The 57671-nt window shown below is 34.0% G+C and carries 63 protein-coding genes, 4 tRNA genes and 3 pseudogenes (2 of these 70 cut by a window edge); 41 read left to right on the forward strand and 29 right to left on the reverse strand.

Annotated elements, in window-relative coordinates; genetic code table 11:
* Nucleotides 1-64: pseudogene (locus SSOP1_RS16010) on the reverse strand (IS701 family transposase) (its annotated part extends 407 nt beyond the left edge of the window); the annotation flags it as partial.
* A gap of 217 nt (nt 65-281) precedes the next feature.
* Here SSOP1_RS16010 and SSOP1_RS00660 point away from each other — a divergent pair.
* A tRNA-Val gene (locus SSOP1_RS00660) sits at nt 282-356 on the forward strand.
* Nucleotides 357-386: 30 nt separating this feature from the next.
* Here SSOP1_RS00660 and SSOP1_RS16015 read toward each other — a convergent pair.
* Nucleotides 387-545, reverse strand: a pseudogene (locus tag SSOP1_RS16015) (putative integrase); the annotation flags it as partial.
* 553 nt (nt 546-1098) lie between these two features.
* The gene (locus tag SSOP1_RS00665) at nt 1099-2697 is read right to left on the reverse strand and encodes a DNA primase family protein (protein WP_010922898.1); all 1599 of its coding nucleotides are present in this window, start codon (nt 2695-2697) and stop codon (nt 1099-1101) included.
* 227 nt (nt 2698-2924) lie between these two features.
* Between SSOP1_RS00665 and SSOP1_RS00670 the strand changes: the two genes are divergently transcribed.
* Nucleotides 2925-3890: a transposase gene (locus SSOP1_RS00670; protein ID WP_010922899.1), complete on the forward strand. Its 966-nt coding sequence runs from the start codon at nt 2925-2927 to the stop codon at nt 3888-3890.
* A gap of 153 nt (nt 3891-4043) precedes the next feature.
* On the opposite strand, the gene SSOP1_RS00675 is transcribed toward SSOP1_RS00670, so the two are convergent.
* A complete protein-coding gene (locus tag SSOP1_RS00675; protein ID WP_010922900.1) occupies nt 4044-5261 on the reverse strand; it encodes a bifunctional DNA primase/polymerase in 1218 nt (405 codons plus the stop codon).
* A gap of 248 nt (nt 5262-5509) precedes the next feature.
* Entirely contained in the window at nt 5510-5662 is a 153-nt protein-coding gene (locus SSOP1_RS00680; RefSeq protein WP_009990367.1) for a ribbon-helix-helix domain-containing protein, read from the reverse strand.
* A gap of 259 nt (nt 5663-5921) precedes the next feature.
* Here SSOP1_RS00680 and SSOP1_RS17330 point away from each other — a divergent pair, with 259 nt between their 5' ends.
* A complete protein-coding gene (locus SSOP1_RS17330) occupies nt 5922-6080 on the forward strand; it encodes a hypothetical protein (RefSeq protein ID WP_009990368.1) in 159 nt (52 codons plus the stop codon).
* A gap of 215 nt (nt 6081-6295) precedes the next feature.
* On the opposite strand, the gene SSOP1_RS00685 is transcribed toward SSOP1_RS17330, so the two are convergent.
* The 4 genes from SSOP1_RS00685 to SSOP1_RS00700 all read right to left on the reverse strand — a co-directional run bounded on the left by SSOP1_RS00685 (nt 6296) and on the right by SSOP1_RS00700 (nt 8278).
* Nucleotides 6296-6544 (reverse strand): hypothetical protein, encoded by a 249-nt coding sequence (locus SSOP1_RS00685; RefSeq protein ID WP_009990369.1) that lies wholly within the window; start codon nt 6542-6544, stop codon nt 6296-6298.
* A 196-nt stretch (nt 6545-6740) separates the two neighbouring features.
* Nucleotides 6741-6947: a hypothetical protein gene (locus SSOP1_RS00690; protein WP_009990370.1), complete on the reverse strand. Its 207-nt coding sequence runs from the start codon at nt 6945-6947 to the stop codon at nt 6741-6743.
* Entirely contained in the window at nt 6940-7755 is an 816-nt protein-coding gene (locus SSOP1_RS00695; protein WP_009990371.1) for an integrase, read from the reverse strand. The genes SSOP1_RS00690 and SSOP1_RS00695 overlap by 8 nt, the downstream gene beginning before the upstream one ends.
* Nucleotides 7756-8181: 426 nt before the next feature.
* Nucleotides 8182-8278 (reverse strand) — tRNA-Lys (locus SSOP1_RS00700).
* Between the two features lie 130 nt (nt 8279-8408).
* Between SSOP1_RS00700 and SSOP1_RS17335 the strand changes: the two are divergent.
* Nucleotides 8409-9645 (forward strand): annotated as a pseudogene (locus tag SSOP1_RS17335) (anion transporter).
* Here the strand turns inward: SSOP1_RS17335 and SSOP1_RS00715 are convergent.
* Nucleotides 9634-9891: a hypothetical protein gene (locus SSOP1_RS00715; RefSeq protein WP_029552539.1), complete on the reverse strand. Its 258-nt coding sequence runs from the start codon at nt 9889-9891 to the stop codon at nt 9634-9636. The pseudogene SSOP1_RS17335 and the gene SSOP1_RS00715 overlap by 12 nt on opposite strands.
* A gap of 55 nt (nt 9892-9946) precedes the next feature.
* Between SSOP1_RS00715 and SSOP1_RS00720 the strand changes: the two genes are divergently transcribed.
* On the forward strand, nt 9947-10264 hold the full coding sequence (locus SSOP1_RS00720) for a hypothetical protein (protein ID WP_009990373.1): 318 nt from the start codon (nt 9947-9949) through the stop codon (nt 10262-10264).
* Between the two features lie 22 nt (nt 10265-10286).
* Nucleotides 10287-11180 carry an NAD(P)-binding protein gene (locus SSOP1_RS00725; protein ID WP_009990374.1) on the forward strand — a complete coding sequence of 298 codons (894 nt, stop codon included), beginning with the start codon at nt 10287-10289 and terminating at the stop codon, nt 11178-11180.
* On the opposite strand, the gene SSOP1_RS00730 is transcribed toward SSOP1_RS00725, so the two are convergent.
* Entirely contained in the window at nt 11155-11940 is a 786-nt protein-coding gene (locus tag SSOP1_RS00730) for a carbohydrate kinase family protein (RefSeq protein ID WP_418344679.1), read from the reverse strand. The genes SSOP1_RS00725 and SSOP1_RS00730 overlap by 26 nt on opposite strands.
* Nucleotides 11915-12208, reverse strand: a complete 294-nt coding sequence (locus SSOP1_RS00735; protein ID WP_014511497.1) for a hypothetical protein — start codon at nt 12206-12208, stop codon at nt 11915-11917. Before SSOP1_RS00735 ends, SSOP1_RS00730 begins: the two co-directional genes overlap by 26 nt.
* 549 nt (nt 12209-12757) lie before the next feature.
* On the opposite strand from SSOP1_RS00735, the gene hxlB reads away from it, so the two are divergent.
* Both hxlB and cedB read left to right on the forward strand, forming a co-directional pair.
* Entirely contained in the window at nt 12758-13387 is a 630-nt protein-coding gene (hxlB, locus tag SSOP1_RS00740; RefSeq protein WP_009990377.1) for a 6-phospho-3-hexuloisomerase, read from the forward strand.
* 42 nt (nt 13388-13429) lie between these two features.
* Nucleotides 13430-15232, forward strand: a complete 1803-nt coding sequence (gene cedB, locus SSOP1_RS00745) for a DNA import protein CedB (protein ID WP_009990378.1) — start codon at nt 13430-13432, stop codon at nt 15230-15232.
* Here cedB and SSOP1_RS00750 read toward each other — a convergent pair.
* Complete coding sequence (locus SSOP1_RS00750; RefSeq protein WP_009990379.1) at nt 15212-15637, reverse strand: hypothetical protein; 426 nt, start codon at nt 15635-15637, stop codon at nt 15212-15214. The genes cedB and SSOP1_RS00750 overlap by 21 nt on opposite strands.
* 56 nt (nt 15638-15693) lie before the next feature.
* Between SSOP1_RS00750 and argC the strand changes: the two genes are divergently transcribed.
* From argC to SSOP1_RS00805, 11 genes are all read left to right on the forward strand, one after another.
* Nucleotides 15694-16752: an N-acetyl-gamma-glutamyl-phosphate reductase gene (gene argC, locus SSOP1_RS00755; protein WP_009990380.1), complete on the forward strand. Its 1059-nt coding sequence runs from the start codon at nt 15694-15696 to the stop codon at nt 16750-16752.
* A 1-nt stretch (nt 16753) separates the two neighbouring features.
* On the forward strand, nt 16754-17548 hold the full coding sequence (locus tag SSOP1_RS00760; protein WP_009990381.1) for a [LysW]-aminoadipate/[LysW]-glutamate kinase: 795 nt from the start codon (nt 16754-16756) through the stop codon (nt 17546-17548).
* The gene (lysM, locus tag SSOP1_RS00765) at nt 17541-17969 is read left to right on the forward strand and encodes an HTH-type transcriptional regulator LysM (RefSeq protein ID WP_009990382.1); all 429 of its coding nucleotides are present in this window, start codon (nt 17541-17543) and stop codon (nt 17967-17969) included. Before SSOP1_RS00760 ends, lysM begins: the two co-directional genes overlap by 8 nt.
* 66 nt (nt 17970-18035) lie before the next feature.
* A complete protein-coding gene (gene lysW/argW, locus SSOP1_RS00770) occupies nt 18036-18206 on the forward strand; it encodes an alpha-aminoadipate/glutamate carrier protein LysW (protein WP_009990383.1) in 171 nt (56 codons plus the stop codon).
* A complete protein-coding gene (gene lysX, locus SSOP1_RS00775) occupies nt 18203-19054 on the forward strand; it encodes a lysine biosynthesis protein LysX (RefSeq protein ID WP_009990384.1) in 852 nt (283 codons plus the stop codon). The genes lysW/argW and lysX overlap by 4 nt, the downstream gene beginning before the upstream one ends.
* Nucleotides 19051-20217 carry a [LysW]-aminoadipate semialdehyde/glutamate semialdehyde transaminase gene (gene lysJ / locus SSOP1_RS00780; protein ID WP_009990385.1) on the forward strand — a complete coding sequence of 389 codons (1167 nt, stop codon included), beginning with the start codon at nt 19051-19053 and terminating at the stop codon, nt 20215-20217. The genes lysX and lysJ overlap by 4 nt, the downstream gene beginning before the upstream one ends.
* On the forward strand, nt 20165-21205 hold the full coding sequence (locus SSOP1_RS00785) for an N-acetyl-lysine deacetylase (RefSeq protein ID WP_009990386.1): 1041 nt from the start codon (nt 20165-20167) through the stop codon (nt 21203-21205). Before lysJ ends, SSOP1_RS00785 begins: the two co-directional genes overlap by 53 nt.
* Nucleotides 21190-21978, forward strand: a complete 789-nt coding sequence (uppS, locus tag SSOP1_RS00790; RefSeq protein ID WP_009990387.1) for a polyprenyl diphosphate synthase — start codon at nt 21190-21192, stop codon at nt 21976-21978. Before SSOP1_RS00785 ends, uppS begins: the two co-directional genes overlap by 16 nt.
* Nucleotides 21979-22021: 43 nt before the next feature.
* Nucleotides 22022-22423, forward strand: coding sequence for a 30S ribosomal protein S8e (locus SSOP1_RS00795; protein WP_009990388.1), 402 nt, complete (start codon nt 22022-22024; stop codon nt 22421-22423).
* A complete protein-coding gene (locus SSOP1_RS00800) occupies nt 22404-22712 on the forward strand; it encodes a signal recognition particle subunit SRP19/SEC65 family protein (protein WP_009990389.1) in 309 nt (102 codons plus the stop codon). Before SSOP1_RS00795 ends, SSOP1_RS00800 begins: the two co-directional genes overlap by 20 nt.
* A gap of 39 nt (nt 22713-22751) precedes the next feature.
* Nucleotides 22752-23687, forward strand: a complete 936-nt coding sequence (locus SSOP1_RS00805) for an NAD-dependent epimerase/dehydratase family protein (RefSeq protein WP_009990390.1) — start codon at nt 22752-22754, stop codon at nt 23685-23687.
* A gap of 287 nt (nt 23688-23974) precedes the next feature.
* Here SSOP1_RS00805 and SSOP1_RS00810 read toward each other — a convergent pair.
* From SSOP1_RS00810 to SSOP1_RS16770, 6 genes are all read right to left on the reverse strand, one after another.
* Nucleotides 23975-24070 (reverse strand) — tRNA-Lys (locus tag SSOP1_RS00810).
* A gap of 51 nt (nt 24071-24121) precedes the next feature.
* Nucleotides 24122-25243, reverse strand: coding sequence for an ATP-binding cassette domain-containing protein (locus SSOP1_RS00815; protein ID WP_009990391.1), 1122 nt, complete (start codon nt 25241-25243; stop codon nt 24122-24124).
* Complete coding sequence (locus SSOP1_RS00820; RefSeq protein ID WP_009990392.1) at nt 25216-25797, reverse strand: hypothetical protein; 582 nt, start codon at nt 25795-25797, stop codon at nt 25216-25218. The genes SSOP1_RS00815 and SSOP1_RS00820 overlap by 28 nt, the downstream gene beginning before the upstream one ends.
* Nucleotides 25794-26348: a hypothetical protein gene (locus tag SSOP1_RS00825; RefSeq protein WP_009990393.1), complete on the reverse strand. Its 555-nt coding sequence runs from the start codon at nt 26346-26348 to the stop codon at nt 25794-25796. The genes SSOP1_RS00820 and SSOP1_RS00825 overlap by 4 nt, the downstream gene beginning before the upstream one ends.
* Nucleotides 26349-26407: 59 nt before the next feature.
* Nucleotides 26408-28039: a thiamine pyrophosphate-binding protein gene (locus SSOP1_RS00830; protein WP_009990394.1), complete on the reverse strand. Its 1632-nt coding sequence runs from the start codon at nt 28037-28039 to the stop codon at nt 26408-26410.
* Between the two features lie 42 nt (nt 28040-28081).
* Nucleotides 28082-28195: transfer RNA gene (locus SSOP1_RS16770), tRNA-Cys, on the reverse strand.
* Nucleotides 28196-28245: 50 nt separating this feature from the next.
* Between SSOP1_RS16770 and SSOP1_RS00835 the strand changes: the two genes are divergently transcribed.
* A complete protein-coding gene (locus tag SSOP1_RS00835; protein WP_009990395.1) occupies nt 28246-28806 on the forward strand; it encodes a nucleotidyltransferase in 561 nt (186 codons plus the stop codon).
* Between the two features lie 13 nt (nt 28807-28819).
* On the opposite strand, the gene SSOP1_RS16025 is transcribed toward SSOP1_RS00835, so the two are convergent.
* Complete coding sequence (locus tag SSOP1_RS16025; protein ID WP_009990396.1) at nt 28820-28990, reverse strand: 50S ribosomal protein L40e; 171 nt, start codon at nt 28988-28990, stop codon at nt 28820-28822.
* Nucleotides 28991-29052: 62 nt separating this feature from the next.
* On the opposite strand from SSOP1_RS16025, the gene SSOP1_RS00840 reads away from it, so the two are divergent.
* Nucleotides 29053-29565, forward strand: coding sequence for a transcription elongation factor NusA (locus SSOP1_RS00840; protein ID WP_009990397.1), 513 nt, complete (start codon nt 29053-29055; stop codon nt 29563-29565).
* A gap of 1 nt (nt 29566) precedes the next feature.
* The gene (aspS, locus tag SSOP1_RS00845; RefSeq protein ID WP_009990398.1) at nt 29567-30856 is read left to right on the forward strand and encodes an aspartate--tRNA(Asn) ligase; all 1290 of its coding nucleotides are present in this window, start codon (nt 29567-29569) and stop codon (nt 30854-30856) included.
* A 3-nt stretch (nt 30857-30859) separates the two neighbouring features.
* Here the strand turns inward: aspS and truD are convergent, their stop codons facing one another.
* Nucleotides 30860-31993 carry a tRNA pseudouridine(13) synthase TruD gene (truD, locus tag SSOP1_RS00850; RefSeq protein ID WP_009990399.1) on the reverse strand — a complete coding sequence of 378 codons (1134 nt, stop codon included), beginning with the start codon at nt 31991-31993 and terminating at the stop codon, nt 30860-30862.
* The gene (gene pth2, locus SSOP1_RS00855; RefSeq protein WP_009990400.1) at nt 31990-32352 is read right to left on the reverse strand and encodes a peptidyl-tRNA hydrolase Pth2; all 363 of its coding nucleotides are present in this window, start codon (nt 32350-32352) and stop codon (nt 31990-31992) included. Before pth2 ends, truD begins: the two co-directional genes overlap by 4 nt.
* A 64-nt stretch (nt 32353-32416) precedes the next feature.
* Between pth2 and SSOP1_RS00860 the strand changes: the two genes are divergently transcribed.
* From SSOP1_RS00860 to SSOP1_RS00930, 15 genes are all read left to right on the forward strand, one after another.
* Nucleotides 32417-32614 (forward strand): zinc finger domain-containing protein, encoded by a 198-nt coding sequence (locus SSOP1_RS00860; protein WP_009990401.1) that lies wholly within the window; start codon nt 32417-32419, stop codon nt 32612-32614.
* A gap of 13 nt (nt 32615-32627) precedes the next feature.
* The gene (locus SSOP1_RS00865) at nt 32628-32903 is read left to right on the forward strand and encodes an elongation factor 1-beta (protein WP_009990404.1); all 276 of its coding nucleotides are present in this window, start codon (nt 32628-32630) and stop codon (nt 32901-32903) included.
* A 64-nt stretch (nt 32904-32967) separates the two neighbouring features.
* A complete protein-coding gene (locus SSOP1_RS00870) occupies nt 32968-35277 on the forward strand; it encodes a CDC48 family AAA ATPase (RefSeq protein WP_009990405.1) in 2310 nt (769 codons plus the stop codon).
* Between the two features lie 5 nt (nt 35278-35282).
* Nucleotides 35283-35525, forward strand: coding sequence for a hypothetical protein (locus tag SSOP1_RS00875; RefSeq protein WP_014511500.1), 243 nt, complete (start codon nt 35283-35285; stop codon nt 35523-35525).
* Nucleotides 35522-36577 (forward strand): flap endonuclease-1, encoded by a 1056-nt coding sequence (gene fen / locus SSOP1_RS00880; protein ID WP_014511501.1) that lies wholly within the window; start codon nt 35522-35524, stop codon nt 36575-36577. The genes SSOP1_RS00875 and fen overlap by 4 nt, the downstream gene beginning before the upstream one ends.
* 46 nt (nt 36578-36623) lie before the next feature.
* A complete protein-coding gene (locus tag SSOP1_RS00885; protein WP_009990410.1) occupies nt 36624-37271 on the forward strand; it encodes a precorrin-2 dehydrogenase/sirohydrochlorin ferrochelatase family protein in 648 nt (215 codons plus the stop codon).
* Nucleotides 37258-38538 (forward strand): glutamyl-tRNA reductase, encoded by a 1281-nt coding sequence (locus tag SSOP1_RS00890; protein WP_009990412.1) that lies wholly within the window; start codon nt 37258-37260, stop codon nt 38536-38538. Before SSOP1_RS00885 ends, SSOP1_RS00890 begins: the two co-directional genes overlap by 14 nt.
* Nucleotides 38468-39478, forward strand: coding sequence for a porphobilinogen synthase (gene hemB / locus SSOP1_RS00895; RefSeq protein WP_009990414.1), 1011 nt, complete (start codon nt 38468-38470; stop codon nt 39476-39478). The genes SSOP1_RS00890 and hemB overlap by 71 nt, the downstream gene beginning before the upstream one ends.
* Nucleotides 39451-40731 (forward strand): glutamate-1-semialdehyde 2,1-aminomutase, encoded by a 1281-nt coding sequence (gene hemL / locus SSOP1_RS00900; protein WP_009990416.1) that lies wholly within the window; start codon nt 39451-39453, stop codon nt 40729-40731. The genes hemB and hemL overlap by 28 nt, the downstream gene beginning before the upstream one ends.
* A complete protein-coding gene (hemC, locus tag SSOP1_RS00905) occupies nt 40728-41609 on the forward strand; it encodes a hydroxymethylbilane synthase (RefSeq protein WP_009990418.1) in 882 nt (293 codons plus the stop codon). The genes hemL and hemC overlap by 4 nt, the downstream gene beginning before the upstream one ends.
* The gene (locus tag SSOP1_RS00910; RefSeq protein WP_009990420.1) at nt 41590-42303 is read left to right on the forward strand and encodes a uroporphyrinogen-III synthase; all 714 of its coding nucleotides are present in this window, start codon (nt 41590-41592) and stop codon (nt 42301-42303) included. The genes hemC and SSOP1_RS00910 overlap by 20 nt, the downstream gene beginning before the upstream one ends.
* Nucleotides 42290-42547, forward strand: coding sequence for a hypothetical protein (locus SSOP1_RS00915; protein WP_009990421.1), 258 nt, complete (start codon nt 42290-42292; stop codon nt 42545-42547). The genes SSOP1_RS00910 and SSOP1_RS00915 overlap by 14 nt, the downstream gene beginning before the upstream one ends.
* A complete protein-coding gene (locus SSOP1_RS00920) occupies nt 42548-44185 on the forward strand; it encodes an alkaline phosphatase family protein (RefSeq protein WP_009990422.1) in 1638 nt (545 codons plus the stop codon).
* A complete protein-coding gene (locus SSOP1_RS00925) occupies nt 44160-45596 on the forward strand; it encodes a (2Fe-2S)-binding protein (protein ID WP_009990424.1) in 1437 nt (478 codons plus the stop codon). Before SSOP1_RS00920 ends, SSOP1_RS00925 begins: the two co-directional genes overlap by 26 nt.
* Complete coding sequence (locus tag SSOP1_RS00930; protein WP_009990425.1) at nt 45597-46715, forward strand: NAD(P)/FAD-dependent oxidoreductase; 1119 nt, start codon at nt 45597-45599, stop codon at nt 46713-46715.
* 1 nt (nt 46716) lies between these two features.
* Here SSOP1_RS00930 and SSOP1_RS00935 read toward each other — a convergent pair whose 3' ends face one another.
* Nucleotides 46717-47703 carry an MBL fold metallo-hydrolase gene (locus SSOP1_RS00935; protein WP_009990426.1) on the reverse strand — a complete coding sequence of 329 codons (987 nt, stop codon included), beginning with the start codon at nt 47701-47703 and terminating at the stop codon, nt 46717-46719.
* A 30-nt stretch (nt 47704-47733) separates the two neighbouring features.
* Nucleotides 47734-49539: an ATP-dependent DNA ligase gene (locus SSOP1_RS00940; RefSeq protein WP_009990427.1), complete on the reverse strand. Its 1806-nt coding sequence runs from the start codon at nt 49537-49539 to the stop codon at nt 47734-47736.
* Between the two features lie 465 nt (nt 49540-50004).
* On the opposite strand from SSOP1_RS00940, the gene dcd reads away from it, so the two are divergent.
* Complete coding sequence (dcd, locus tag SSOP1_RS00945; protein WP_029552540.1) at nt 50005-50559, forward strand: dCTP deaminase; 555 nt, start codon at nt 50005-50007, stop codon at nt 50557-50559.
* Here dcd and SSOP1_RS00950 read toward each other — a convergent pair.
* From SSOP1_RS00950 to SSOP1_RS00970, 5 genes are all read right to left on the reverse strand, one after another.
* Nucleotides 50513-51199, reverse strand: coding sequence for a coiled-coil domain-containing protein (locus tag SSOP1_RS00950; protein ID WP_009990429.1), 687 nt, complete (start codon nt 51197-51199; stop codon nt 50513-50515). The two genes, dcd and SSOP1_RS00950, sit on opposite strands and share 47 nt — an antisense overlap.
* Before the next feature lie 44 nt (nt 51200-51243).
* Nucleotides 51244-51945 carry a protein disulfide oxidoreductase gene (gene pdo, locus SSOP1_RS00955; protein ID WP_009990430.1) on the reverse strand — a complete coding sequence of 234 codons (702 nt, stop codon included), beginning with the start codon at nt 51943-51945 and terminating at the stop codon, nt 51244-51246.
* Nucleotides 51946-52139: 194 nt separating this feature from the next.
* Nucleotides 52140-52823, reverse strand: coding sequence for an AmmeMemoRadiSam system protein A (gene amrA, locus SSOP1_RS00960; protein WP_009990431.1), 684 nt, complete (start codon nt 52821-52823; stop codon nt 52140-52142).
* The gene (locus SSOP1_RS00965; RefSeq protein WP_009990432.1) at nt 52750-53280 is read right to left on the reverse strand and encodes a Mut7-C RNAse domain-containing protein; all 531 of its coding nucleotides are present in this window, start codon (nt 53278-53280) and stop codon (nt 52750-52752) included. The genes amrA and SSOP1_RS00965 overlap by 74 nt, the downstream gene beginning before the upstream one ends.
* Entirely contained in the window at nt 53277-53528 is a 252-nt protein-coding gene (locus SSOP1_RS00970; protein WP_009990433.1) for a hypothetical protein, read from the reverse strand. The genes SSOP1_RS00965 and SSOP1_RS00970 overlap by 4 nt, the downstream gene beginning before the upstream one ends.
* Nucleotides 53529-53539: 11 nt before the next feature.
* On the opposite strand from SSOP1_RS00970, the gene rqcH reads away from it, so the two are divergent.
* The 3 genes in view from rqcH to SSOP1_RS00985 are tightly spaced (at most 18 nt apart) and all read left to right on the forward strand, a layout consistent with a single transcriptional unit that may run on beyond the window.
* Nucleotides 53540-55369, forward strand: coding sequence for a ribosome rescue protein RqcH (gene rqcH, locus SSOP1_RS00975; protein ID WP_010922912.1), 1830 nt, complete (start codon nt 53540-53542; stop codon nt 55367-55369).
* Between the two features lie 18 nt (nt 55370-55387).
* Nucleotides 55388-56251 carry an RIO1 family regulatory kinase/ATPase domain-containing protein gene (locus SSOP1_RS00980; protein WP_009990436.1) on the forward strand — a complete coding sequence of 288 codons (864 nt, stop codon included), beginning with the start codon at nt 55388-55390 and terminating at the stop codon, nt 56249-56251.
* Nucleotides 56248-57671, forward strand: partial view of a DUF460 domain-containing protein gene (locus tag SSOP1_RS00985; RefSeq protein ID WP_009990437.1) — the 5' portion only. The gene runs 418 nt beyond the window's last position; the window shows 1424 of its 1842 coding nt (coding positions 1-1424); its start codon is at nt 56248-56250; its stop codon lies beyond the right edge, outside the window. The genes SSOP1_RS00980 and SSOP1_RS00985 overlap by 4 nt, the downstream gene beginning before the upstream one ends.

Consider the following 57671-nt stretch of genomic DNA (forward strand, 5'->3'; position numbering starts at 1 on the left):
AATTGAAGACCCTGATGAACTCGCTCCTTGCGACGTCCAGTTCCTTCCCCTTCTGGGACTTCACAATTTTTATTCAGCCAAACATCAATCTAAAAACTTTTTTCGGTAGTACCATGGACCTAGTATTACCGAGGGAAAATAGAACAACTGCTACTACCGAATAAAGTTTATCTCTAATCCTATAGTTAATCTATCAACACCTTACCGTAAACGCTACGAAATAGCCAATATCCCGTAGAAACCTTTAAAAAGTTAAAGAGAATTCAAATTTGCTAGTAAAAGGGCCCGTCGTCTAGCTTGGTTAGGACGTCGCCCTCACACGGCGAAGATCCTGGGTTCAAGTCCCAGCGGGCCCATGTGGGGGATACCCCCACACCCCCACTGCTATCTTTCAATTTTTCGTATGTTTCAACCACGTCAGCTAAAGGACCAACATAAGTTTCCTTTACCTCACCGTTTATCGTTTCCAATTTATAGACATAATACCGTCCTTTTCTTTCCCGTAAAATTATATTTTCACATTTAAAAGCGCGGGTTAATCCCATACTCCTACCGCTTTTTTTCCCATTCACTTTTTCACCCGTATTATGGTTTTCCGGATTTCTTTTTAAACTTTGGCAACTCCTTAATTTTTGCCATAAAATCACGGCGAATTGAAAGAAGACGGCAAAGATTCCTTAATTACGCAAAAAATCGAATTAAAACTCAGTTGTTGAAGAGAAGATGAAGTTGTTAAAGAAGAATCAGAATAGTGAAAATAATTCTAAAGAGATGAAAGTTGAGTGGGGTACCCACTCAACTTTTAGCAATGACAAGCAAAAAATTGAATTAAAACCCAGCTGCAGCTGAATAAAATTGGATTTAACACGGGGGGTTTGGGGCTGACGTAGGCGTTAAATTATTTCAATTAATTTTTGATAATATGAGTGAAATATACAATAACTCTGAATTTTGATAAGCACGGCGGGAATTAGGTTACGAAGTCACATTTTCTTTATATTATTATTTAACACAAAAAACACGCCGTGTTATAGGGTAAAAAAAGAAAAATTGAGTGACTTTGTAACCTTAAATGTACATGACAGTATAAAAATTCAATTATAAAAAACTAAACCCCCGTGGTTGGATAGATATTTCCCATGCATCTATACCACGGCTAAAACACATGTTCTTCTTCGTGCAGAAATCTATAAACACATTAGCCTTTTCAGTACTTCCGAAATCCCTGACCAGATCAGCGAATTCCTTAATCATGTGATTGTTCTTCAAGATGTAGTTAAGGAATTCCCCATAATCACCACCCGTGGTTTCATTTGTTTGTACTGTGTTAATTTTGATACCTACTACTGCTCTGAATCTCTTTCCTTCTACGTTTTTCATTACTACAGTTAAGTTGAAATAGTCCCTGAGTCTTCTCACGAAACCTTTATACGTTGTGGCATTATAGCCATTCGTAGAACAATACTCCAGATACATTCTGTACAATTCTTTGACTCTAACATAATCATCAGCGTTTTTAGTTATCATAATTTCACCGTGCTTTAGCTTCTCTTTCACAAACTTGTACACATAATCAATTGTTGAAAGCCATATTCCTCTAACCTCTTCCTCTGTCTGCTCAAAGTCAAACTTCCCATGTAACAACACTCTACTAAATGCCAAAATTGAAACCGTTAGAATACCCTCTAACTCATCTTCAGTGAATGTTTTATCCCCCCACGCCGTGTTGTCTTCAAATTGGTTAGGAAATTCGATAATCAACCATCTGTGCCAAAATGCCATGTCGTTTTTATCTCTTATTGTTGGTGGCTTATTTGATGCAATAACTAACTTTGCGTAAGGAGTGAAAGTTATAGGGTCTTTGAACTTTACATCCGCCGTGATCCGATCACCGCCCGTTAGTACCTTAAGAGTATCCATATCGTCTAGGTTGTACTCCTTTGTTTCGCTTACAGCATTAACCAACTTATGGTATAATTCAGCTAACACGAATCGATTTTTATCTCCAAATAATATATGTAGTGGAATATTCACTACATTACCACGCCCTAGTAACTTCTTTATTAGATTGATGAAAGTGGATTTGCCGGTGCCTCTTGGTCCTAAAATCATAAAGGCTTTTCTAAACTCTATCTTTGGAAATAATGTATAACCTATAATTTCAAACAATGTAACCCATTTCTCATTCGCCCACTGTTTGAACACTTCCAGGCTTTTCGGACACAACCGCCGTGCTAAATCTTCTATCAAATCTATTGGTATATCACGTGCGCTAAGAACTTCTTCATTAATTTTGACCAACTCTTCCAGGTGAATCTTATGCGGAATATAATGAAATGCGAAATGTTCTGGTGTTCTTTCCTCAGCAAGAACAAAAGATGGTACATATCGCCCGTGCGATATCTTCCACTCTAATGTGCAATTGGGAAACGCCACGCGTAATGGTTCGTTTGGTAACGGTATTAATGTCTTATCTTTGATCTCATCTACTACATTATCGATAATTGTTTTGCTTATCACATACGGCTTTAGCTCATCATTAGCTAAATCAGTATAATATTCAAGTAACGCACGTGCTTTTTTCCTCAGTCTGTTCTCAAAAGGTTCAAAGATTCCCTTTTCCTTATTCCATATGAAAATTCCTATAATCGCATCTTTTAACCCCATGTCCAGTGGTGTTTCACCAATTTTACTCAAAATGATACAATTTCTATGGAAGAGAAAAATATCAGAGCGGAGTTAGAAAAATCGGCTTATTTCAACACAAGAAGCAAAAAATTTTCATATTTGTTGAAGAAACTAACAGAAAACGAGTTTATATATAAAGAGTAATACCATTTGTCTAGTATTATCAATAGAGGAAAGTAGGTGGAAGGACGAGATGAACAAGAAAAGGTTAAAGCGAGGGACTCCATAACTCCGTTATGCAAACCATGATATTACCCAAAACGGAGCTGAAGTCCCTCGCTATAACTTTAGCAACAAACAATATTAACGTTATCTCTCAAGATCTAGACCCGGAAATAGTGAAAGCAGCACCATCCTTGCTAACCGGAAACAGAGGAAAATACTACTTGAAGGTAGTAAGACGAGGCGAGAAAGTAATTAGTAAAGGTCAGAGAACCTTCAAGTTCTACCCAATCTACAGAGAAGTAAAGGGAGAGACCAACGTAGTCGCTGTAGATGAGACCGGATTAACCGTGGGAGAAAAGGAACAAGAAAAAGCAGAGGGCTTTCTACTCTACAACTGGAAGAGAAAAGGAGTAAAGATGAGATCCTTGGACCTCGTATATCCCTTAAGGTTACCCCTCCTAGTGGAGGTAGCAGATTTGAGAAGCGACAGTCCATCACAGTTCCTACTCAGGAGCGTGAGGGAAGTAAGCCAATACATGGAAATAGATTACGTTGTAGCTGACGCCGGATTCTTGAACCTAGGGGTCATCAAGGAAATGCCCGTGAAGACCATTGTGAGAGGAAAGTCGAACTTGAAGGGATTCAAGGAACTATCTAACGTTCCATTAGTTGAGAAGAGATATGAGGTTAAGGACAAGGTTTACGTTGCGTATAGGGTCTTGGAATTTGAAGGGCTTTATTATTACGATGTGGTTTACGTTAAGGGGAAGCCGAGGCACTTCATGTTCGTAACGAACTTCGAGGGAGATCCCTATGAACTGGCTGAACTCTATAGGTTGAGGTGGCAAGTTGAGGAGGGTTTTAAGGTTAGGAAGGCAAGGATAAGGTATGTTAGGAAGTTGAGTAATAAGATCTTCTTGTTCCTCTATTACACGGTTCTGGATTCTGCGTGGAATCTAGTGAATCATCTTCTCTTTAACTTCAAGTCCACGTGTAAGAAGGTTTTGTCCTTCGATTCATTCGTCAAGCTTCTCTAACTTTCTCGGTGTTCAGAGGAGACTATGCACGTCGTTTTCACCACGTGAGAAAAATTCAGAATTCTCCTCTTATTATTAGAATTGTACGCTATATTTTTTGCAAATTATTTTAACATGTTATGTTTCATAATAATTTTATTGTTTTTCTCTATATCAATCTCTTTTTGAAAGGACTAATATTATATCTTTCAAATGAAATAATTTGGTGAAACACCACTGCCCCATGTCTTGATAGAAAGTTCTGATTACGTATTTTTTCCTTAAGAGATTAGATATTATTAAAGCCCCCCTTAGCTTAAGTTCTGTCTTCTTGTCGCCATTTCTGAACTCCGTTAACCACGGCTTCACTCTTTCCCATATTTTGGCCACCGTGTGAAACGTATATTTATCCCATTTAGGTTCAAAGACCTTACTATCCTCTGGTAGTAATTGCATTACTACGTCTAGATCTGTTGCCCCGTGGCTTAACAAAAAGTTCAGTAAATGCCAATCCCCTCTACTTCTATCTATTCCTATATCCGCGTATGTCTTTTTATCGCAAAGCACGCCTTTAGCAATATTTAGCGTTTCTTTCGCTTTTTCTTCAGCATGTTCAATCTTCTTTTTGATTGCCTTACATAATTCATCTCTTATCGCGTCTAACGTTTTTCCTCTATATCTATCATATTTCCTCATCTCTTCCTTTAGTTTCTCAAAATCTTCTTCAGTATCACTTTTCTTGTTACCGCCTAACCATTCTAACAATCCACTCGCGGGTGTTATTCCTAATTTCTTCCCTTTCTCTACCAGATACTTTAGAAAGCCTTTCAGATGTATCTCATTTATTTTAGCTCTCTCCGGCGTGATATCTGCGTAATAACATGTAACATAATCTTGTCCTTTCCACGGGCATTTTGCCGAATCACAGAACTTATGGTTAATACAAGAACCGGGGGCTACCACATATGATTTTAGACTTTGCAAATCCATTACGTTTTTATTTTCCCTAAGAAACGCTGGATTAAACTTGTATTCCGGGAATTCTTCTGTTATCGCATAAATGTGTAAACCGTTATGTGGCGTGGTCACGCATAGTGTGTTTTGGCATAATTTGTTTAGCTCACTTTCACCTATCCAGGCTTTGAGAAGTTCCTTATCCTCAAAATCCAAAATCACTAGTGCACGATTCTTATCTAACATTTGTCCCGGGATCCCGTAGTTATACCCCTCTTCGATCATCTTTGGAAATTTCTCTTTCTCTTCATCAGTCAAAGCACGCGTGCTATACTGTTGCCAATTTGGTATGGTCGGCTTTTTTGTATCTCTGTCAATTGGGATTACCGCAAAACCTAGCGTGTCAATAAACCATTTAGCCCACTCTATTTTGTCCATGCTCTCACTCTTCTAAGAAGTGTGTAAGGTGTGTCCCCGTGATAGTTTCCTTTAATTTCGGCGTAGATCTTATCACTAAAACTTAGCGGACATTCCGCATAGTATCCTATGTACCCGCATACAGATGAATCGTCAAAGCAGTGCCTTCCAAATGGGCATGAAGGCTTTTTATTCTGTTTAATAAATTTACATTTAGCCGTCTTTTTCACCCCCAAATCCTGATCTATGACGAATAGGGAAAAAACGGATTAACTTGTGACGAGATTCAACTCCTTAGCCTTTTCTTTCAGTAAAATCCTAACCACGCCAGAGCGTGGCACTCCATAATACTCGGCCAATTTTTCCAATATCTGTATATCTTCTTCTCTTAACCTTAGGAATACCAGTGGGTTTCTTCCCATCTAAATCACCAAGTTAATCGAATTGCCTATGCGTTTATAAATTTTCTCTGTCGAGAGAATTTTCGTGGGAATAGCTCACTTTACGAATATTAGACCAACATATTTACATAATCTTTAAATACTTCTTCAACCAGTTGTTTGAGTAACGTTTAGGCAACAAATAGCGCTAAAATTTGTATTGTTAACAATCAAATTGAAATATTCAATTAATTTCACGATACTCGAATAATCTTTTGTTGTGCAATAGGTGCTTTTTTGCGTGCAACATATAGAAAAAAAGAAAAGGACGGCCCATGTGGAAGGGGCTAAAATATCATTATATGTCACATCTAATATTCCCCCTAGTCTAACAATTTTACTCTTCATTCTGATAAAAATTCAAGTAAGAAGAGTGAAGAGAGAAGAGAGAAGAAAATAGAAGGGAAGAAGAAGAATAAACGCGGAAGAGCGCAAAAGAGAGCGTTTGAACCCACGGGTGGGCCCAATAGCATTCATTCTTAGTTTTCTGATGAAGAGAACGGAGAGAAGAGAGAAAAAGACCGGTTTTCTAACACAATTGGCAATTGGCAAACAAATAAATATTTATGCAGATGGATATTCAAAAATGCAACAACGCAATGAAAAAAAAAGAAACTAGATAATCTTTTCAATCTCTCTTCTAAACTCATTCAGCGCCGTGTTTAAAACATCAACCAACTTTTCTTTTCTTTTCATTGCCAACACACCGACCAATTTTTCGCACTTTTCATCTGAAATAATAAACCTACCTTCGCGTAGCGCATAAATTGTCTTTTTCTTGAATCCTACTTCCACCAGATCCTCATCATCCGCCATTTCAACCAATTGTTGTTTGAATTTTCTTGGTAGGAACTCACAAACCATCTTCCTTCTATACCCCAATAGAACATTCTACTAGGCATTATAAAAAGCTTTCTATAGGGGTATAGAACAACAAAAACCACGGGCTAAGATGTGTTGAAAATCCTATCAACCTCAGCCCTATCAATCTCTCAAACTCGTGGTTAATTCTATAGGGGTATAGAACAATATCTATGGATCTTGTGGGGACACCCCACTGCTAATCTTCTCTCATCTTCTCTTCGATTAGCTTTTTGCAGTACTCAACATCATCAGAAACATCTTCATATGGATCCTCAGCATAAACCCTCAGCAATACAAAACAAACAACTCTTCTACATTCCACGCTCAGGCTACTAATGTTTTCAACGTGTCTGTATTTCACTAAGCAATCGGCTATCTCAACTAACGTTTTGTCATCAATCATCACTTAACACCCCACTCTTACTTAACCATTCCGCATATTTGCGATAATGTTCTTTCGCTATTCCGAAAAGCGAAATATAATGTTGCGTTAGCACGCGAGTAGGTTTCCTACCTTGTATAAAATCGATCACGTCTAACGGTATTCCCAACTCAGCCATTTTAGATGCTACGAACTTTCTAACATACTTTATTGCCACAGCACCGTCCCTTCTTCTCTCAAAGCCAGCTATAGCACCTTCACCTATTGTTACCTTTCGAAGTGGGGAAAAGTGAAAAACGTAAAAAGATCCTTTACTCCCCCTAATCCAACTAAGGGGATAATAACATAAACTGATACCACCATCAGCACTACCATTACTTCTAATTCTACCATTACTATCATCAGCACTATCGCATACATCTTTCTCAGGCTTTTTCAATACTTTCAAAATTTCATTCAACCTGGCACCGCTCTCCAACGCTATCCTATAGACGAAATATACATTTTCACTGTACTCTTTCGCCAACTTCAGCGTTTTCCTAATCCCCTCTTCCGTAGGAATGTATAAATCAGCATTACTTCTCTTCACCTTTATGACGCGTAAAATCTTTTCCATTTCTTCAGAAGAAATTACACCGCGTGATTCTAAGAACTTTGCAAAAATGCGGTATGCCTTTTGCGATTTATCGGTCTCTTTGTACGGTCTATTTACCGCACTAACATACTCTTTTGCCGTTTTATTGCCAATTTTCCTTTCATTCAGCAAATAGTCGTAAAATTCTTGGGCGTAGTCAGCACTATACTGTCGTAAAATGGCAACAAGAGTCATTTTGCACCTTTCAACTCCCTTTTTAGAGCCCTCACACGGCGAAGATCCTGGGTTCAAGTCCCAGCGGGCCCATATCCGCTACCTCGATATTTAAGTTAATTAACTATTTTATGCATAGTTAATCTGTTGAATATTTTTAGACCAAACTGCTCTTATTTCTCTCTCAATTAATCTTAAAGCGTACGATTTAGATTTGTGATACCTCTTAACTCTTTGTGAAAATTCAACAAGTCCACAAAACAACTATTTTATCATTTAACTTTCCTAATCGCAGATAACAAATCATAGACTTAAATTACAAAGAACGAGAACAAATAGTCTCTAGCGTAAGAATAACTGCATATTGATGAAAATTAATGATAAAAACTTATACTTCTGCAAAAGATTTACTATGCAAGATTAGAAAAATCAAAAAGAAATAGTGCGCGGGCCCGCCGGGATTCGAACCCGGGACCTACGGGTTGCTTTCCGCAACCCTTTGCGGTTAAAAGCCCGCCGCTCTACCTGGCTGAGCTACGGGCCCAAACGTAAGTAGTTAATTGAGAATTGGTTAATTAATTTTTCTTTGGTTTTTTACGACTGCATCTACTATACTTCATATGTGAAGCGCATGGACTAATTTTATTAATACTCAATATACTGTTACCGCTGGCATGCTAATAAGTGCACTAATAGTCATGGTAATAACATACTGCCTTATAATTTCTAGAAGTATTACGAAAATTCCACCTTGGGCTTCTATGTTTTTTGGTGGTATCCTTATGGTAATTCTAGGTATAATATCTCCAGAAGAAGCTTTACAATCAATAAATTTAGATGTAATATTATTTCTCATTACCCTTTTTACATTTGCATCAGCGTTAGAGGTTTCTGGATTTTTGAAATTCCTTGCATATAAGATTATAGAAAAATTCAAGGAACCTAGGAAAGTTCTCTTCTATATTCTTTTATATTCTGGTCTATTATCAAATTTAGTTACCAACGATGGAGTATCAGCAAGCTGGACTCCAGTCATCTTAGAATTAAGCAGGATGATAGGCGTTTCTGAGGTTCCTTTTCTTTATGCATTAGCTGTTGGTGTTACTATTGGGAGCGTTATAATGCCTACTGGCAATCCTCAAAATTTACTCATAGCTTTAGAATCTGGAATAAAAAACCCTTTCATTACATTTACAATATATTTGACCTTACCCTCAATAATTAGCTTAATAATTGCTTATTTTATACTCTTTCGTCTATTCAGAAAATCCTTGTCTTTACCAAGTGGAATTAATATAAAAAAAAGAAGAAGAGGAAAAGGTTGATTTCGATAGAAGACTTGGATATCTGACATTAACCTTATTAGTAGTTACCATAATATTATTTTTTTCCTTAAGTTTCTTTAAAATAGATATTTTACTGGGTTCTTTAGTTACTTCATCTATCTTACTGCTTTTAACGGAAAAGAGGAGGGATATTGTAAGAAGAATGGACTGGCCAACTATACTATTTTTTATCGGATTGTTCATATTTACTGATGGAGTATTAAAATCTGGGATTATACAGTATTTATCTAATTTTCTTCCCCCTCCAGATAGTGTGGCTAGTATAATGATTGTAAGTATTTTACTGAGCCAAGTATTAAGTAATGTACCATTGGTTGCAATATACATACCGATCATGATCTCTCATAGTGGTATTACAGTGGTGGATTGGCTAGCGTTAGCTGCGGGTAGTACTATAGCGGGTAACTTCACCATATTAGGCGCAGCAAGTAACGTAATAATTTCTGAAGCTTCTGAGAGCAGAGGTGGAAAAGGATTTAATTTCGTAGAATTTATGAAATATACTATTCCGATTCTAATACCAAATGCAATAATCATTTATTTGTTTTTAGTATTATTCAGGTAATGGCGTTTCTGGTACTTTTACAACTACTACATAGCCGTCTTTATATTGCCCGATATCAGGGTCCAGATCTATAAGTTCCATTCTATCTTCGATATTAGATAAATTAAGGATTTTGACTTTTAATCCCTTGTAAACTCTCTTAGCTTCTTGCATTGCTTTTTCAATCTCTTTATAATCTTTATTATAGTCATATACTGCTGCCTCTTGTAAAGCAACTAAGGTACCTAAAAACGAACGCATGACAATGTATTATTTATCCCTTTAGGTTATAAACTTAGCCTTATAGAGCCACTATAATAGAATGATACACATAAAGTTGATTTATGGGCCTAACGGTGATTTGGGACTTACAAAAACTATTCATAATTTAAAATTGACATATCCTAACGTAAATGCAGAGGCAGAGTTTAGCTTACTATGTTCTACACCAATGCTACAAATAGGAAGTAAGACTATAAATGTCATAGACTATACTGACGACGAGATAATAGACCTTATAATAAGTGCAGTGACCAGTCACGGAAAGATAGATCAGCTAAGGGAAAACGGAGTGGACATTTATCAGAGTGAGTTCAAAGATTTTCCACCTGGTCCAAATTTTTCGGAAGTTTTAATTTGATTTTCATAAATAGTATAAGTTAATGATTGTCGTAATAGGTGCAGGGATATCTGGATTATTATTAAGTAAAAGAGTTAAAGCTGATTTAATATTGGAAGAGCAACCTGTTATTGGTGGCGTCTTCGCTTCTGATAACGTGTTCGGAAAAGATTTACCTTACGTGTTACCAATAATAAATGACCCTGCGAAACTACCAAACATAGAATTTAACTATCTAGAATACGATTTGAAATTATCTCATAGAAAATACGATTATTTTGAAGATAAAATTTGCAAATACTGCGATAAGTTACCTACATGGTTAAATTTCGGTTTGATGAGAAAACTATACGTAATAGAGAATATAACAGCTTTTATAGATAATTTATCTAAAAATGTAAGGATAATTAAGGAATATCCGATAAGGATAGACGATAAGAAAATCATAACCAACAAGGGAAATATGTATAAGTACACCAGAGTATATAATACGGCATCCTTAAAAAAAATGTATAAATTACTAGGAGTAGATAGCTCAAATCTAAAGCATAAGGCAGCGTTAACTTTGCTAATATTAACAAGGAAGACAAATAATAAAAACTGGAATGTTTACTTAAGCGGAGACACTGCGGATTCTTTCTCAGTAGTAATTAAGCTAGATAATATCATTAAAGATCTCGATTTATATTATGTTTACTCATTCATGGATATAACTCAAAAGAGTATTGATATAGATAGAGTAATGCTAGATTTAAAAAGAAGACAAATAATCTCTCTTGATGAAATAATAGCCTTTAGAAGTAAATTAATATCAGAAGCTCTGTTATTTGGCGAGATTAATCATAAGATTACACTAAACATGGTAAACTGTGGAAGACTAGGTGAGTGGAAAAATTATGACGTTATTGAAACTATATCAAGAATTCAGAATTGCTAAATTCCTCAGTGAGTTTACCTGCAATGGTAGCTGCCTCGATAATTTCAAGTCCACCTAATCTTAACGCGAAATACGCTCCTAGCAAAAAGTCTCCTGTCCCTATTTCGTTTTTGCCTATTTTACTAGGTCTGTAGGTATATTTTGCGAGCATATTAGTATAAACATTAAATCCGTTATGTCCATCTGAAACTATTATTTCCTTAAAACCTACTTTGAATAGATCACTTAATTCTAATTTAGAAGATTCAAGTTCTTCCCTATTACCATGCATAACCATGTAATTACTATTGAATGGAAATCTAAAACCCATTTCATACCTAATTTCCTCATACTCTATACAATTCCTAACGAAACCTTGAATATCTACTGCTATTGGAATTGGGCTTTGAATACTCATATTGTCAACTTCTTTGCATACTGGATTTACTAGGATTCCATCAACTGTGTTGTCACTAATCACTTTTATCCTATTTTTAGGCTTCTTAAGTAAGATTAATTTTCTCCCTTCATTAGTTAAGTCAATCTTAAACCTAATTGTATATTCATCATATATCAGTTGCTTCTCTAAATCAGATATAAAATCTATCTCAAAGTCAAAATCTCTACCTATTAATCCATATAGTTTTGGTATACCACCACCTCTCATTACGCCTAATGATGAATATATTAATGGTCCTCCTGGTCTTATCTTTCCTTGTATCTCGTCTATCGTAAATCCTCCTACTATTAATATCTTACTCCTCTTCACTTTCTTCTTCACCAATTGATAGCTTAGGTTCCTCTTCTTCCTCTTCAGTTCTCGTCTTTTTCTGTAGCCATAAGCCGTATTTGTGGGCGTCCAAATGTCTTTTCAAATCTTCTAAATTGAAAAAATATGTACTATAATCGGTCGATACACCTTTGGCACAATTCGGTGAGCATATAGGACAAACGTAAAGTCTGGTAACTTCATCATAGCAAACTGTGACTTTCTTATTATTATAATCAATCTCTATAGCTTTCCACTTAGGTAGCCATCTCGTTGACATTGATAGTATAGTTATGTAGATTAAATATATAATATTAAGTACCCATTCTTTCCGAACTACCATCAGTATATTTAAGATACTTTAAATAAATTACTGATACCGCTTTCTTTAAATTCAGTAATATTCACACCATCCGATGTATGTCCGACATATAAGAATTATATTAAATTTTTATAAAGACTTATTTTTAACGTTACCATAAAGAATACTATTAAATAGAATTTGTCTTAGCATTTTTAGGGTATAAGATAAGTTAAGGGAAAATTCCTCTAGACTACTATACCGACTCCCTCCGGTAAGTTGCCCTCTCTCTATCGAATTTGAAATAGTTGAGATAGTCATAATTGAATATTTGAGATCTCTGTCCCATTCTCTGTATCGTAGGAAAGGAATAAGCAAATTATGCGGAGAAAATACGCTTTTACATAAGATGAATATAAGAGGAAAAACAAAATCTCAATTCAATATAATTGATCTAAGAACAGAGTATATCAGAAAGAGCAATGCTTATATAATAAGCAAAGTAAGATAATAATTGGCGGTTCTAATTTGTCATCTTCTCTCGATGACTATCCTCTTTCTTTAAAGACAATGTACGATATAGCTGAGTTTATACTCAGAGCGGCTAAAGCAATAAAACCAGAACAAACAATTAAGATGGTAAATGAATTAGAAAATTTCTATAAAAATAACCGAAATGGAAAGGTATTGGTAATGGGGGCTGGGAGAAGCGGACTAGTAGGAAGAGCTTTTGCTATGAGGTTACTTCATTTAGGTTTTAACTCCTATGTTCTAGGAGAAACCATAGTACCTGCTATTGGAAAGAACGATATAGTAGTTGCTATTTCAGGTTCTGGTAGAACTAAACTAATTCTGACAGCTGCAGAAGCGGCAAAAGAAGCCGGAGCTAAATTAATATCAATAACAAGTTATTTCGATAGTCCCCTAGCAAAAATATCTGATGTGGTAATCGAAATTCCAGGTAGGACAAAATACTCAAAGAATGAGGACTATTTCGCTAGACAAATACTTGGAATAACTGAGCCGTTAGCACCATTAGGTACACTATTTGAGGATACTACGCAAATTTTCTTAGATGGTATTGTAGCAGAGCTCATGATAAGGTTGAAGAAGACTGAAGAAGATTTGAGGTTAATTCATGCAAATATTGAACTATAGTTTCTCTTCAGTCACCCATAATTTTTAATTTATAGAATAAATATGGGTATAGAAAACTTTACCGCAAAGATCGTTGGATTATCAATAGTATCGCTGCTTGTAGTATTAATGTTTTTATACAAGTTAATATACATAATACCACTTATTTTTATAGTATTACTTGTATTTCAGAGTGAGAAGAAGATTTTTGCTTTTCTATCAAAGAATACAAAACAAATACAACCGTATAGTATTGAAGATGGAGTATTCTACAATGAAAAGAACGCTAGTGCGGTTTTAATAATAGATGATATACAAATGGATTATAAAGATTTTACAAATTCTAACCTAAGATCATTTATATCATCTTTCCATAAAATTTTAGATATAGCAAAGGATATTAATATAGTATTAAAGAGAGAGAGCTTAGATAAAAACGTATACATAGAATCACTTTCACAGAAAATACAAGCACTTAGAATAATGATTGATAGCGATCCTTCAAATGAGAAAGCTAAAAGAAAGCTCGAGCTGATGGAAACTATAATATCAAGAATCGAATCCGGCGAGAATCCATTTAGATATGAAATGTACATTATCATTAACTCTAGAGATAAAAATTCTGCGTTATCTACTGCATCCATGATCAGACAAGGACTAGAAGGTCTTGGCATAAAAACTCGGCTAGCCACATTACATGAAATACAGAAGTTAGTAAGGGATTTTTTTCATTCAAAATTAAATCTTAACAAGATTGCATTACCTACTCAGATTCCATATCTAACACCGATATCCGTAGAGAAAAAACCCAAAAGTAGTATTATAATTGATGGAGTACTACTAGGAAAAGATATAAATAATAATGGATTAGTATTTTGGAATATAACCAAAAGCCAGAACAGTCATCTATTAATTGTTGGACCTACTGGTTCAGGTAAGACCGAGTTTTTAATCTGGCTTTCCACAATACTAAATCTGATCTATGGAGGCACCGTAATCCTATTTGACGTAAAAGGGGATATAAAATATAGGCTTTCTATGTATAAAGTGCCATTTCAGTTAATAAATCCGTTATTTTATAGGCTAGGACTTCTTGATGAGTATGATATCCCAATTAGGATTAAGTTACTTCAAATCGAGAAAATACTTCTTAATTCTTTCAGATTAAGCAAGTTTAACTCCTCCATTTTATACAATTATCTAAATAGATTAATAGATATTAGCTACTTAAAATATAGAATTAAATGGAAAGATTTAGAGAAATACTTAAGTGAAATAGATGATGTACAACTAAAGTACTATCTAAGCAAATTAATAAACATCTTATCCTCAATGGAAGATTCGGAATTACCACCTTTATTACATGGAGTTAATGAGAATGAGATTAATCTGATAGATCTCACTCTAATTAAGAGTGAAGAAATAAAAAGACTCATAATATATACACTTATACAGGAATTATATAATAAATTTTCATTAGAAAAAATATATGATAAACCAAGAGTATTCTTAGTGTTAGACGAAGCATGGACTATTTTAAAAAACGAATCGGAAGATTATCCAATTGTGGCAGACTTGATAAAAAGAGGAAGAGGATATGGAATTTCCATTATAATGGCGACACAAAATTTAGAAGATCTAGGTGACCTAGCCAATATATATTTAGATAACATAGGAGTATCAGTATTTATGAATAATGGAGATAAAAAATTCTGGGAGGAGATAAGGAGATTCGTTAATGTTGATAACGATACGTTATCTAATAATTTGATATTCATGAATAGAGGAGAGGCCCTCGTAAGATTTTTAGGAGATCCTAGGCCAGTAATTATAAAATTAAATACCTTAGCCGGTAGCTCGTTCTAAAATAGCTTGTATACCTGTTTTTATTTTGTTATAGATTATATCGCTATTTACATTCTTTAGAACTATCTCTCGTATATCGTTTTTATCCATTTCAATAGTATAATCTATTTTATTTAATTCCTTCTCTGATTCTAGAATTTTACTTAAGGCTGAAAAATATGACTTGCTTAACGTGATTTTGTTTTTAATAACAAATTTTGCTACAGGTGGAGTAAAATAAATCTCGGCTAGAATTTCACCCTTCTTATTCTTTATATATTCTATGCTACCTTTATTACCTTTTATGGTAGGTATATAACCGGATTCTATAATACTCAATAGAAACTCATAAAATTCCAATTCCTTTCTTAAGCTTGTAATCTTACTCTCAAGGAATTTTTTTAGTTCATCAGTGTTAACACTCATCACAAATATCTATATACATTAAACTATATATAACCTAAACTGCAATAGTTAGTTTAATGAAAGATAAAGTTAGAGTTGCCGTAGTTGGAGGTTCAGGATATACGGGCGGAGAATTACTAAGAATATTAGTTACACATCCGAAGACAGAAATATCAGTCATAACTTCTAGAGAATATGCGGGAAAACCAGTATCATTGATACATCCGAATTTAAGAGGACTAATATCTCTTAATTTTACAAATTTCTCAATAGATAAGATCTCAGACAAAGCTGACGCAATTTTTCTTGCTCTACCTCATGGAGTATCGTTAAATTACGCGCCTAAATTACTAGATTTAGGATTGACAGTCGTGGATTTAAGTGCAGATTTTAGACTCAAAAATCCAGAACTTTATAAAATATGGTACAATTATGAACATCCTTATCCAGATCTATTAGACAAGGCGGTATATGGGCTACCAGAGTTACATTACGAGGAATTAAAAAATGCTAAACTTATAGCATCCCCAGGCTGTAATGCAACTGCAACTATACTAGCGTTAGCCCCAATTGTGGCAACAAAAATAACTGACGAGAAAAAGTTCATCAGCGACGTAAAAGTAGGCAGTAGCGAAGGAGGAGCAAAACCATCAGAAGGTAGCCATCATCCAGAGAGACAAAATGCAATTAGACCTTATGAAGCTGAAGGGCATAGACACGCAGCAGAGGCTGAACAAGAACTGTCTAGAATAGCTAAAGCAAATATAAGCGTGAGTATTGTCCCTCATGCAGTGAGTAGCATCAGAGGAGCCTTAGCGTCTGCACATACGTGGTTAACTAATGAACTAGAAGAGATTGAAATATGGAAAAAAATAGCTGAGTTTTATAGGGGTAAGAGATTCATTAGAATAATTAGGGGAAACATACACCCATATCCTGATCCAAAATTCGTTATCGGAAGCAACTTTGCTGATATAGGATTCGCTGTAGAAAAGAGAATTTCAAGACTAACAACGTTCTCCGCTATAGATAATTTAATGAAAGGCGCTGCTGGCCAAGCTGTCCAAGCTTTCAATATTTCTATGGGATTTAACGAAGATGACGGATTAAAACTAGTACCCTTGAGGCCTGCCTAAAATGATAGTAGTTAAAATAGGTGGAAGAGTAGTTAAGAATTCATTAGATAAGATAATTTTAGATATATTAAATATAAATGACAAGGTAATCTTGGTGCATGGAGGAGGAGACATCGTAACAGACTACACTAAAAGATTAGGAATTGAACCAGTTTTCGTAACATCACCAGAAGGTATAAGAAGCAGATACACTACAAAAGAAGAATTAGAAGTTTACATTATGGCAATGAGCCTTATAAATAAATCAATTACTTCAAAATTGTGCAGCTTAGGTAAAAACGCTATAGGAATTACTGGCGTCGATGGGGGTTTACTGCTGGCAGAAAGAAAGAAAAGAATAGTCGTTATAGACGAAAGAGGAAAGAAAAGGATAATTGAGGGTGGATATACGGGGAAAGTAAAAGAAGTGAGGAGTGAAATTATAAATCATTTAGTTAAATTGTTTGATATAATAGTAGTATCACCTATAGCGTTAGATGTTGAAGAGAGAACTCCACTAAATATTGACGGAGATCAAGCCGCATTTGCTATAAGTAAAGCTTTGAGAGCAAACGTGTTAATACTTCTTTCAGATGTTGAAGGGGTATTAGTAGAAGGAAAAGTAATTAACAGGCTTACTCCTAGCGAGGCGAAAGAGCTTTCGAAAAAAATAGGACCTGGAATGAATAGAAAGTTACTAATGGCTGCCGAAAGTGTTGAGAACGGCGTTAATAAAGTAATAATAGGGTCTGGAGTTAAAGATAGACCAATTATCAATGCATTAGAACTCAATGGGACGGTGATAGCGAATGGGTAATGCAAATATTGATGAAAGTGATTTAAAAATATTAGAGATTCTGAAAAAGAACGCCAGAACACCTTACACATTGATAGCCAAGGAGCTTAAGGTAAGCGAAGCCGCAATACGAAAAAGAATAGAGAAATTAATACGGCAAGGTATAATTAAGAGATTTACTATAGAATATGAGCTAGAAAATGAGATTAGAGCAATAGTTATGGTTCAATCTACGCCACAAATACCGACACCAGAAATATCTAAAAAGATAGCAAAAATTCCAGGAGTTGAAGTAGTATATGAAACTACTGGAGATTATGATATTCTAGTAATAGTTAGAGGGACAAACATTACATCAATCAATAGGACAATAGATGAGATTAGAAGCATTCAAGGTGTTGTGGGAACAAATAGTACTATTATCCTTAGAACCTGGTTCTAAAATCGTACCACTTATTACTAAAAACTTTTTCTACACAAAACTAAGTTAGTATCTAACTGACCTTCAATGGTAAATCTAAAATGTCCTATCTGTGGTGGAGAAATAACTGTAGAAGACGATGCGTTACCAGGAGAACTTGTAGAACATGAATGCGGAGCTCAATTAGAAGTTGTAAAACAAAACGGCAAATTGTCACTTAGACTAGCAGAGCAAATAGGTGAGGATTGGGGAGAGTGAAAATAGGAATTCTATATGACATGCCCAGATGGGAGGAAAAAAACCTTATTGAAGAGGGGAAAAAATTAGGTTATCAAGTTGCTACTATATATAGTAAGGATTTTGTCCTTTTTTCAAATGATTTTACTATCGATAATGATACAGATCTTTTTATCCAAAGAAACGTATCACATAACAGAGCCCTTATTACTTCATTTTTAGTAGAACAAGTTGGCTATCCTGTAATAAATGACCACACGACTTTAATTAGATGTGAAAACAAAATTTTTACTACCTATATTTTAGCTAGACATAATATACCAACACCTAAAACTTTCATAGCATTCGATAAGACAAATGCAATAGAATATTCAAAAAAGCTAGGCTATCCAGTAGTTATAAAGCCTGTTGAAGGAAGTTGGGGAAGAATGGTAGCTAAAGCTGATAACTTAGACGTACTATATAGCTATCTAGAGTATCAAGAGTTTAGCACGCAAAAATATAAGGATATATATTATATACAAGAATTCGTTAACAAACCAAATAGAGATATAAGGATATTCGTAATAGGAGACGAGACGCCAGTTGGAATTTACAGAGTTAACGAAAACAATTGGAGAACCAATACTGCATTAGGTGCAAAGGCCTATCCTCTTAAAATAGATGAGGAACTCAGAGAACTCGCATTAAAAGTAAAGGACATAATAGGGGGTTTCTTTTTAGGAATAGACATTTTTGAAGATAAGGATCGTGGATACCTCGTAGATGAAGTTAATGGAGTACCAGAATACAAAAATACTGTAAGAGTAAACAATTTTAATGTATCAAAATTCCTTTTAGAAAAGGCAGCGGAATGGGTGAAAAAATGATAAAGTTATTAAAATTCTATCAAGACAGAGGAATTAAAATTATTAAAGGAGAAGGGCAATACGTCTGGGATGAAAAGAACAATAAATATTTGGATATGCACGCGGGGCATGGAGTAGCCTTTCTTGGTCATAGAAATAAAGTTATTATTGATCATTTGAAAAAGCAAATGGAGGAAATCTCTACTCTTTCCTTAGCTTTTGATACACCAATACGAGAAGAGATGATAAAAGAACTAGATGAGTTAAAACCAGAGGACTTAGATAATTTATTCCTTTTGAATAGTGGATCTGAAGCAGTAGAGTTGGCATTAAAAATTGCTAGAAAAATTACCAAAAGAAGAAAAATTGTTGCATTTAAAAACTCCTTCCATGGAAGAAGTATGGGTGCCCTATCAGTAACTTGGAATAAGAAATATAGAGAACCTTTTGAACCATTAATCGGCCCAGTAGAATTCTTAGAATATAATAATGTAGATTCTCTAAAGAGTATTACGGAAGATACGGCTGCAGTAATAGTAGAACCAGTACAAGGTGAAGGGGGTGTAATACCAGCTAAGAAAGAGTTTGTAAAGAGTTTAAGAGAAGTTACGGAAAAGGTTAACGCTCTGTTAATTATAGATGAAGTCCAAACGGGATTCGGTAGAACTGGTAAAATATGGGCATACCAACATTTTGATATAAAACCAGATATACTAACAGCAGGCAAAGCTATTGGTGGAGGTTTCCCAGTAAGTGCAGTATTTTTACCAAATTGGATAAGTGAGAAAATAGAGGAAGGTGATCATGGTTCTACCTATGGGGGAAATCCATTAGCAGCCGCTGCAGTTACTGCAGCATGTAAAGTTGCAAAGTCCGAGAAGATTGCAGAACAAGCTCAAAAGAAAGGAGAACTATTTATGAGAATTCTAAAAGAGAAATTAGAAGATTTCAAAATAGTTAGAGAAATAAGGGGACTTGGATTAATGATAGGAATAGATTTAAAGGTCAATCCTTCGATTGCTATAAAAGTCTTACAAGATGAGAAGGTATTATCATTAAAAGCAGGACTTACAACAATAAGATTCCTACCTCCGTATTTAATAACTCAATCAGATATGGAGTGGGCTTCAGATGCTACAAGAAAAGGAATTAGTGAAACAGAAAGCAAAAGAGTTGCTTCTTGATCTTTTATCAATATACACACCGTCAAAGAGTGAAGCAAACGCTACAAAATTCTTTGAGAAAATTTCCAAGGACTTAAACCTTAAACTTGAGATTCTACCAGACTCAAATTCATTTATACTAGGAGAAGGAGATATACTGTTAGCGTCTCACGTAGATACTGTTTATGGGTATATTGAACCAAAGATAGAAAACGAACTAATCTATGGGAGAGGCGCAGTAGACGCCAAAGGTCCATTAATAAGTATGATAATAGCTACATGGCTACTTAATGAGAAAGGAATAAAAGTTAGGGTAAGCGGATTAGCAGATGAGGAAAGTACGAGTATAGGAGCTAAAGAACTTATAGCGAAAAATTACAATTTTAAATATATAATTGTGGGAGAACCATCGAATGCTACTGATATAGTAGTAGAGTACAGAGGATCAATACAACTAGATATAATGTGTGAAGGTACTCCGGAACACTCTTCGTCAGCTAAGAACAATCTGATCGTGGACATTTCTAAAAAGATAATTGAAGTTTATAAACAGCCTGAAAACTACGATAAACCATCAATAGTACCAACAATAATCCGTGCAGGAGAGTCTTATAATGTCACACCAGCAAAATTATATCTACATTTGGATATAAGATATGCAATAAATAATAAGAGAGAAGATTTAATCAAAGAGATCACCGACAAATTTCCAGAATGTAATCTTAAAATAGTTGATGAAACGCCGCCAGTAAAAGTAAGTATAAATAATCCAGTAGTAAAGTCCTTAGCTAGGGCGTTATTAAAACAAAATATAAAGCCAAGACTGGTTAAAAAAGCAGGAACAAGTGACATGAATATATTGCAGAGGATAACAACAAATATAGCAACATATGGTCCTGGAAATTCTATGCTAGAACATACTACTCAAGAAAAAATTAGCTTGGATGAAATATATATAGGAGTAAAAACTTATATGTTGGCAATAGAAGAGCTATGGCAAAAGATCTAACTAGAGGCCTTCTCTTTAAGCCTATTTATAAACTGTATGAGTTAGTATTATGGAATCAGATTCGTAATGGTCCATTGCCAGATCACGTGGGAATTATACCAGATGGAAATAGAAGATGGGCTAGAGATAATAATCTTTCGCTTAATGACGCCTATTTCTATGGTTATAAAAAATTGAAAGAGGTCTTAATATGGTTGCTAGAACTTGGTATAAAAAATATAACAGTTTTTGTGCTATCTACAGAAAATTGTGACAAGAGAAAACAAAATGAGCTATCAATAATAACAACATATATTAAGAGAGGTATACAAGATTTACTAGAAGATCCCATCGTAGATAAGTATGAAGTTAAAGTAAGTGCAATAGGTAAACTAGATAAATTACCAAAAGATCTTATTGATTATCTAAACAGAGTAGTAGAGAAAACCTCAAACTATGATAAAAGAAAACTTACGTTAGCTATTTGCTATGGAGGTAGACAAGAAATATTAGATGCAGTCGTTAGACTTCTGGATGATTATAGAAATGGAAAAATTGTCAAAAGTGAGATAAATGAAGAAACGTTTAGAAAATATTTTTATGATAGTGAATTACAAGATATTGATCTAGTAATTAGAACTTCGGGTGAAGTGAGAATTAGTAACTTTTTACTTTGGCACGTGGCATACTCTGAGTTATTCTTCTGTGAGGCGTATTGGCCAGAATTTAGAAAAATCGATCTATGGAGAGCAATAAGGTCGTTTCAAAAAAGAAAACGTAACTTTGGGGCCTAAGTTTTTTAATCCTTTATTACACACTTTTAAAGAGGCGTAAATTATGGGATTTTACCAAGGTCCAGATAATAGGAAAATTACCGGTGGTTTAAAAGGAAAGCACAGAGATAAGAGAAAATATGAAATTGGAAATCCACCTACATTCACAACACTATCAGCAGAAGATATAAGAATAAAAGATAGGACACTCGGTGGAAACTTTAAAGTTAGATTAAAATACACCACAACTGCAAATGTGTTAGACCCAGCTACAAATACTGCAAAAAAAGTTAAGATTCTTGAGATCTTAGAAACACCAGCAAACAAAGAATTGGCTAGAAGAGGAATAATAATAAGAGGAGCTAAAATTAGGACTGAGGCAGGATTAGCTGTAGTTACGTCTAGACCAGGACAAGATGGAGTAATAAATGCGGTGCTCTTAAAGAATGAGTCTCAGAGATCTTAAAGAAGAAAACAGAATAGTTATCTGGCCTTCATATTTTTTCTCACCAACTAGGTCTAAGGGAAGACGGCTGGCTAGGATACCGTATAAAATAAAAACCGAAGAATTAGTTTCAACACTTAGGGAACTTGGTCTAGATCCGATAGTTATAGAAAATAAAAAATATCCTAGAGATAGAAAGATTAATTTTTTGATAGCGGTAAAGAAAGTTAAAAGTAAAAATTACACGTTAAAAATAATACACAACGCACTTATGGGAACGAGACAAACTAATCCTAATAAAAGTAATTAAGAACATCAAGTTTAATAAAGGAATCCATTTCCATTACATATGTACATAGTTACAGGTGGTGCTGGTTACATAGGTGGACATCTAGTCGATTATTTAATTTCAAAAAATTTAGAAGTAATAGTTATTGATGATTTATCTTATGGCAAATACAGAAATGAGAAGGCTAAATTTGTAATGTTTGACTTACGTCAAAACATGGGAGAACTAGTAGAGAAACTAGAAAAAAATCCGATAATTTACCATTTAGCTGCAAATCCAGACGTAAGAACGTCTATGATAAATGTGGAGGAGCATTTCGAAAGGGATGTCAAAGTCACGTTAAATGTAATGGAACTAGCAAGGAGAGTAGATGCAGAAAAAGTAATCTTTACCTCATCATCTACTGTCTATGGAGAGACAAGTAAGATTCCAACTCCAGAATCAGAAGAACTTAAGCCAATTTCCAATTACGGATTATTTAAACTATTATGTGAGAATATAGTAAAATATTACGCAGAGCAATATGGCATAAAAAGTATCAGCACAAGATTAGCAAACATAACTGGTGGCAGAGTAAGCCATGGAGTAGTAATTGACTTTATAAAAAAGCTTAAAGATAATCCAAATTTACTAGAGATCTTAGGAAATGGAAAACAAAGAAAAAGTTATCTGTATATCGATGATTTAATAGAGGCGTTCGTAATGTTAGAGAAAAAAGTAAACCGGATTTATGACGTTTTTAACATAGGTAATAATGATTCAATTACTGTAGACGAGATTGCTAAGATTGTTATAGATGAAATGAAATTAAGTCCAAGAATCACTTATAAGAATCCGACAGCTGATGGAAGAGGGTGGCCAGGAGACGTAAGATTAATGTTATTAGATATCTCAAAAATATCAAGGGAAGTAGGCTGGTCACCCAAAATGAGTTCCAGAGAAGTGATTAGACAAGCCGTAAAAGATTTGTTATATGGTTACAAGTCAGTCTATTGATAGATATGCTTCCTAATATCTCTCATCAATTTTAAGGAATATGTGAAAGTTATGTGAGAAGAAAATAAAAAATAAATTACTATAAATATTATTTTATGATCGAAAAGTAAGTAATATGCGGATAGTAAAAATAATTTTGAAAAATCAACATTATATTATGGTCATGGACATTATATGTATCTAATCCTCTTGACTATAAACTCAAACTCTGAACCTGTCAGGAAAAAGCCTTTAATGAGTGAACTGAGTGAGAATGTCTAACTAATTTTTTAAGGAAATTTGATGCGCGGGCCCGCCGGGATTCGAACCCGGGACCTACGGGTATCTCCGCTTTTCTTACATGGTTAAGAGCCCGTCGCTCTACCTGGCTAAGCTACGGGCCCAACAATAAAAACTACTTTAAATAATATATAAAGTAAACGGTTTCTGACTATTTAATCTATGACTATACGTGTGTCACATAGACTTATTATATCCTTATCATGAGTAGCCAGAATTAAACCCCGTTTCTGTTCCTTTAGCATCTTTACCATTTCGTAAAACGAAAGTAACGCTTCTCCATCCATTCCTACACTAGGCTCGTCTAAGCCTATTACCCTAGAATCTGAAGAAAAAGCTGACGCTATCAAAATCCTCATCTTTTGACCAAAACTTAGAGCATATGGACTTTTGTCTGCCAAATTTTCCAACTTAAATAAAGATAAAACACGTTTACTTCTTACAATCTCTCTTACGGTAAAATAAAAAAATTGTAAATCTACTTCTTGAAAAATCACGAAAATCTTCTTAGATAGTTTTCTGAGAATAGTAGTTTTACCGCTTCCGTTTCTGCCTAGTAAGCACAAAATTTCTCCTTCTCTTATTTTTATCGTAAAATTATCGATATTTACATTTAATATTTCATTACCTAATTCACTATTGATCTTGGGTAAACTAAATCCTCTTAACCCTTCTTTCCTTAAGAACTCTATATCAAACAATTTCTCCTTTGATATCTCATTTATTTCTTTATTATTTCTAATCATATAAACCCTATCTACTAATTTGCGTAATTCTTCAATTCGGTGTTCTGCAATTAAACTATTCTTAGGAACTATTGTACTAACAGACTTTACTCCTTTATCATCTAAGTTTGCGAATGGTTCATCAAGTAGGATATATTCAGGGTTTGAAGCTAGAACCGAAGCAATAGCGTACCTCTTTTTATATCCATCGGACAACTTATTGAACTCAACTTCATAGTAATGACCCATTAAATTTCTAGCTATTTTATCATCTACACTATGGAATCTTTTCATCAATTCGATTTCATCTTTTAGCGTAGAAGCCAATATTTGAGAAGAAACATCTTGTAAAACTGCCGAGATCTTTGAATAATCTTTCTCCTTACAGAAATCCAAGTCATCAACTGTAACGTTGGAAGTAGTCTGATCTAGGCATAAGGCGGATAGTATTAATGTAGTTTTTCCGCTTCCATTTTTACCTACTAAACCTACTCTTTCTCCTTTCTCGATCTCTATCTTTCCGTTTAAATATTTAGGACTAATGATAAGCATAACGTAACCACACCTATAAGTAGAAGTATTAAATCCCCACTTGAAGGTTTTAAATTTCTCTTGTAATTATATTTACCAAACAGCTTAACGGTATATGCAACATACAAGTTATCAGCAATTTTCACTGTTTCTACTATTATTGGAAGTAATAATCTGTTTAAATTTAATAAGTTTATATTTCTTATTCGTGCATAAAACACAACTTTCTGGATCATTTCATAAAATCTAGGATAATATGTAAGAGCAATTACGAGAGGAACCCCCTTTGAACCAAATAAGTCAATTATTGAAGACTTATCAGTGTATTCACTTGAAATCAGAAAAACGTTGATAATTGAGAAAGCTCTAAGCGTATACTCATAAACAAAAATTTTACCAAGAAAACTCAATATAAGAAAAGATAGAATACCGATTAAAACTTCTATTACAATAATCCATATTCTTCTATATAGTATGGCTAATGTGACCAGAAATGGCACAAAAAAATTGAAAAATATACTATTAATATACATTATAACCGAAAAAAGTAGGATATAGAGAAATTTTACCTTCATTTAATAACCCCAGCTCTAATTAAATACGATACGATATAGAACGATATCAAACCCATTAGTGCGCTTTCAGCAAACATTCCAACTGCTACTCCAGTCCAAATATATGCTGAAGTTATTACAGGTGCAGGGACTTTCACCATATATAGAGCAAGCAAAGTACTTAACACACCCTCTAGACCTCCTGCAATGGCGGTATACGTAATTACTGCTTTTAAAGACCTATAACCCATAACTCTTGTTACACCTTCTACAATCAGTGCTATAATAATCAAAGGTATTGCGATAAACGGTAAGAAGCTAACTGCATATAAGCCAGCGCTAATTAATCCTATGAAAATAGGGCCCAGTTTTCTGTTAATGACTTGTATACCAATGGAAAGGAGTATTAGAGGAACAGTGAGATTCAGTATTGGATCAGCAAATATGTTTACAGCAAAAAGACCAGTAGATAATGCTAATCCCGCAGCAACAGCATAAGACGCTATTGAGAAAACTGCTGCGTAAATTACAGCCCTTCTGATTGAAATTTGACTTGAAGACTTATCGTTCATATTTTAAACTTCAGAATAAGACAAAATAAAATTAGCCTTAATTAATACTCTTCACTTAATTAAATTCTTGAAAGTATTACCGACTCGAAGTTAGGATCAATCTTTACATTTATGATTTTCTTATCGACAGATTTCAAAGCCTCTTCTAACTCAGTTAATGTATTAACAGTTACACCACCTAAGGCTTTTTCTGCAATCTCATCAAAATTGGCATTGAAACTAGTCTGTGATCTAGCAATAGTAGGTAAATCAGAGTTAGAAACTTCAATGTAATTTGCGCCCCCATCATTTAATATAATTAACTTTCCTTTAATCTTATCCATCTTATATTTTAGTAATGATAAATGAGGTAATATTCCCTCTATATCAGTAATTCCATATGCAACGTATTTAGAAGCTATAATACCACCTACCGCGATACCTCTCTCTAGTAAAGATTCTGCAGTATACCACGTCTTCTTAGCATTTATCGGTAATCTAACTAAATCTATTGTTGTAGCCGAAATATCCACATAGACTTTCTCAAAGCCACCTATACTGCTTAGCATTTTCACCACATCTATAGGCCATATATCATTATGAGATGTAATTGGGTATGCTTGACGTTGAGTTTTATAAATAATATCACTAGCCCCTCTATTTATCTTCTCCTTTATCTTAGCCTTTAATTGAGTTAATAGTTCTCTTAAGAATAACCCGGTATCAGCTACTATTGGAACATGAGGCATGAAAACTTTGCCTATATCCTCACCATCAACATTGTTATGCACTAGGATGCCTTTATACTTTAATGACCAGCCAGCTGTACTTAACTGAGTAAACCTAGTGCCTAACGCTAGTATTACATCAGCATTCTCAATTAGATAGTTTGCGGCACTAGTGCTAAAGGCACCTAATCCTTCTCCAGCAAATAATTTATGGTTAGATGGTATTGAACCTTTAGCCTTAAATGTAGTAACTACTGGTGAATCTATTAATTCAGCCAGTTCGACTAACATGTCTTCTGCGTCGCTTAAAACTACTCCATATCCCGCAATTATAACTGGTAATTTAGCATTAGTTAAAAGTTCAGCTACTTTGGCTACACTATTCTTATCTGGAGTCCTCTTCTCTGGCTTTTGCCCCGCAGTGGATAACGGATAAGCTTTTGCCCTGAATAAGTCTTCAGATATTTCAACATAAGAAGGTCTTGGTCTATTACTAACTGCTTCCTTATAGGCTTTCTCTATTGTAACAGTTATTTCTTCTATACTGATAACTCTTTCTTTAGTCTTAATTATTGGAGATAAAATGTTTGATAAATCATCGATCGTTCTAAATTCACCAATTCTGGCCCTTCCTGTGTCTTTATGTGATCTTACGCTAGATATTATAAGAAGGGGAACTGACTCCATATAGGCTTGAGCTATAACATCTACTGCATCAGTTAACTTCGAGCCCGGTATCTGAATTATAGTCCCTACTGAATTATTTTCCATTGCATAAGCATAAGCTAGCCAGCTTGCGTCTTTTACTGAAATAGAAAAATCAACTTCAATATTGTACTTCTTTAACATTTCCTTAACAATATTTGGTAGGGAGTAAGTTGTAAATACCTTAGTTAAGCCAATATCATTTAAAACGTATGCAAGGGCTTCTTCGCCTTTCATTTCTACGCCTACAGTCTCCTCTTTTCTTTTGGGCTGGCTCATACTAACATTATAATTGGAACTACTTTTTAAATCTCTTCTAAAAGCCGGGGGCGGGATTCGAACCCGCGAAATAACGGGTGTCAACTAGTACCACTGCGGCCCCTAGCGCTACCGATGGGCTGGTAGTGCCGCCTTAGACCACTCGGCCACCCCGGCAACAATAATAACTTATTAAAAACTACTTAAAAACTATATGGGTGCATATGTTGATACCTTTTAGCAAGGTAGGAGAAGTTCTTCATGAATTGCAAGATCTTACAAAATTCATAATAATTGGGGATACCATAGTCGATATCACTCTAAAGAGAAAAGGAACTGAGAGCGATGTAGACTTATTTGCGCTTGATATAAGCGTACTAGTAGATGATGATAAAATTAGAAACTTTGCTTATGAGAGAGGATGGGACTATGGTAGAACGCCAATTGATACTCCAAGACTATTAGCTCCAATTGATGATGACCAGCTACAGATAGATTTATACGAAAATATACAAGATTTCTTCGTTCCAAAAGAAATCCTAGAGAGTGCAATAAATATAAAAATAGGAGGTTATGAGTTTAAAAGTATAAGGTTAGAAGATTACATTTTACTCAAAGCTAATGCTTTTAGAGAAGAAGATGAAGATGAACTAAAAACCTTATTGTATCTACTTGGAGAAGGTAAGATCAGCATCGATAAAGAGTATTTAAAAGAACATATTCAAGCATTTGAGGAAAATAGTGAAAGTATAAAGGAACGTTTATCATCTATTGGAATAAAAATTTGATTAAGTAAAAAATTTAGCCTTTCTTAGTTGGTAGTTCCTTCTTCTTCAATCTTAAGTTTGTACTATGGCATCGTCTACACTTGGTTGCTCTTATAGGATTAAGAGCCCCACATTTTCTGCAGACTTTTTTCAAAAATACCCTTTGCTGCACTATTTGCAATTTAGCGGGATCGGTTAGCGGCATTTATTTATCCCGGCTATAATTATTTTATCTCGCATTCATAAGTATTGCGGTAAACGGAGTGAATGAAGATGAAGATCCCCCTAGATTATGTTTGCGTTAGAAGTGGACTTCTCTGCAATAGATGTCAGTCTCTTATAGATAGCGGTGAGGTATTTGAATATGAAGTTGAGATAATAAAAATATTATTAGATCTAGAGGAAACACAGTTTAAGGAGCTTAAGGATTCTACATATCATAAAGCTTACAAAGTAGATGATCTACTAATATTATTAGTTACAAGTGGACAAGAGATGACTCAACAAAAATGGATTAAAATAGCAAGAATCTTACAAGAGAAATTAAACATAAAGGTTAGAGTCTTAGAAAAAACTAACAGTATAAAGAATAGTGCAGTCCAATTACTCTCACCAGCCAGAGTACTTGGCGTAAATACTGTATGGATGCCAGATGGTTCTGTGCAGTACGTAATTCGTGTATCTAGATCAGAAAGGAGATTGTTACCAGCTGAAGCACAACTTTTAGAGTCAGCACTAACTAAAATACATTCAACACCGGTTAGAATAAGGGTAGAGTAAGTTGTTTAGGACACATCTAGTCTCAGAATTAAATCCTAAATTAGATGGATCAGAAGTAAAGGTAGCAGGATGGGTTCATAATGTAAGGAATTTAGGTGGAAAGATATTTATTTTATTAAGAGACAAGAGTGGAATAGGACAAATAGTAGTTGAAAAAGGTAATAATGCATATGATAAAGTCATAAATATAGGATTGGAATCGACTATCGTTGTAAATGGTGTAGTTAAAGCTGATGCGAGAGCCCCTAATGGGGTTGAAGTACACGCAAAAGATATAGAAATACTGTCGTATGCAAGGTCTCCATTACCGTTAGATGTGACGGGCAAGGTTAAGGCTGATATAGATACTAGACTTAGGGAAAGATTACTAGATTTAAGAAGATTGGAGATGCAAGCAGTGTTAAAAATACAATCGGTAGCTGTGAAATCATTTAGGGAAACATTATATAAACATGGATTTGTAGAAGTCTTTACTCCAAAGATAATTGCTAGTGCAACGGAAGGAGGAGCCCAATTATTTCCAGTATTATACTTTGGAAAAGAGGCATTTTTAGCTCAGAGTCCGCAATTATACAAGGAATTATTAGCAGGTGCTATAGAAAGAGTATTTGAAATAGCTCCTGCATGGAGAGCAGAAGAGTCAGACACACCATATCATCTCTCAGAGTTCATTAGCATGGACGTAGAAATGGCCTTTGCCGATTACAACGATATAATGGCTTTAATAGAACAAATAATTTATAACATGATAAATGATGTAAAGAGAGAATGTGAAAATGAATTAAAGATATTGAATTATACTCCACCTAATGTTAGAATACCTATAAAGAAAGTCTCTTACTCAGATGCAATAGAGCTTCTGAAAAGTAAAGGTGTTAATATTAAATTTGGCGATGATATAGGAACGCCTGAACTGAGGGTATTATATAATGAATTAAAGGAAGATCTTTACTTCGTAACTGATTGGCCTTGGCTAAGTAGACCATTTTATACAAAGCAGAAAAAAGATAATCCGCAGCTAAGCGAGAGCTTTGATTTAATTTTCAGATGGTTAGAGATTGTTTCTGGAAGTTCAAGAAATCACGTTAAAGAAGTCCTAGAGAACTCACTTAAAGTAAGAGGACTAAATCCAGAAAGTTTTGAATTCTTCCTAAAATGGTTTGACTATGGGATGCCACCACACGCCGGTTTTGGAATGGGATTAGCAAGAGTAATGTTAATGTTAACTGGTCTTCAGAGCGTGAAGGAAGTAGTACCATTCCCTAGAGATAAGAAGAGACTAACACCATAAAAGTTAAGTGAATTTTCTTGGATCTCCTCTTAAGATTTCCCTAAGTAATATTGTAGCGTACATTCCTCTTTCTAATACAAAAGATATTGTTTTAGTTTCCTCGTTAACTTTTAAATCTCTTATATTCATAAACGCCTTCCTCACGAGGTCTCTTAGGGAGATTTTGAATTCTTGTAATTTGAAAAAATTTCGTTCTATTCCCTCATCCAGATAAATTTCCTTGCAAACATCATCACAGTTATTAAAATAGATAGGTATTCTTATAAGCAAGTTAACCTTATCATTAAGGTTCTTATATTCGTCTAGCTTTCTGGATAAATACAGATTAAATAAATAACTTTGATATGCGTCTAAATATAACGAGATTGGAATGAAACTACTTTTAAGGGCTAGATAATAAGAATTAAATCTCATATAGTTCTTCAGTAACAATTTCTCTTGCTTAAACTTGGACGGAATCGATCTAACTGCTTCTTTAAAATCGCCTTCCATTATTAACTTTCTTATGTCAATGGTTTCTTTTGACTCGGAAAGAAAAGGATATGTCAAAATCAGATAAAATGCCTTCTCCCAGTCTCTTCTCAAAAGATATTTCCCTATTAAATGTGTAATAGGCCTCCGGGTACCAAAACGTTGATAGCCTATAAAAGCTGGGAGATATGGATTTTTCTTAATTTGTTCTATTCTCTCTATGACTATATCGAAGTCGGATATTGAGAGGGATATTTCAAATATATTTCCAGTATGATTTAGTTTTTTTGAAGAAAATCCGAGGAACTTTAGAATAAAACTCCTTGATTGATATTTCTCAATCAGTTCTTGTTTTTCGTTTAACGGTATATATACTAACTGAGATGTTATCGCATTAGCATCCTTAATACCTATATAATTTACTTTAGAATGTAGTACTTTCTGAACTTCGGATATAGCGGAAAAATGATCTATTCCCCATTTTGTAAGTAAGAATACCGCATATTTACCTTTTGTCTCGCCTTTCCAATCTTGAGCTGGCTTAAAGTCAATCTCTTCTATAACTTTAAACCCGTTTGGTCTTTCAATTGTTCCGTCTAACTCGTTCCAGTCTTCATAATAATATTTTTCCATACCTAACGCAATGTCTATTTCATGAGGAGTCACAGTAATTTTAGATCACCCGTGATAGAATCTACTAAATTTTCTGGTGCAGGCCCGATACCTAAACACGTTATAGTGCCGGGTTCTAATTGAGTCTTTCCTGCATCTTCAATTATAGAGAATGGTAAATTCATTGTTTCGGCTTTTTTAGCTCTTGAAATAATTTCGTCTAATGAATTTACCTTAACAATTATCTTTGGTTGTCCTTGATGTAACCACTCATTTAGCCACTCTTTCCAACGTAAGTTATTAGAGTTAATAATACTTACCACTAAAGTTACTGCTGCATGAGCAACTTGAGCTGCTATCTTACCTTTACCCATTTTAATATCACTCCTTACGACAATAACCATCTTAATCATAATGTAACTACGAAAACAACAAACACTTTTAAACTTTTATTGATGTTTAATAAAGGGGAATGATATGTCGGTTAAGTTAAGCATTAGGGAAGAGGTAGAACCACCAATATGTTCAAGTTGTGGAAAAATAATACACCCAAGAGAGAAGGGAGTTGAATTCTATTGCCCAAATTGCGGTGAAGTATTAATAAGAAGAGATCACATGTGTAGAAAACAAGGAGCAGAATATATTTGTCCAAATTGTGGATTTAAGGGACCCTAAGGGGTAGCTTAAAATGACAGATGTGTTAGTTGTCCTTAAAGTCTTTCCCGATAGTGATGAAGTTAATTTAGATAATTTGTACACAGATATTAGCAGTAAATTGCCTAAAGAATATAAGATTATTAGAAAGGAAACTGAACCTATAGCTTTTGGTCTAAACGCGCTAATCCTATATGTTCAAATGCCTGAGCAAACTGAAGGTGGGACAGACAATTTAGAAGAAGTAGTAAATAATATACAAGGAGTTAGTCATGCCGAAGTAGTAGGGATAACAAGATTAGGATTCTAATAAACTCTTTGGTACGTTAGTTCTTATATATCCTTTATACGCTAAAATATTTTGGAGATAAAAATTGAGCGCTAGTTCTGGAGAGGAACAGAAGCCGCAAAGAAAGGAGTTAATACTTAGAGTAATGGAAGCAAGACAAAAAGATGTCGGGAGAGGGAAAGTAAGAATTGATATTGATTTACTCTCACAAATTGATGTAAGCCCGGGTGATGTAGTCGAAATTGAAGGAACCAGAAAGACCGCTGCGCTTGCATGGCCTTTGTCGCCAGAAGATACAACAACTGGAGAAAAAGACATAATAAGAATGGATGGAATTACTAGGAAAAACGCTGGTGTCTCGATTGGAGATAAGGTTATAGTACGGAAAGCAATTGTAAAACCAGCCAGCACAGTAAAATTAGCACCATCTAACTTCTCAATTACCGTAGATCCAGGTTTCATCAGTTATGTTAAGAAACGATTAAAAGAATTCCCCCTAGTTGAAGGGGATACAGTATTAATTCCAGTTCTAGGACAAGCTATACCGTTTACTGTGGTTCAAGTCAAACCTGCAGGTATAGTTCTAGTAAATGACGATACAATAATAAGCATATCTGATAAGCCAGTAGAACCTTCCAGATATCCCAGAGTTACCTATGAAGATATAGGTGGAATGAAAAATATTATAGAAAAAGTTAGAGAGTTAGTAGAACTACCCTTAAGACATCCAGAACTGTTCAAGAGATTAGGAATAGAACCGCCTAAGGGCATACTACTATATGGCCCACCTGGAGTTGGAAAGACGTTACTCGCTAAAGCTATAGCTAACGAGACTGATGCCTACTTCACTTCAATTAATGGACCAGAAATAATGAGTAAATTCTATGGGGAAAGTGAGCAAAGATTAAGAGAAATATTTGAAGATGCCAAAAAACATGCTCCTGCGATAATATTCGTAGATGAAATAGACGCAATAGCACCGAAAAGAGACGAAGTAATAGGAGAAGTAGAAAGAAGAGTTGTTGCACAGTTACTCACCCTAATGGATGGACTTGAAAATAGAGGAAACGTGATAGTTATAGCAGCTACCAATAGACCTAGTGCTGTTGATCCAGCATTAAGAAGACCGGGAAGATTTGATAGGGAAATAGAAATACCATTACCAGATAAGCAAGGAAGATTAGAAATATTACAAATCCACACAAGGAATATGCCATTATCTAAGGATGTTGACCTAGAAAAGCTTGCAGATATGACACACGGATATACTGGTGCTGATTTGTCTGCATTAGTAAGAGAAGCTGCAATGAATTCCTTAAGAAGATATTTACCAAAGATAGATTTGAACCAAGATAAGATACCTCCAGAGATATTAGAGTCTATGGAAGTTAAGATGGAGGATTTCATAAATGCATTCAAGGAAATAGTACCGAGTGGCTTAAGGGAAATTTACATAGAAGTTCCTGAGGTTAAATGGACAGATATAGGTGGACTTGAAGAAATAAAAGAAGAGCTAAAAGAAGTAGTTGAATATCCCTTGAAATACTCAGAGCTATACCAAAACTCTGGTATAGAGCCACCTAAGGGTATATTGTTATTTGGTCCACCCGGAACTGGAAAGACAATGCTAGCGAAGGCTGTGGCGACTGAAAGCGGAGCAAATTTCATAGCAGTGAGAGGGCCAGAAATATTATCCAAATGGGTAGGTGAAAGTGAAAAAGCAGTTAGAGAAATATTTAGAAAAGCTAGAATGTATGCTCCAGCTGTAATATTCTTTGACGAAATAGATTCAATAGCGCCAATAAGGGGAATTTCTTATGATTCCGGAGTAACAGAGAGAATAGTAAATCAGCTATTAGCGGAAATGGATGGAATAGAAAAATTAGAGAATGTGGTAGTTATAGCTGCAACTAATAGACCAGATATCTTAGATCCAGCATTGCTAAGACCCGGTAGGTTTGAGAAATTAATCTATGTACCCCCACCAGATAAGAGGGCAAGGACAGAAATATTAAAGGTGCATACTAGGAACATAGCGCTAGGTGAGGATATCAGCTTAGAGGACGTAGCTGAAAAGACTGAAGGCTACACCGGAGCTGACTTAGCAGCGTTAGTAAGAGAAGCTACAATGAGAGCTATAAGAGAGAGCATGAAAATATGTATAGATAAGACTAACGAGAATTGTAAACCTACAGATGCTGAATGCAGAGATAAGACTATGAAAGAATGTATGAAGGTTAACGGGGTTAAGGTTTCCCTAAGACATTTCGAAGAGGCTATGAGGAAAGTTAAACCATCAGTTACACAAGATATGTTGCAATTCTATCAAAATTGGGTGGAAAAAGCTAGGCAACAATTGCCAAAAACTACTGTTAAACCAAGTACATATGCGTGAAACTAATGTGGAGAAGTGTACCATTATATAATATTGTTTTAGAAAAGATCTTAGATAAAATAAAGAAGAATAACAATAATATAAGAGATGATGATCTTTTTAAAGAAGTAAGAAATTCGACAAACTATGAAGTATCTTATGATGATTTCTTAAGAGCCTTAATGGCATTGGAGATTAGAGGTTATATATCGGTTTCACTAATTAAAGAAAATGTAAGAATGATAACTTATTTAGGTGATAAGGAATAGGAGTAGATTTAGCAGATTTAGTAAAAGATGTAAAAAGAGAGCTTTCGTTTTCTGAACTTAAAGGAAAGAGGGTAAGTATCGATGGATATAATGCGTTATATCAGTTTTTAGCTGCAATAAGACAACCGGATGGAACTCCCTTAATGGATTCACAGGGGAGAGTAACTAGTCATCTAAGTGGATTATTTTATAGAACGATAAATATCCTAGAAGAAGGTGTCATACCAATCTACGTCTTTGATGGTAAACCGCCAGAGCAAAAAAGTGAAGAGTTAGAAAGAAGGAGAAAGGCAAAAGAAGAAGCTGAGAGAAAGTTAGAAAGAGCCAAAAGCGAAGGGAAGATAGAGGAGCTAAGGAAATATTCACAAGCTATACTTAGATTATCAAATATCATGGTAGAAGAAAGTAAAAAATTGTTGAGAGCTATGGGAATACCTATAGTTCAAGCACCTTCTGAAGGAGAGGCTGAGGCTGCATATCTGAATAAATTAGGATTAAGCTGGGCAGCAGCAAGTCAAGATTATGATGCGATACTTTTCGGAGCTAAAAGGCTAGTAAGAAATTTGACAATTACAGGGAAAAGAAAGCTTCCTAACAAGGACGTATATGTGGAGATAAAACCAGAATTAATAGAAACGGAAATCTTACTTAAAAAATTAGGAATAACAAGGGAACAACTAATTGATATAGGCATATTAATTGGAACAGACTATAATCCTGATGGAATAAGGGGCATAGGACCAGAAAGAGCACTAAAGATAATAAAAAAATACGGCAAGATAGAAAAAGCAATGGAATATGGTGAAATTTCAAAAAAGGATATTAATTTCAATATCGATGAAATTAGAGGTTTATTTTTGAATCCACAAGTAGTTAAACCAGAGGAAGCTTTAGATTTGAATGAACCTAACGGAGAAGATATAATTAATATCTTAGTATATGAACATAACTTCAGTGAAGAAAGAGTGAAGAATGGAATTGAAAGATTAACTAAAGCAATAAAAGAAGCTAAAGGAGCGTCTAGACAAACAGGATTGGACAGATGGTTTTAATACTTTAAAGTTAAACTTAAAGTTATCCATTAATATCTACTACCTTGTGATTACAAAGGATTATTATCCAATTTTTATAGACCTTTCTAATTTTCGTATACTTATAATCGGAGGAGGCAAAGTAGGTACAAAAAGAGCGTTAGCTTTTAAGAGATATGGAGCTGACGTATCTGTCTTAAGTTTGGATTTCTCCCAAGATCTTCTTAATTCAGACATAAGATTGATTAGGGATGACGCGAATAAAATCGATAGTAATCTAATAGAAAAATATGATATAATTTTGACTTGCACGAATAATTCTGAACTTAACGAGAAACTCTGTAATATAGCCAAAAACCTAAGAAAACTTTGTAATAATCCTACTAATCCAGAAAACTCTAACTTTATAGTACCAATATTCTATTCTGATAACGACTTAGAAATAGCTATAACTACTAGAGGAAAATCTAGTATCTTAGCTAAAGAAATCCTAACCAAAACAATTAGTATAGCTAACAGCTCAGAAATAAGAAATTTATTAGGTATAATGTATGATGTAAAGATTCTATTAAAGAAAAAAGTAGCTGATCCATCTGTTAGATATTCATTATATCATAAAATATATAATGATGAAAAATTCAAATATTATGCTACTAATGGTTTAATAAATAAAGCATTAAATAGAGCGGAGGAGATAATTAATGAGCAAGGATGAAGAGTTACTACAAAATTATTGTTCGATTTTATTTACATACAAAACTATAGGAATAAGTAACCTTCACTTATATTACTTTAGGGAAACGGAAATAAAATCGTTAAAACAATTAATCAATGCTGAATTTGCTATTCTACAAACTTGTAATAGAGTTGAAATATATCTATATTCAGATACTAATACATTAAAGGAGGTTAATAAAATAATCCAATATTTGAATAACATACATAATGAACCTATCGGAAATCAAGCTAGGGTACTCTGTGGTAAAGATGCTGCAAAACACTTATTTTTGGTAGCTAGTGGAGCTGATTCACTATCTATTGGAGAATACGAAATCTTATCTCAAATAAGATCTACTATTGATATGTTTAAAAAATTAGGCTTCAGCGGAAAATATTTACAAATATTTTTCGAAAGAGCAATTAAAGTAGGCAGAAAAGTTAGAGAAGAGACTAGTATTTCTAAGGGGAAAGTTGGTATATATTCTCTTGCTATTGATGAGGCTAAAAAACGATTCAATGATTTTTATGATAGAAGAATATTAGTAATAGGAGCTGGCGAAATGGCGCAGAAAATAACTAGTATGCTCCACAATGAAGGAGCCAAAGATGTTACAATAATGAATAGAACAATAGAAAAGGCAAAACAACTTGCACTAAAGTTCGGCTATAACTACGAAAAATTAGATTTAGACAAGTTAGGTAACTTCGATGTCGCTTTTATATCAATTTATCATGAGAATCTTAGACTTGAGAACAAATGGAATACATTAATTGTTGATATAACTGTCCCGCCCCTATTTACTGGGAATAACGTAATTACACTAGAAGAATTAGAAAGAATATCAAACCTCAACTTCAAAGCTAGAGAAGAGGAATTAGCTAAAATTAATAAATTGGTAGAGGATGGAATAAATGAATTACTATATGATTACAAAAAAGAAATCTATACGGAATTCATGTCAAAAATAATGAAAAGGATAGAAACTATAAGAGAAAACGAGATTCTAAGAGCGTATAAAGAACTTGAGAAACTTGGAATAAACGACCAACAAGCGAAGGAAATACTAGATTTGATGACTAGATCAATCATTAAAAAGTCATTCCAACCCCTTTTCGATAATATAAGATCACTAATATTTAACGGAGAAAATTCGATAAACTACATTAACTTTCTAATTGATATTTTTAAAGATGGTAACATTTCCGGTTTTGAGACCGAGAAGATTAAGGAAAAGCAAGTTAGTGAGAGATCTAGTATCTGAAACATCTATTTCACAAAACGATTTAGTACTTCCAGTATTTATAAAGGAAAACATAAATGAGCCAGAGCAAATTGCTTCGATGCCAGGTATATATAGATATCCGCCAAATGATAAGTTAATCAACTATCTACAAGATAGTTACGAAAACGGAATTCGAAGTGTAATATTGTTTGGAATTCCTTCTTATAAAGACGATATAGCATCTTCAGCCTATGATAAAAATGGTATAATACAGAGAGCGGTTAGAATAATAAAGGATAGTTTTAAGGATAAGATTATAGTAATCACAGATGAGTGTACTGATGAGTATATGGCTAATGGTCATTGTGGTCTTGTTAAATATACTAACGGGTGTTATGTGGTAGATAATGATGAAAGTCTAAAGATTCATGCTAAGATTGCATTAAGTCAAGCTGAAGCTGGTGCAGACGTTATAGCTCCATCCAGCATGATGGATGGAGTAGTTAGGGCTATAAGAGATGCGCTAGATAGTGCCGGCTACATTGATACATTAATATTGTCATATAGTGTAAAGTACGCTTCAGTAATGTATGGTCCCTTTAGGGATGCAGCGTACTCTAAACCCGCATTTGGAGATAGAAGGGGATATCAGATGGACCCTAGAAATGCATTTGAGGCAATAAAAGAAGCGAGACTAGATATAGAGGAAGGTGCTGATATTTTGATGGTTAAACCTGCCCATACATATTTAGATGTAATAAGATTAGTGAAAGACCACTTTCCAGAATATCCGCTAGCTGCATATCATGTTAGTGGTGAATATAGTATGATAAAGGCAGCTGCAATTAATGGATGGATAGACGAAAAGACTGCAGTCTTAGAAATTACTACTGCAATAAAAAGGGCAGGGGCTGATTTAATCATTACTTATTATGCTAACGATATTGCTAGATGGATAAAGGACGGTGTACCATTTTGAATAGCGAGGAACTATGGGCTCAAGCTAAGCAATTATTTGCTGGAGGAGTAAATAGTCCAGTTAGAGCAGCAGTAAAGCCATTCCCCTTTTATGTAGAAAGGGGAAAAGGAGCTTATATTTACACGGTCGATGGTAAAAAGTTCATTGATTATGTATTAGGTTATGGGCCTCTAATTTTAGGTCACTCCCCAGAATCCGTAAAGAGAAGAATAGTTGAGCAATTAGAAAGAGGTTGGCTTTTCGGAACTCCTAGTGAATTAGAAATAGAATTAGCTAGAAAAATAAGGTCACATATACCATCAGCGCAGAAAATAAGATTTGTAAATAGTGGAACTGAGGCTACAATGGCAGCTATAAGATTAGCTAGAGGCTATACAAAAAGAAGCAAAATATTGAAGTTTAGCGGAAATTACCATGGAGCTCACGATTACGCACTTGTGGAAGCAGGAAGCGCTGCTACAGAATATAACGTTGCAACTTCTGATGGTGTACCAATGGAAATAATGAAGACCGTAGAAATATGCGAATTTAACGATCTTGATTGCGTAGATAAAAAATTGAGAAACGAGGATATAGCTACAGTAATCTTAGAACCCGTTATGGGCAATGCTGGGGTAATCTTACCTGAAAAGGACTTTTTATTTGGATTAAGAGAACTCACAAAAACCTACAACTCTCTATTGATCTTCGATGAAGTTATAACTGGTTTTAGAATCAGCATAGGTGGGGCACAATCTTACTATCAAATTTATCCAGACATAACAACACTAGGTAAAATAATAGGTGGTGGTTTCCCTATCGGTGCAGTAGCAGGAAAAGCAGAGATTATTGATAACTTTACTCCAGCTGGTAAAGTATTTAATGCTGGCACATTTAACGCTAACCCAATATCTATGATTGCTGGAATTGCTACAATAGAAGAACTTGAAAAAGAATACCCATATATTATCGCAAACCAAGCCGCCAAGACCCTAGTGGAGGAATTAGAAAGGTTGCTAAAAACAAAACATACAATAAACCATGTTGGGAGTATGTTTCAGATATTCTTCGGAATAGATGAGGTTAGAAATTACTCAGATGCTAAAAGAGCTGATAAAGAGTACTACATAAAGTTTCATGAAAGACTGTTAAAGGAGGGAGTTTTCATTCCGCCAAGTCAATATGAGACAATTTTTACTTCAGCTGCCCATAAAGATGATGTAATTGCTGACACTATAGATAAGCTTATGAAAGTAATAGGCGAACTAAATTGAAAATACTAATAGCTGCAAGAGGAAGTAAACTAAGTAGAGTACAAGTAGATATGGTAGGTGAAAAATTAAGAAAAATTGGAATAGAATATGATGTAATAGATATAAAAACAAAAGCTGACTTGTTTTCTACTGAACCATTAAGTAAATTAGGTAAAGGAGTTTTTGAAAAAGAAGTCAATGAGGCTGTATTGGAGGGAAAAGCCGATGTTGCAGTTCACAGCATGAAAGATATCTTATCAGAAATAAATCCTGAACTAGAAATATTTGCAGTAATAGAAAGAGATCCTCCATATGATATATTAATTGCAGAGAAAAATTTACATAAATTGGACCCAAATACTACAATAGGTACAAGTAGTATAAGGAGGAAAAACTTTATTAAATACATCAGACCAGAAATAAATACTAAAGATATTAGAGGTAATGTGGACACTAGAATAAGAAAATATTTGTCTAAAGAGTATGATGGTTTAATATTAGCTGAGGCCTCAATAAAAAGGCTCAATATTAGTATAAGTTATCACAGGCTTAATGTCTACGATTTCACTCCAGAAGCTAATCAAGGTATTATAGTAGTCTTAGGAAGAAAAAAAGATGAAAAGGTAAAAGAGGTATTTAAAGAAATTACTCATAAAGATACATTAGATGAGGCATTAGCTGAAAGAGCTACAATTAGTGTAGTAGGAGGAGGTTGTCATTCTCCTATTGGTGTGTTATTCAGAAAAGAAGGAAAAGAGTTCTATGGGATTGCAAGTTATAGTGATGGGAAGAAAAAAATTACCGTTTCCATTAGCAAGGCGGGGGATCCGTATACTATAGGATCTGAATTGGGCTTGCTACTAAAAAAGGAGATGAAGAATGAGGGTATTATTCCTTAGGCCCGATAATGAAGATAATGAACTCAATGAAAAGCTTATGATACTTCGGAAAAACGGAATTGAAGTTCTAAACATTCCCATCTTTAAAATAAAATGCGTCTCATATTCGTTACCGACCTATGATTATGAGGCACTAGCATTTACAAGCAGAAATTCAGTCATTTGTTTCAAAGATCGCACCTTAATTAAAAACGTTCATAAGATATACGCTATCGGAGAAGAAACTGCTGAGTTATTAATGAAAATGTATAATGTAAATCCGATAACTCCAGAGAGATTTACGAGTATAGAACTAGCTAAAAGAATTTTGGAAGATAAGGTAAATAGTATACTTAGCATAAGGAGTAGAAAAGCTTCTGAAGATATGAGAAATATTCTTAATGGCAAAATTAAATATGATGAGATTTACGTATATGATTCAGAAATAATCAGAGATAATATAAACGAAATATCCAAAATTCTAACCGAATGTGAAGTTGACGCCATAGCATTTACTAGTTCGTTGATGGCTAAGCTAATTGGTCCTTTTATTAGGGGTAAGTGTAATATAATAATCTTTAGCATAGGTCCAATGACGACAGAAACTTTGAAACGAGTTAATAATAAGGTAAAAATAATAGAAAGCAAGACACATTCTATTAAAGGCATTATAGAAACTATTTTAGTGGAGATGAAACGAAATGGACGAGATTAAAGATTTAACGCTTAAAGTTCTTAAAAAGATTGATAATACAGTAATTGATAGTAGTCTTCAGATTAAGTACTATCAAGGCTTTAAAGATAGATTTGATGTATTCGGCGAGTACGAAAATCAAATAGGTATTTTTGAATTCGCAATAAGTTTTGATAAAAAGGGTAATTTAAAAAGATCTCATATTAATATGATCTCTCCAAAAAATATAAGAAACGACTTAGAAAAGAAAATATACAAAGAATAGGTGCGTGATTTGAAGACATTGCTAATAGTCATTGATGGTGTTAGTTATTCTGTTTTTAATCAATTTAGATATAATTTAGATACTATGAATAATCTTATTGAAAATGGAAGCTTTGGTAAACTAGAAAGCGTTTTCCCAACAATAACACCAGTAGCTTTAGCGTCTTTATTTACGGGATACTTGCCATTAAATCATGGGATAACTTCCACAAAGATCTTCATAAAAGGTAATAGCCTAAGTAAACCCCTATCAGCACATAGTAGCACACCATTAAAGGTTGACCCGATATGGTACCTTTTAGCGAAGAAAGGATATAAAGTAGTAGTAGCCTCAGCACCTCAAGCCCTACCAGATAAATGGAAACTAAAAAATCTTACATTATTTGATCCATATAAATCCAAAATTAAAGAGTGTAGCGATGGGGCTTTGCTCAATATCGGAAACACAACAATAAACGAAGTTAATTTTGATATAGAGAGCAATAATAACGAGTATACTATAAAAATAACTGATATCGAGAATAATACCTTGTCATTAAAGTTAAGGCAAAATGAATGGACCTCTCCACTTGAGGTAATAATGGGATGTAAAGGAAAAGAAATGAAGGGAACATTTAGATTAAAGGGATTGAGTAATGGGGTTTATCTCACACCAGTATCGTTCCTAATCCCCAGTTGGTCAAATAATCAAGAGTTACAAAATGAAATATGGGAGAACGTTGTTAAGAAATACGGAATGCTTTTGGATGGTGATTATATTTCTCTAAAGTCCAATATAATCGGTTTCAGCGAATATTATGAAACTCTAAAATTTGCATATGAATTTTTCTATAACTATTCACTATACTTGCTTAAACGAGAAGAATGGGATTTTGCAATAACATACTTACCCATAGTAGATAATATACAACACCTTCTTTTTGGGGTAGACGATTCACAGTCATTAGATTACGTGTTTCAAGTATATAAGATGGCAGATAACTTCGTGAAAGCGCACATAGAATTAGCTGATAATATAATTATTTGTTCAGATCATGGAATAAATAAGGTAAAAAAGAGGCTTTATCTTAATAAATTTTTAGAGGAACTGAATGTGCTAAAAACGGTTGACGATAAGAAAATAGATTGGAAGAGAACTAAGGCGTACTACGGTGGTGGAGGAATTATTAGAATAAATCTAAGAGAAAGGGAGAAATTCGGAATAGTAGGTAAAAAAGAGTTTAATAAATTAATTAAATATTTAACTATTAATCTAGAAAGATTAGAGGATCCAGATACCGGAGAAAGAATATTTACCGTGATTTATTCTAATGAGACTCCAGCAAGTGATAGACAAGGCGATATAATGATCGATGGTGTTAACCCAAAATACTCTATATCAAGTAATATAGAAAAAGACACGATATTTGAAAATGTCATTCCTTATCGTACGACTACGGCAGATCATGGATATTATAGAAATGATGACATTAATGGAATTATAATATTCTATGGGAAGAATTTCACTAAGAAACAAGTAAACATGAAGATAGTTGACGTAACTCCCACGATATTGAAACTTTATGGAATAAATTGTAAATCTGATGGAAAAATTGTAAATGAGGTCTTCAAAAATGGACATGCCGATAGTACTAAGTAAAAGGCATAGAAGGCTTAGAAGTATGAAAGATTGTGAGCCAGGTTTACCATATAATGAGATCGTGGAGAACGGGAAAAGAATAGACTTATGCTATAGCAAACAGTATAAAAAATATACGAAGAAAATTGAGATACGAGTTGGCACCAGTATCCTCCATAATAAATTACTGCGAATATTTCCTAATATAGTAAAAATCTATTCTAAGCACTTCATTAATTTACCAGATTTAATAACAGAGAATACTGAGAAAAGGGAATTAATATTCATTGAATTAGAGAATTTGATTATAGGAGGAGGAACTTCTGGACTAGGAGTCCTATCAGAAATAAGTAAGGAGGAGAAAACGCTCCTAATATCATCTAATATCGAATCCAATACTGATATACCTTACCCATTACCGCAAATTAACAAAGATGAGTTCTCTAAGTTATTAAGGGATACTATTAATGAAAATAAAGATAGGATTTTAGAGGGAATTTTATTAGGCAAATTTGATGAAGGAATAGGATTTCTTACAAAGGATAAGATATTAATGGTGAGAGCTAAAAGAGTCTTTTTAGCAACAGGCGGAAGATACATTCCACCAATATTTGATGGAAACGATATACCCGGTATAATATCAAAGAATCTTTACCTAAGATATGGAAATCGCATTACAAAGGCGATTGCTTTAGGAAATAGTGACGATATAATAAAAGTATTGTTTAAAGTTGAAAAGAGGGTTATAATCAATAATGGCGTATTATTTTTGTCAAAATATTATAAGGAATTAATAGACGAGCTAGGTGTAGAAATAATAAATACTAACAACTTGAAAGTGAAAAGAGAAAAAGGTGGAATGCTAAAGATAATCACTAATGAAAGATCTTTCGATTCTAATATTTTAGTTTATGCAATAGTTAAACAACCGAAAATAGACCATTCATATAATATTGGGATACCATATAATTTTAGTGAATATTTCCACATCTATATGCCGATACATTCTATAGAGGGAAAGACTAATGATAACATCTACATAGTTGGAGGAATGCGTGGAATCTCAGATGAATACACTTCATTCTTAAGCGGAAAAACAGCTGTTAATGAGAAATATCTAGATGAATTCATAAATAATTTGAAAGATTATACGTATATTTATGATTATTATTATCAAAAAAATCCTAAGGAAAATCCCTCTCCGTATATTTATGGGAATAAGGGATACGTATGTGAATGTGAAGATATTACCCTAAGCGAAGTAAATAGACAAGTAGGCAGAGGATTTAGTAAAGTAGAAGAAATTAAAAGAACTATAGGTTTAGGTACAGGAGAGTGTCAAGGAAAATTATGTACGTATTCTCTAGGAAGTTTTCTAGGTGATAGGCAACTTATAACGTTTAGAACTCCTCTTTATAGAATGGTGATTTAAATGATAATCATTGTTGGTGCCGGTTCCCATGGTTTAAGTTTAGCATATCATTTAGTAAAAAAGGGCTATAGTAAAAAAGATATTACACTAGTAGAATGGAAAAGAATCGGTTATGGGTCGAGCAGTAGAAACGCAGCTAGATACAGATATCATTTTTACAGCAAGGAAAATGTGGAGTACGCTATAAATGCGATAAGTTATCTAAAGAAACAATCAAAGGAACTTGAGTATAATTCATTATTATTAAGAACTGGATATTTATGGGTCATTAACGGAGAACAAGAGTATAGTCTATTTAAAAAACTAGACAGTTTTTGGAGCTCATATAATATAGGAGGGAAATTTATAGAATGTAAGGATAATTACGCTTACATAAAATTTGAAGGACAATGCTATTTGGCGCCTCAAGATGGCGCATTTCATCACGATTATATACTGTACAGTTACTATTATTCGATTAAGGATAAAGTTTCTACAATTTATGATAAAGTGGTCTCTCTAATAAAAGATGATAGCAAGATAAAAGGTGTAAAACTAAGTAGCGGAAAAGAACTATATGGGGACAAGGTTATAGTTACTGCAGGAGCTTGGAGCGGCGAAGTGCTATCCAGTATTGGTATAGAGGTACCTATATTTCCAGAGAAGAAAGAGATATATATCACGGAACCTTTAAGATATTTCCTCGAACCTTTAATTATAGACTCTAAGCTTCAAATCTATTTCTCACAGACATTGAAAGGAGAGATAATAGGTGGAATAGAAGATAAAAGGGAATACAAATTTGAGGAGTTCACAATATCCATATCTAATGCGATAAAATTTCTCAAAGGTATAAGAGAATTAATAAAGGGAATAGATGGGATAGGAATATTAAGAGGTTGGTCAGGGTATTATGAAATGACTCCAGATAGTTCTCAAATCATGGGATATTCTAATGATTGGCCAGAAGGTTTATTTATTGATGCAGGTTATAGTGGTCATGGCATGATGTTTGCCCCTTACTCTGGGAAAATAATGGCTGATCTAATCGCAGACAATTACAAGAATAAATTCATAGATATTTTCTCGCCATCCAGATTTAAGTTAAATAAGCTAATTAACGAGACACTAGTAATTTAACTCATGGCATGCTGATCGCTATTTTACCTAATTTTTTGGAAATGTATTCGGCTAATTCTTTACCATAACTTCTCCTTCCTCCATCTGTTATGATATATTTTGCGGAAGTTCTTTCTACATAATATATAAGATCGTCGAAATCAGCATGATCACTAAAGGATACCGTATATGATTTTTCATCAATTTTCTTCACCACATTCTTAAATTCCCACCCACTTAGCAAGAAATTATAATATTTACCGTTTCTTCGTTTAAATTCGTTATAATGAGAAAAAGAAATATACCAGCTATCACGCATTATTTCTTTAGCTTCACTTTGGCTTTCATCAAAAACTTGGCTTATATTATAACCATACTTTATTGCAATATTAGTCATCTTAGAAATTTTCCCGCCTACTATAAAAGGAGCATCCACACCCATTTTTCTTAAACTAATCATTACCTCTTGTAATTTTCCATGATAGCCATAAATTCTCACTGGTCCATACATAAGTGCGTCTCTAACATAGTCTGCAAATAAACTCTCGACATCATCTTTAAATGGTCTTCTGAAATCAGGTCTACCATATGTGGCTTCAATTATTAAAATATCTGGATGAAGTATAGGAGTGCCCTTACCTGGATTCTTAAAATCGCCAGTGTAGCCTATTTCTAAACCGTTTTCAAGTGTAATGAGAACCTGGGCAGAACCTATTACATGATCTGATTTCTTTAGCACAATATTCTCATCCTCAAATGTCATTTTTATATCGTAATTTAAACCAAACGCTTTTCTAGGTGGTATGGCGTAGTCTAAACTTAATATATCCAGCGTAATGGGTGTTGCGATTATACCATCAGAAATTGAAATACTTTTCTCAAGACCCGTTATATGATCAGCATGAAAATGCGTCACAACCCTAAATGGGCGTTCATGATGTCCATCTATAGTAAATCTTTTACCAATTAAAATAGCCCCATTAGGAAGTATCTTTACAAGACTCTGCACATGATAACATATACAAAGCTCCGATATATTTTAAACGCTCTCATCTACAGCTGGTGATTCGATCTTCTTCTTAGGCTGCTTATTGTACATTTCAAGTATCTCATCAGTAGTCGTAGCATCTTCTGGACTCTTATCATCCCTCCATCTTATAAATCGAGGAAATCTTATAGATAAACCAGCATCCTTCTCTACTACGTCTTGACAACAAGTATGTAAAGGAGATATCGTTATCTCTGATCCAATTATCTCCGCAACATAAACTGGCTCTACCCATATATCTGGTTCCATCTTAGAATTAACCCTAGGATGCTTAACGTCCCTCTTTATTTCCATTAACTTCTTTTGTAACTCATCAAGCTGTTCATCTGAAAAACCACTAGCTACCTTGCAAACGGATTCAAAAGAATCAGTCTTAGGATTATATGCAGCCATTAATAACGAGCTTATCTTACCGCCTCTTTTACCCTTACCGTAGAAACCGCCAACCACTACTAAGTCAACTGTATCAGCCATCTCGCTTTGATAATCACGTTTAAGCTTTATCCATAACCAACCCCTAGCACCCGCTTGATATATTGCATCTTTTCCGATTGCTTTCACCATCACTCCCTCCCCGCCCTCCGATATGGCTCGATAGAAGAACGATTTAAGATCCTCTACATTATTAGCTTGAATATGATGAGCTATTTTTACATAATCATTTGGTTTTACAATACTCTCTAGCAATTTTCTTCTAGCTTCTAATGGCTTTGTAGTATAATCTACATCTTCATAATACATTAGATCGAAGAGAAATACGTTAACTGGGTACTCCTTAATTGCTTCATAAATATCTGACTTTCTCTTTCTGTGCATTAACTCTTGAAATGGCCTCATCTCTCCACTTTCTGGATCTATAGCTACTATCTCTCCCTCTATAATGAATTCTTTACCTTCTATGTATTTACTAACATAATCAACTACATCTGGATACTGAGAAGTAATGTTCTCTAATCTTCTAGAAAATATGAAAATTTTATCTTCTTTTTTGTGTATTTGTGCTCTCTCTCCATCATATTTATAATCAACTATGGCATTCCCACCCATTTTCTTTAATATTTCTTCAGGATTTGATAGCCTTTCAGCTAGCATTGGCCTAATTGGTATTCCAACTTGAGGCTTTAGAGTCTTTAGCGCTTCAATTCCCTTTTCTACTATAATTTTTGCAATGTTTCCTAGATCTGCCCTAAGATTATAGGCTCTTTCAATTATTTCCGATGCTGATTGCCCTCCACCAAACGCTATTGCCATAGCATCTAAAACTGTTGCATCTCCTATACCTACTCTAAGCCGACCTTCAACAAATCTGACTAGGAACTTAGCCTCTAATGGATCTGCCTTTTTTAACAAGCCGGCTAATAATCTTATCTTTAAATCTCTACTACCCTCTCCCGTAGTTAATGCTACCTTAGATAATGTAGAGTAAACTTCGTCCACTGTTAAGCTCTCTTTACTTGTGGTACCCAAAAATCCTAAAATTCCTGTACTTTGCTGCTTACTTTTTAGTCTTCGAGCCACCTCTCCAAGATCTCCTATCGTTTTATACAGATTTTCTACTGAATTTTCATCCGTGTTTGTGGCTATACTGATTGCTTTTATTAGGAATTTCTCTCCGATCCCAAGCTCTGGATAACCTAAAAAATCAGGCCACAATTTGCCTTGTATAATATAAACTACTTTATCTATAATTGTCTTGTCACTTTTACTTAAAAGATCAGCTAGTAAAGCTGTAAGCTGAAGCCTCGAAGATATTTTCTCCAATTTATCAAAGTACTCGGCAATAACTTTAAACTCCATAGATTAATTTATATTATCTGCAGTTATTTATAATCATTTCACGATGATGAATACTCGGCAATTACCGATTTCGAATAATGAAGAGTCAGAGTTACTCTGAGTATATAGATAATCATATGGAGCGATTCAGGTCTCCTTTGCGAATTGTAATTTATAAATAATGCAGTTGTAAAATGTTAATATTGATAATCATGTATCTCTGCCAGTTAGTCGCCTTCATTTAGTTAATTTCGTAGTAATCTTTAAAATAAAGTGAATTCACAATGGATAACTGAATCTCCCAACCTTGGAGCAGATGATATTAACTATAGATACTTAGAATAATAATACTACTCAAAAACAATGGTTATATCATTCTGAAAAGATATTTTCGCTCTATACAGTTTCTCATAAATAAAATTGCTGGATAGTCCAATACATGTAGGCAATGTGGTTTTAACCCTTTTCAACTACAATATTTTAGATATGATTCTATCTGATAGGGATTTGAAGTATTATTTAGAGAAGAGCTGGATAAAAATCCAGCCTTTAAGGGAGGATACGATAAGGGAAAATGGAGTTGATTTGAGAGTAGGTAATGAAATAGCTAGGTTCAAAAAAACGGATAAGATCTTTGATCCTGATAATCCTGATCCTTCGTTCTTCCAAACGGAGAAAGGAGAGGAGTTTATAATCCAACCTTATGAGCATGTACTACTAACGACTGAAGAATATATAGAGTTAAATAATGATGTAATGGCTTTCGTAAATCTAAGGTCAACATTTGCTAGATTAGGTTTATTTATCCCACCTACAATAGTCGATGCTGGATTTAAAGGACAAGTAACAATAGAAGTAGTGGGCTCATCTTTCCCTGTAAAATTAAAGAGAAGCACACGTTTTATTCACTTGATCTTTGCCAGAACGCTCACACCAGTTGAATATCCGTACCAAGGAAAATATCAAGGGCAAAAAGGCGTTACATTACCCAAATTTAACTCACAAATTTCCAGCTTTTACTATCAGCATCAAAGTATATAACACTATATTGCCTGAGTTTCTGGAATAATTTGTATTCTTGTTTTGTCAGATATTTTTGAACTTCTATCTCATCTGAAGTAGAAATATTGGCAATTTTCTTCTTAAATTCCTCATAGAAATTAGAATCTATCGCTATCCTCTCTGGATCCGTTGTTATTACTATTGCTCCCTGAGTTTCTAATTTGTCAAAAAATGCATCTGGATTGTTTAACTTCAGTTCAGACTCGTATATCACTCCTTGTTCCCTTAGTATATCTATTGCAGTCTTCTTATGTTGAGGTTCAGATTTCACATTGATAGATTTGGATTCGAAGCTCTTTTTCTGTTTTTTATTAATATCTTTCATATTGTCTTTACTTTCGCCTAATTTTTCCTCTAATATTTCTATTCTTTCCGTTAACATAGCTACTTTCTGTTTAATTTCGTCAATTTGAGAAGTAAAAGGATTAATCATGTCTTGCATCTTTTTTTCTATTCTGGATACAACTTGCGCATTATCTACTTGAGTCCCGTGAGGATAAGATGAAGAGAAAAGAAGTGATTTAACAAAATCACTTAATAAAACGAAACCTTCTCTTCTCGCTCGTTCTTCTAACTCCTTATACTCCTCATCTGTTAGCTTTATTGAAATTATCCTCATTACTCTCTACTATACTATTTAGTAGATACTGTGATAAAAGAGTTTTAGCTTATCTTTTGCTTCTCTAAAATTGCATTTATAAAGTTCTCCTCGTAGGGTACTCCTATAAATTCTATAGATTCATTTATAGCTATAGCTGGTACTGACATTACTTGATATTTCTCCGCAATATCTTGATTTTCATAAGCTTCTATCACTTCAGATATAACATTGCACTTCCCTGCTCTGCAAGCCTCAAAAGCAACCATATGCGCCATTAACGCTGCATATGGACAGTATGGACAAGATGGTGTGACTACCGTTTCTATCTTTACCTTACCATTCAGTTTAGATTTTATAGCTTCTACGGTTTCTTGACTTAGACCACTTTCACCTTGTGAAAGCCTTACTATAGTCTCAACTAATGCTCTTATTTCCTCACCTAAAGGAGCTCCAGTCCATCTAATATACCCATTATAAAATGCCACAGTAGGAACTCTTTCCACGTTAAACTCTTCGAAAATTTTTCTGCTATTTTCATTTGCTCTATCCACTATATGAACCTTTAATAAACTACCATTACTATCTTTTGGTGCAGCACTAGCCATGAATTCCAGAAATTTAGTAGTAACACCGCAATATTGGCAATTAGAGTCTGTATTGTCTACGAAAACATAAACATCTACTGGATTTTTCATATCTTTTAATGCGTCTTGTAACGCATTCTTAACTTCATCACTAAATAGTTCGGCATATTCTTGTTCCATTCTTTAACACCGTATATACAACATCTCACTGCTAGCATAAAAAAGTATTTCTGAACTTTTTATCTAAATCTCGTTCGTCCTACTTTATAATTATTATGTTTTTTAAGTATTTATTTAGGAATAAAGAGTTTTATTTCCAAGAGTTACCGTATGTACGTCATTATAAAAGTCAGTCCTCTTAGCTGATAATACCTTCATAAATTATTTATTAATTCATTTAGCTTACATTTAATATCGCTAGGCTTTATTACAATAATATCACTTCCATTTGGTTTAGTTTCTTTAAATATTATTCCATGAAATCTTTTAATTCTAACAGAGCTATCTAACCAACAATCTGGTTCTAAAGAAGCCTTAATGCAAGTTTCCGCTAGGAACGTTTCTTCATCCCAGCAATATTCCATAGGAACTTGAGGTAATAAAAGGCCGCTGTGGAGAATCCCTTTCTCAACTATTAAACCATCTTCCCCAACTTTTATAATCTTGGGTAAATCCCACCTATCTTTTACCTTTATTTCTTCTGGTTTTGTTAACACTGTAACCTCGATAATTATATTCGCTAATTCATCTTCTTGCAGCGGATTAAATCTTGGATCTGAAAAAGCGGCAGCTTTGGCTGCAGACGCAGCTATCTGCTTCAAAGGAGCAACTGCCTCAACATAGCCTATACAGCCTCTTAAAGAACTCGTATTATACGCAATTTTCTCTAGCGTCACAAAGGCTAGACCTTTTTTATCTAAAATGGGATTATCGTACTTACTCAAATCCAACTTGTCTAACTTGAATTCTTCCTTAATGGATTTTCTAGCTATTTCTATTAGTAACCGTCCTATCTCTTCGTTTAACTCCTGTATCTGTACCAGTTCCTCTTGAATCATTTTTAGTTTCCAATTTTACTAACTCAGAATTAGCTTTAATTATTATCTCTTCAATTGTTCTCCAATGCCTACCTTTCCAATATTCTTTCTTACATTTAGGGCATAACCACATACTTTCAGACAGTTTACTCAAAACTGAGTTACATTGAGGACATCTAGTGGCGTTTATATTTACAGATAAATCTATTTTAGACCTAAGTGCGATAAAAGCTAAATCTTGTATTATGTTGGAATCTGGTGAAAGTAGGATACAATTTAATCCTCTTTTTAGAGAACGATAGTAAATACCCCTATCTCTAGTTATAATTATTCTTTTTTGAGTCTCAGCAATCTTCAGAATCTTCCAGTCTTCGAAATCATTGCTATAGAGTGTATCATAACCCATTATTCTCAGCCATCTCGCAATCTTACCAAGCATACTATCTACGACGAATTTTTGTGTTAGCATTGTTCTCATCTCAACCCAAGATTATAGATTAATAATAAACTAACAAACCATGAAGAAAGATATATCCCAGCACCTTTGCCAAAGATATTTCTTGCCTTTCTTTCTCTAAATAAGAAAAGTGAAATCATAGCTGAGAATACATACAAGGAGATTACTACTGCAAGTACATAAATTGATGAATAAAATAGTGTTGAGATAGCTCCAGCTATAACTCCCACAATGCCTCGCATAATTAATATTTTATCTTCTACTTCCACATTTCTAATGAATGAGTTCTCAGAATATAAAATTACAGAGAAAAAACAGTATGACTTACTTTGATTTAATAGCGTGGATTACAGAAAATAAGAAAGCGATAGAGGGATGTATAATAGATAACGTTTTCTTGATACAAAATACTCAAAATACATATATTTTAAAGTTACATTGCAGTGGAAGAGACCAAGAATTAATAATAGAACCAAGTAAACGAATAAATATAACAAAATACAATTATCCAAAAATTTCTTCAACAAAAATAACCGAATTAAGAAGATTAATTAGAGGAGATATAATTACGAATATGTATGTATTGAACAAGGAAAGAATATTAATCCTAAAACTCAAAAGGGATGATAAAAAGGTAATAGTAGAACTACTACCTAGAGGAGTTTTGGTAATAGCAGATAAAGATGGTAAAATCTTGTTTGCGAGTGAATATAAAGAGTTTAAAGATAGACTCATAAGAATAGGGGAGATATATAAACCTCCACCTTCAATTGAACCTAATATAGATGAAATAGAAAAATTGATTAAGAAAGGAAACATAGCGAAAGGTTTAGGAATCCCACAAGAAGTAGCAAACTATCTTAGCTTACAAGACTCTACACCAGATATTAACGTAATAAGGGAAAAGATAAGAAATTTAGAGATTTCAATAATTAATGGAGAGATAAAACCATGTCTCGTAGAAGATACAACTGTAGTACCTTTTTATCTTGACGGATGCAAAGAATATCAAAGATTTAATGATGCAATAGACGATTATTTCTACACTATAACTCAAAAAGAGCTATCTGAAAAAACTTCCAAAAAAATCTCAGAAGAGAAGCAGAAGATTATAGCCACAATTAAGCAAATAGAGGATAGTATAAAGGATTATGAAGACAAAGAAAATAACTATAGACAACTAGGCAATTTTATACTTTCAAAGGCATACGAAATAGACCAGTTGTTGTTAAATAATAGAGCAAAAAGTAAAAAGGTAAAGCTTAATGTAGATGGAGTTGAAATTGAATTAGATACCTCACTCTCAGCTACTAAAAACGCAATGAGATTTTTTGATGAAGCTAAGGAATATAAGAGAAAAATAGAAAGAGCCCTTAAAAGTTTAGAAGAACTAAAAGAAAAACTGGCTAAAATAGAGAAACAAGAAATAGAGAAACAAAACGAGATAAAACTAACGCTAAGGAAAAAGGAATGGTATGAGAAATATAGATGGAGTATTTCAAGAAGCGGATATTTAATAATTTTAGGAAGAGATGCAAGTCAAAATGAAAGTATAGTTAAAAAATACCTAAGGGACAAAGATATATTCTTGCATGCGGATATTATAGGCGCTCCAGCCACAATCATCATAACACAAGATAATAAGACAATCTCTGAAGAAGATATCTATGATGCAGCAGTTATGGCTGCGAGCTACTCAAAGGCTTGGAAAGTAGGTTTAGCATCTGTTGACATATTTTGGGTTTTAGGCAATCAAGTCTCTAAATCACCGCCAAGTGGAGAATACTTGAATAAAGGTTCATTCATGATTTATGGAAAAAAGAATTTCATAAAAAACGTCAAACTACAATTAGCAATAGGCCTTATACTAAGTGAAAACGGTGTATCAGTAATAGTGGGAAGTGAGGAAACCATTTCGGCTAAGACTAAATACTATGTTGTCATAGCTCCAGGTGATGATGATAAAGAGAGAATAACCCAAAAAATTATAAAAGTGTTTAGTAGAGCTTTACCAGAAATAAACGGATTGAACGCATTAAAAACAGAGATTGAAGATAAAATTCCGGGAAAGAGCAAGATAGTTAAGACAAGTATAACATATAATAGTTAAAACTAATATAAAATAAGAATGAGACTTTCACTAGCGGAGAAAGCATCACTAGTGAGACCTTTCGACTATATATTATTAAAAACGATATATGGTCTTAGGGATAAAAGTGAATTTGTTAGTTTTAATGCCTTAAAAAAGAGATTAGATATTAAAGACGATGAAGAACTAAAGATATCACTAAAGAAATTATCTGAGTTAAAACTTATTTCTAAAAAGCCAACAGATTTATCTTTCAAATTAACATTTTCTGGTCTGGATATTTTGGGAATAAAACTGCTATATGTGAATAAAATCTTGAATAGATTAGCAGAGATAATAGGGATAGGAAAAGAAAGCTTAGTATATTATGGGTATGATTTCAACGATAACAAAATAATAGTTAAATTTCATCGAGTAGGCACGGATAGTTATAAGAAAGTTAAATTTAGAAAAAGCCAAGAAAAGAAAAGTTGGCTTTCAATTACCGTTGAAAATGCTAAAAGAGAGTTTGAAGCTCTTACATGTTTAAGCAATGAGGGAGGCTATGTCCCTAAGCCACTAGGAGTGGAATATAACGCCGTAGCAATGGAATATATCGATGGGATAGAGCTTTACAAAATACCAGTTACTAATATGGATCTAAACTTAGATGAAATCCTTGAAAAAATTTTACAAACCATGAGAATAGCTTACACTATTTGTCACATAACACATGGAGATTTAAGCCCGTATAATGTACTTATAGATAAAAACGGAAATCCTTATCTTATTGACTGGCCTCAAGCGACAAAATCTGAGGAAAGATTAGAAAAGGATCTATCAAATCTTATAATATTTTTTAGAAAAAAGGGAATAGATGTAGATACTCGTAAGATTTTCGATTATGTAAGAGGGGTATCATGAAAATAATGGGAATTGATATAGAGGCGATGGAAAGCCCATCCTCTAAGTCACAGCCATTATATTCAGTTATTATTATTGACGAGAACGAAAAAATAGTCTATAAGGCGGAAAACGTAAGTTTAAGTAGAGTTATTAGGTTATGTTGGGAATACAGCATTGATATACTAGCGACTGACAATATTTACGAACTAGGAGAAAGTGATAAAGAGATTATTAATATCGTGAAATTATTGCCGCCAAATACTAACATAGTTCAAGTTACATATCATAATGGAGAATTTAAGCAAATAAAGGAATTGGCTAGGGAAATAGGATACGAAGTGCAAGGAAAATTATCCCCGCAAAAAACTGCATATTTAGATGCATTATTAGCTTTAAAAGGATTTGGAACCAGTATAAAAATTGAAGAAAAACGTACTAAAATAGTAGTGTCAAGGGGAAGAGCATTAGGCCCTGGTGGAATGAGCCAAAATAGATATAAGAGATATATAAGGGGAACCCTTCTCAGAGTAGCTAAGGAGATAAAGGAAAAACTTGATATGAAAGGATTTGATTATGATATGATAGTAAGGAGATCAAGAGCAGGTATTGAGGGAGCCGTATTCATAGTTTATACTCCCAGAGAGAGACTCTACGGAATTATAAGAAAAATGAAAGGTCATGACGTAGTAGTAGATATTAAGCCAATATATAAAAATAGGATTGAATTTAAAGACAAAAGAACTGAAAGGAGATTAATTGTTGGAATAGACCCTGGTATAGAAGTTGGTCTATCAATAATTGATATCTACGGTAAACCAATTTTATTGTTATCAAGAAGAAATATTGATAGAGACGAAATTGTAACCTTGATCTCTAAAGAGGGGAAAGCAATAATAGTAGCGACAGATGTTAATCCACTACCAGACACTGTAAAAAAGATCGCTAGTAAATTTAACGCCAAAATATTCATCCCGGAAAAAAGTCTAAGTATAGATGAAAAACAAAGACTTATTGACGAGTACTCTAAGTTACATAAGCTAAAAATAGATAATCCTCACATTAGAGACTCTTTAGCTGCAGCTCTAAAGGCATATAATGAAATTGAGAACAAATTAAGACAAATTGAGAGTTTCATCAGTAGATTAGATATTGATATAATGGATGAAAATCGTATATACGATTGCGTAATATTTGGTAATACGGTATCTGAATGCGTAGAAAAGGAAATTGAAAAAATCATAGGAAAAGATGATTACAGGAAAATCGAGGAGATACAAAAGGAAAACGATACAACTAAAAATACAAATAAACTAACTAAGTTAGAAGAGGAAAATAGAGAGCTAAAATCAGAACTAATACGTTATAAAAGGATAATTTATAATCTCATCAATGAAAGAGATTCATTAATAAGGAAAATTGATGATATTAAACTACAGAT

The sequence above is a fragment of the Saccharolobus solfataricus genome (genome assembly GCF_900079115.1).
Lineage (GTDB): Archaea > Thermoproteota > Thermoprotei_A > Sulfolobales > Sulfolobaceae > Saccharolobus > Saccharolobus solfataricus.

Bases quoted from the DNA above. Each gene is read 5' to 3' on its own strand.
- SSOP1_RS00805 (WP_009990390.1), top strand. From the start codon at position 22,752: ATGTACATAGTTACAGGTGGTGCTGGTTACATAGGTGGACATCTAGTC.
- SSOP1_RS00675 (WP_010922900.1), bottom strand. From the start codon at position 5,261: ATGGACAAAATAGAGTGGGCTAAATGGTTTATTGACACGCTAGGTTTT.
- SSOP1_RS00915 (WP_009990421.1), top strand. From the start codon at position 42,290: ATGGACGAGATTAAAGATTTAACGCTTAAAGTTCTTAAAAAGATTGAT.
- lysW/argW (WP_009990383.1), top strand. From the start codon at position 18,036: ATGGTAAATCTAAAATGTCCTATCTGTGGTGGAGAAATAACTGTAGAA.
- SSOP1_RS00890 (WP_009990412.1), top strand. From the start codon at position 37,258: ATGAGCAAGGATGAAGAGTTACTACAAAATTATTGTTCGATTTTATTT.
- SSOP1_RS00820 (WP_009990392.1), bottom strand. From the start codon at position 25,797: ATGAAGGTAAAATTTCTCTATATCCTACTTTTTTCGGTTATAATGTAT.
- SSOP1_RS00690 (WP_009990370.1), bottom strand. From the start codon at position 6,947: ATGATTGATGACAAAACGTTAGTTGAGATAGCCGATTGCTTAGTGAAA.
- SSOP1_RS00930 (WP_009990425.1), top strand. From the start codon at position 45,597: ATGATAATCATTGTTGGTGCCGGTTCCCATGGTTTAAGTTTAGCATAT.
- SSOP1_RS00685 (WP_009990369.1), bottom strand. From the start codon at position 6,544: ATGGTTTGTGAGTTCCTACCAAGAAAATTCAAACAACAATTGGTTGAA.
- SSOP1_RS00735 (WP_014511497.1), bottom strand. From the start codon at position 12,208: ATGTCAACGAGATGGCTACCTAAGTGGAAAGCTATAGAGATTGATTAT.
- SSOP1_RS00720 (WP_009990373.1), top strand. From the start codon at position 9,947: ATGATACACATAAAGTTGATTTATGGGCCTAACGGTGATTTGGGACTT.
- argC (WP_009990380.1), top strand. From the start codon at position 15,694: ATGAAAGATAAAGTTAGAGTTGCCGTAGTTGGAGGTTCAGGATATACG.
- cedB (WP_009990378.1), top strand. From the start codon at position 13,430: ATGGGTATAGAAAACTTTACCGCAAAGATCGTTGGATTATCAATAGTA.
- lysM (WP_009990382.1), top strand. From the start codon at position 17,541: ATGGGTAATGCAAATATTGATGAAAGTGATTTAAAAATATTAGAGATT.
- hemL (WP_009990416.1), top strand. From the start codon at position 39,451: ATGGATAAAGGACGGTGTACCATTTTGAATAGCGAGGAACTATGGGCT.
- SSOP1_RS00940 (WP_009990427.1), bottom strand. From the start codon at position 49,539: ATGGAGTTTAAAGTTATTGCCGAGTACTTTGATAAATTGGAGAAAATA.
- rqcH (WP_010922912.1), top strand. From the start codon at position 53,540: ATGAGTTCTCAGAATATAAAATTACAGAGAAAAAACAGTATGACTTAC.
- pdo (WP_009990430.1), bottom strand. From the start codon at position 51,945: ATGGAACAAGAATATGCCGAACTATTTAGTGATGAAGTTAAGAATGCG.
- SSOP1_RS00785 (WP_009990386.1), top strand. From the start codon at position 20,165: ATGCTACAAGAAAAGGAATTAGTGAAACAGAAAGCAAAAGAGTTGCTT.
- SSOP1_RS00680 (WP_009990367.1), bottom strand. From the start codon at position 5,662: ATGGGAAGAAACCCACTGGTATTCCTAAGGTTAAGAGAAGAAGATATA.
- SSOP1_RS00865 (WP_009990404.1), top strand. From the start codon at position 32,628: ATGACAGATGTGTTAGTTGTCCTTAAAGTCTTTCCCGATAGTGATGAA.
- SSOP1_RS16025 (WP_009990396.1), bottom strand. From the start codon at position 28,990: ATGCCGCTAACCGATCCCGCTAAATTGCAAATAGTGCAGCAAAGGGTA.
- SSOP1_RS00910 (WP_009990420.1), top strand. From the start codon at position 41,590: ATGAGGGTATTATTCCTTAGGCCCGATAATGAAGATAATGAACTCAAT.
- SSOP1_RS00830 (WP_009990394.1), bottom strand. From the start codon at position 28,039: ATGAGCCAGCCCAAAAGAAAAGAGGAGACTGTAGGCGTAGAAATGAAA.
- SSOP1_RS00750 (WP_009990379.1), bottom strand. From the start codon at position 15,637: ATGAGTGTTAACACTGATGAACTAAAAAAATTCCTTGAGAGTAAGATT.
- SSOP1_RS00925 (WP_009990424.1), top strand. From the start codon at position 44,160: ATGGACATGCCGATAGTACTAAGTAAAAGGCATAGAAGGCTTAGAAGT.
- SSOP1_RS00860 (WP_009990401.1), top strand. From the start codon at position 32,417: ATGTCGGTTAAGTTAAGCATTAGGGAAGAGGTAGAACCACCAATATGT.
- SSOP1_RS00950 (WP_009990429.1), bottom strand. From the start codon at position 51,199: ATGAGGATAATTTCAATAAAGCTAACAGATGAGGAGTATAAGGAGTTA.
- hemB (WP_009990414.1), top strand. From the start codon at position 38,468: ATGGTAACATTTCCGGTTTTGAGACCGAGAAGATTAAGGAAAAGCAAG.
- SSOP1_RS00760 (WP_009990381.1), top strand. From the start codon at position 16,754: ATGATAGTAGTTAAAATAGGTGGAAGAGTAGTTAAGAATTCATTAGAT.
- pth2 (WP_009990400.1), bottom strand. From the start codon at position 32,352: ATGATTAAGATGGTTATTGTCGTAAGGAGTGATATTAAAATGGGTAAA.
- SSOP1_RS00875 (WP_014511500.1), top strand. From the start codon at position 35,283: ATGTGGAGAAGTGTACCATTATATAATATTGTTTTAGAAAAGATCTTA.
- SSOP1_RS00795 (WP_009990388.1), top strand. From the start codon at position 22,022: ATGGGATTTTACCAAGGTCCAGATAATAGGAAAATTACCGGTGGTTTA.
- SSOP1_RS00965 (WP_009990432.1), bottom strand. From the start codon at position 53,280: ATGAGAACAATGCTAACACAAAAATTCGTCGTAGATAGTATGCTTGGT.
- SSOP1_RS00800 (WP_009990389.1), top strand. From the start codon at position 22,404: ATGAGTCTCAGAGATCTTAAAGAAGAAAACAGAATAGTTATCTGGCCT.
- dcd (WP_029552540.1), top strand. From the start codon at position 50,005: ATGATTCTATCTGATAGGGATTTGAAGTATTATTTAGAGAAGAGCTGG.
- SSOP1_RS00670 (WP_010922899.1), top strand. From the start codon at position 2,925: ATGCAAACCATGATATTACCCAAAACGGAGCTGAAGTCCCTCGCTATA.
- SSOP1_RS00980 (WP_009990436.1), top strand. From the start codon at position 55,388: ATGAGACTTTCACTAGCGGAGAAAGCATCACTAGTGAGACCTTTCGAC.
- SSOP1_RS00815 (WP_009990391.1), bottom strand. From the start codon at position 25,243: ATGCTTATCATTAGTCCTAAATATTTAAACGGAAAGATAGAGATCGAG.
- SSOP1_RS00695 (WP_009990371.1), bottom strand. From the start codon at position 7,755: ATGACTCTTGTTGCCATTTTACGACAGTATAGTGCTGACTACGCCCAA.
- SSOP1_RS00840 (WP_009990397.1), top strand. From the start codon at position 29,053: ATGAAGATGAAGATCCCCCTAGATTATGTTTGCGTTAGAAGTGGACTT.
- SSOP1_RS00725 (WP_009990374.1), top strand. From the start codon at position 10,287: ATGATTGTCGTAATAGGTGCAGGGATATCTGGATTATTATTAAGTAAA.
- uppS (WP_009990387.1), top strand. From the start codon at position 21,190: ATGGCAAAAGATCTAACTAGAGGCCTTCTCTTTAAGCCTATTTATAAA.
- lysJ (WP_009990385.1), top strand. From the start codon at position 19,051: ATGATAAAGTTATTAAAATTCTATCAAGACAGAGGAATTAAAATTATT.
- SSOP1_RS00825 (WP_009990393.1), bottom strand. From the start codon at position 26,348: ATGAACGATAAGTCTTCAAGTCAAATTTCAATCAGAAGGGCTGTAATT.
- amrA (WP_009990431.1), bottom strand. From the start codon at position 52,823: ATGATTCAAGAGGAACTGGTACAGATACAGGAGTTAAACGAAGAGATA.